General features: G+C 69.2%; 52 protein-coding genes (1 of these 52 only partly in view). 19 read left to right on the top strand and 33 right to left on the bottom strand.

Going from position 1 to position 57,246, the window contains the following annotated elements; genetic code table 11:
- A protein-coding gene (locus tag ACFVMC_RS12165) for an acetolactate synthase large subunit (RefSeq protein WP_379209399.1) crosses the window boundary here: on the bottom strand, positions 1–1,717 show its 5' portion. The gene continues 206 nt to the left of window position 1, outside the view; only the first 1,717 of its 1,923 coding nucleotides appear in the window; its start codon is at positions 1,715–1,717; the stop codon falls past the left edge of the window.
- 345 nt (positions 1,718–2,062) lie between these two features.
- On the opposite strand from ACFVMC_RS12165, the gene ACFVMC_RS12160 reads away from it, so the two are divergent.
- Positions 2,063–2,596, top strand: coding sequence for a PH domain-containing protein (locus tag ACFVMC_RS12160; RefSeq protein WP_379209397.1), 534 nt, complete (start codon positions 2,063–2,065; stop codon positions 2,594–2,596).
- Positions 2,597–2,862: 266 nt separating this feature from the next.
- Positions 2,863–4,704 (top strand): dihydroxy-acid dehydratase, encoded by a 1,842-nt coding sequence (ilvD, locus tag ACFVMC_RS12155; RefSeq protein ID WP_379209396.1) that lies wholly within the window; start codon positions 2,863–2,865, stop codon positions 4,702–4,704.
- Positions 4,705–4,765: 61 nt separating this feature from the next.
- Here the strand turns inward: ilvD and ACFVMC_RS12150 are convergent, their stop codons facing one another.
- Complete coding sequence (locus ACFVMC_RS12150; protein ID WP_379209394.1) at positions 4,766–5,572, bottom strand: DoxX family protein; 807 nt, start codon at positions 5,570–5,572, stop codon at positions 4,766–4,768.
- Positions 5,573–5,816: 244 nt separating this feature from the next.
- On the opposite strand from ACFVMC_RS12150, the gene ACFVMC_RS12145 reads away from it, so the two are divergent.
- Positions 5,817–6,926, top strand: coding sequence for a PQQ-dependent sugar dehydrogenase (locus ACFVMC_RS12145; RefSeq protein WP_379209392.1), 1,110 nt, complete (start codon positions 5,817–5,819; stop codon positions 6,924–6,926).
- 119 nt (positions 6,927–7,045) lie between these two features.
- Here the strand turns inward: ACFVMC_RS12145 and gatB are convergent, their stop codons facing one another.
- The 8 genes from gatB to ACFVMC_RS12105 form a co-directional block, all read right to left on the bottom strand.
- Entirely contained in the window at positions 7,046–8,557 is a 1,512-nt protein-coding gene (gatB, locus tag ACFVMC_RS12140) for an Asp-tRNA(Asn)/Glu-tRNA(Gln) amidotransferase subunit GatB (protein ID WP_379209390.1), read from the bottom strand.
- Positions 8,558–8,599: 42 nt separating this feature from the next.
- Positions 8,600–9,976 carry an alpha/beta hydrolase family protein gene (locus ACFVMC_RS12135; protein ID WP_379209389.1) on the bottom strand — a complete coding sequence of 459 codons (1,377 nt, stop codon included), beginning with the start codon at positions 9,974–9,976 and terminating at the stop codon, positions 8,600–8,602.
- 177 nt (positions 9,977–10,153) lie between these two features.
- Positions 10,154–10,834: a Uma2 family endonuclease gene (locus ACFVMC_RS12130; RefSeq protein WP_379209387.1), complete on the bottom strand. Its 681-nt coding sequence runs from the start codon at positions 10,832–10,834 to the stop codon at positions 10,154–10,156.
- Positions 10,835–10,884: 50 nt separating this feature from the next.
- Entirely contained in the window at positions 10,885–11,919 is a 1,035-nt protein-coding gene (locus ACFVMC_RS12125) for an ATP-dependent 6-phosphofructokinase (protein WP_379209385.1), read from the bottom strand.
- Positions 11,920–11,944: 25 nt separating this feature from the next.
- Positions 11,945–12,820, bottom strand: a complete 876-nt coding sequence (locus ACFVMC_RS12120) for a hypothetical protein (RefSeq protein ID WP_379209383.1) — start codon at positions 12,818–12,820, stop codon at positions 11,945–11,947.
- Positions 12,821–13,007: 187 nt separating this feature from the next.
- Positions 13,008–15,524 carry a protein kinase gene (locus ACFVMC_RS12115; protein WP_379209381.1) on the bottom strand — a complete coding sequence of 839 codons (2,517 nt, stop codon included), beginning with the start codon at positions 15,522–15,524 and terminating at the stop codon, positions 13,008–13,010.
- A gap of 64 nt (positions 15,525–15,588) precedes the next feature.
- On the bottom strand, positions 15,589–16,242 hold the full coding sequence (locus tag ACFVMC_RS12110; RefSeq protein ID WP_379209547.1) for a response regulator: 654 nt from the start codon (positions 16,240–16,242) through the stop codon (positions 15,589–15,591).
- A 38-nt stretch (positions 16,243–16,280) separates the two neighbouring features.
- Positions 16,281–17,612, bottom strand: coding sequence for a sensor histidine kinase (locus ACFVMC_RS12105; protein WP_379209379.1), 1,332 nt, complete (start codon positions 17,610–17,612; stop codon positions 16,281–16,283).
- Between the two features lie 158 nt (positions 17,613–17,770).
- Here ACFVMC_RS12105 and ACFVMC_RS12100 point away from each other — a divergent pair, with 158 nt between their 5' ends.
- The 3 genes from ACFVMC_RS12100 to ACFVMC_RS12090 are packed head-to-tail and all read left to right on the top strand — an operon-like array spanning position 17,771 to position 21,331.
- On the top strand, positions 17,771–18,085 hold the full coding sequence (locus ACFVMC_RS12100; protein WP_379209377.1) for a hypothetical protein: 315 nt from the start codon (positions 17,771–17,773) through the stop codon (positions 18,083–18,085).
- Between the two features lie 34 nt (positions 18,086–18,119).
- Positions 18,120–18,842, top strand: a complete 723-nt coding sequence (locus tag ACFVMC_RS12095) for an ABC transporter ATP-binding protein (protein ID WP_379209375.1) — start codon at positions 18,120–18,122, stop codon at positions 18,840–18,842.
- Positions 18,842–21,331 carry an FtsX-like permease family protein gene (locus ACFVMC_RS12090; RefSeq protein ID WP_379209373.1) on the top strand — a complete coding sequence of 830 codons (2,490 nt, stop codon included), beginning with the start codon at positions 18,842–18,844 and terminating at the stop codon, positions 21,329–21,331. Before ACFVMC_RS12095 ends, ACFVMC_RS12090 begins: the two co-directional genes overlap by 1 nt.
- Here ACFVMC_RS12090 and ACFVMC_RS12085 read toward each other — a convergent pair.
- Entirely contained in the window at positions 21,328–22,395 is a 1,068-nt protein-coding gene (locus tag ACFVMC_RS12085; RefSeq protein WP_379209371.1) for a serine/threonine-protein kinase, read from the bottom strand. The two genes, ACFVMC_RS12090 and ACFVMC_RS12085, sit on opposite strands and share 4 nt — an antisense overlap.
- 222 nt (positions 22,396–22,617) lie before the next feature.
- Here ACFVMC_RS12085 and ACFVMC_RS12080 point away from each other — a divergent pair, with 222 nt between their 5' ends.
- The gene (locus ACFVMC_RS12080) at positions 22,618–23,508 is read left to right on the top strand and encodes a hypothetical protein (RefSeq protein WP_379209369.1); all 891 of its coding nucleotides are present in this window, start codon (positions 22,618–22,620) and stop codon (positions 23,506–23,508) included.
- A 3-nt stretch (positions 23,509–23,511) separates the two neighbouring features.
- Here ACFVMC_RS12080 and ACFVMC_RS12075 read toward each other — a convergent pair whose 3' ends face one another.
- Entirely contained in the window at positions 23,512–24,177 is a 666-nt protein-coding gene (locus ACFVMC_RS12075) for a response regulator (protein WP_379209367.1), read from the bottom strand.
- A 93-nt stretch (positions 24,178–24,270) separates the two neighbouring features.
- Positions 24,271–25,473, bottom strand: a complete 1,203-nt coding sequence (locus tag ACFVMC_RS12070; protein WP_379209365.1) for a sensor histidine kinase — start codon at positions 25,471–25,473, stop codon at positions 24,271–24,273.
- 168 nt (positions 25,474–25,641) lie between these two features.
- Between ACFVMC_RS12070 and ACFVMC_RS12065 the strand changes: the two genes are divergently transcribed.
- From ACFVMC_RS12065 to ACFVMC_RS12055, 3 genes are all read left to right on the top strand, one after another.
- On the top strand, positions 25,642–26,772 hold the full coding sequence (locus tag ACFVMC_RS12065) for a hypothetical protein (RefSeq protein ID WP_379209363.1): 1,131 nt from the start codon (positions 25,642–25,644) through the stop codon (positions 26,770–26,772).
- A gap of 334 nt (positions 26,773–27,106) precedes the next feature.
- The gene (locus ACFVMC_RS12060; protein ID WP_379209361.1) at positions 27,107–28,534 is read left to right on the top strand and encodes an alpha/beta-hydrolase family protein; all 1,428 of its coding nucleotides are present in this window, start codon (positions 27,107–27,109) and stop codon (positions 28,532–28,534) included.
- A gap of 84 nt (positions 28,535–28,618) precedes the next feature.
- Entirely contained in the window at positions 28,619–29,062 is a 444-nt protein-coding gene (locus tag ACFVMC_RS12055; protein WP_379209359.1) for an SRPBCC family protein, read from the top strand.
- A gap of 42 nt (positions 29,063–29,104) precedes the next feature.
- Here the strand turns inward: ACFVMC_RS12055 and ACFVMC_RS12050 are convergent, their stop codons facing one another.
- Positions 29,105–29,692 (bottom strand): TetR/AcrR family transcriptional regulator, encoded by a 588-nt coding sequence (locus ACFVMC_RS12050; protein ID WP_379209357.1) that lies wholly within the window; start codon positions 29,690–29,692, stop codon positions 29,105–29,107.
- Between the two features lie 116 nt (positions 29,693–29,808).
- On the opposite strand from ACFVMC_RS12050, the gene ACFVMC_RS12045 reads away from it, so the two are divergent.
- Entirely contained in the window at positions 29,809–30,657 is an 849-nt protein-coding gene (locus ACFVMC_RS12045; RefSeq protein WP_379209355.1) for an SDR family NAD(P)-dependent oxidoreductase, read from the top strand.
- A 49-nt stretch (positions 30,658–30,706) separates the two neighbouring features.
- Here ACFVMC_RS12045 and gatA read toward each other — a convergent pair whose 3' ends face one another.
- Positions 30,707–32,224 (bottom strand): Asp-tRNA(Asn)/Glu-tRNA(Gln) amidotransferase subunit GatA, encoded by a 1,518-nt coding sequence (gatA, locus tag ACFVMC_RS12040; RefSeq protein ID WP_379209353.1) that lies wholly within the window; start codon positions 32,222–32,224, stop codon positions 30,707–30,709.
- Entirely contained in the window at positions 32,221–32,520 is a 300-nt protein-coding gene (gene gatC, locus ACFVMC_RS12035; RefSeq protein WP_379209351.1) for an Asp-tRNA(Asn)/Glu-tRNA(Gln) amidotransferase subunit GatC, read from the bottom strand. The genes gatA and gatC overlap by 4 nt, the downstream gene beginning before the upstream one ends.
- A gap of 277 nt (positions 32,521–32,797) precedes the next feature.
- On the opposite strand from gatC, the gene ACFVMC_RS12030 reads away from it, so the two are divergent.
- The gene (locus ACFVMC_RS12030; RefSeq protein ID WP_379209349.1) at positions 32,798–33,448 is read left to right on the top strand and encodes an amino acid-binding protein; all 651 of its coding nucleotides are present in this window, start codon (positions 32,798–32,800) and stop codon (positions 33,446–33,448) included.
- A gap of 13 nt (positions 33,449–33,461) precedes the next feature.
- Here ACFVMC_RS12030 and ACFVMC_RS12025 read toward each other — a convergent pair whose 3' ends face one another.
- From ACFVMC_RS12025 to ACFVMC_RS12015, 3 genes are read right to left on the bottom strand one after another with little or no spacing between them, the layout of a single operon-like run.
- On the bottom strand, positions 33,462–33,968 hold the full coding sequence (locus ACFVMC_RS12025) for a GNAT family N-acetyltransferase (RefSeq protein ID WP_379209347.1): 507 nt from the start codon (positions 33,966–33,968) through the stop codon (positions 33,462–33,464).
- Positions 33,969–34,011: 43 nt separating this feature from the next.
- Positions 34,012–34,353 (bottom strand): hypothetical protein, encoded by a 342-nt coding sequence (locus ACFVMC_RS12020; RefSeq protein WP_379209345.1) that lies wholly within the window; start codon positions 34,351–34,353, stop codon positions 34,012–34,014.
- Positions 34,354–34,367: 14 nt separating this feature from the next.
- Positions 34,368–35,612: an ATP/GTP-binding protein gene (locus tag ACFVMC_RS12015; RefSeq protein ID WP_379209343.1), complete on the bottom strand. Its 1,245-nt coding sequence runs from the start codon at positions 35,610–35,612 to the stop codon at positions 34,368–34,370.
- A 513-nt stretch (positions 35,613–36,125) separates the two neighbouring features.
- Here ACFVMC_RS12015 and ACFVMC_RS12010 point away from each other — a divergent pair.
- The gene (locus ACFVMC_RS12010) at positions 36,126–36,449 is read left to right on the top strand and encodes a hypothetical protein (RefSeq protein WP_379209341.1); all 324 of its coding nucleotides are present in this window, start codon (positions 36,126–36,128) and stop codon (positions 36,447–36,449) included.
- 126 nt (positions 36,450–36,575) lie between these two features.
- Here ACFVMC_RS12010 and ACFVMC_RS12005 read toward each other — a convergent pair whose 3' ends face one another.
- Together ACFVMC_RS12005 and ACFVMC_RS12000 are read right to left on the bottom strand one after the other, a co-directional pair.
- A complete protein-coding gene (locus ACFVMC_RS12005; protein WP_379209339.1) occupies positions 36,576–37,604 on the bottom strand; it encodes an S-adenosylmethionine:tRNA ribosyltransferase-isomerase in 1,029 nt (342 codons plus the stop codon).
- Entirely contained in the window at positions 37,601–38,302 is a 702-nt protein-coding gene (locus tag ACFVMC_RS12000; RefSeq protein WP_379209337.1) for an SDR family NAD(P)-dependent oxidoreductase, read from the bottom strand. The genes ACFVMC_RS12005 and ACFVMC_RS12000 overlap by 4 nt, the downstream gene beginning before the upstream one ends.
- Before the next feature lie 137 nt (positions 38,303–38,439).
- On the opposite strand from ACFVMC_RS12000, the gene ACFVMC_RS11995 reads away from it, so the two are divergent.
- Positions 38,440–38,754 (top strand): putative quinol monooxygenase, encoded by a 315-nt coding sequence (locus ACFVMC_RS11995; RefSeq protein WP_379209335.1) that lies wholly within the window; start codon positions 38,440–38,442, stop codon positions 38,752–38,754.
- A 17-nt stretch (positions 38,755–38,771) separates the two neighbouring features.
- On the opposite strand, the gene ligA is transcribed toward ACFVMC_RS11995, so the two are convergent.
- The 4 genes from ligA to ACFVMC_RS11975 all read right to left on the bottom strand — a co-directional run bounded on the left by ligA (position 38,772) and on the right by ACFVMC_RS11975 (position 44,441).
- Complete coding sequence (gene ligA / locus ACFVMC_RS11990) at positions 38,772–40,868, bottom strand: NAD-dependent DNA ligase LigA (protein ID WP_379209334.1); 2,097 nt, start codon at positions 40,866–40,868, stop codon at positions 38,772–38,774.
- Positions 40,869–40,937: 69 nt separating this feature from the next.
- Complete coding sequence (locus ACFVMC_RS11985; protein ID WP_379209545.1) at positions 40,938–41,981, bottom strand: methionine synthase; 1,044 nt, start codon at positions 41,979–41,981, stop codon at positions 40,938–40,940.
- Between the two features lie 127 nt (positions 41,982–42,108).
- Positions 42,109–43,221, bottom strand: coding sequence for a tRNA 2-thiouridine(34) synthase MnmA (gene mnmA, locus ACFVMC_RS11980; RefSeq protein ID WP_379209333.1), 1,113 nt, complete (start codon positions 43,219–43,221; stop codon positions 42,109–42,111).
- Positions 43,221–44,441, bottom strand: a complete 1,221-nt coding sequence (locus tag ACFVMC_RS11975; protein ID WP_379209331.1) for a cysteine desulfurase family protein — start codon at positions 44,439–44,441, stop codon at positions 43,221–43,223. Before ACFVMC_RS11975 ends, mnmA begins: the two co-directional genes overlap by 1 nt.
- A 285-nt stretch (positions 44,442–44,726) precedes the next feature.
- Between ACFVMC_RS11975 and ACFVMC_RS11970 the strand changes: the two genes are divergently transcribed.
- The gene (locus ACFVMC_RS11970; RefSeq protein ID WP_379209329.1) at positions 44,727–46,139 is read left to right on the top strand and encodes a glycosyltransferase; all 1,413 of its coding nucleotides are present in this window, start codon (positions 44,727–44,729) and stop codon (positions 46,137–46,139) included.
- On the opposite strand, the gene ACFVMC_RS11965 is transcribed toward ACFVMC_RS11970, so the two are convergent.
- A complete protein-coding gene (locus ACFVMC_RS11965) occupies positions 46,136–47,335 on the bottom strand; it encodes an MFS transporter (RefSeq protein WP_379209327.1) in 1,200 nt (399 codons plus the stop codon). The two genes, ACFVMC_RS11970 and ACFVMC_RS11965, sit on opposite strands and share 4 nt — an antisense overlap.
- Before the next feature lie 44 nt (positions 47,336–47,379).
- Here ACFVMC_RS11965 and ACFVMC_RS11960 point away from each other — a divergent pair, with 44 nt between their 5' ends.
- Positions 47,380–47,886, top strand: a complete 507-nt coding sequence (locus tag ACFVMC_RS11960; protein ID WP_379209325.1) for a MarR family winged helix-turn-helix transcriptional regulator — start codon at positions 47,380–47,382, stop codon at positions 47,884–47,886.
- 83 nt (positions 47,887–47,969) lie between these two features.
- Positions 47,970–48,308, top strand: coding sequence for a hypothetical protein (locus ACFVMC_RS11955; protein WP_379209324.1), 339 nt, complete (start codon positions 47,970–47,972; stop codon positions 48,306–48,308).
- A 229-nt stretch (positions 48,309–48,537) separates the two neighbouring features.
- Here ACFVMC_RS11955 and ACFVMC_RS11950 read toward each other — a convergent pair whose 3' ends face one another.
- Positions 48,538–49,143 carry a maleylpyruvate isomerase family mycothiol-dependent enzyme gene (locus ACFVMC_RS11950; RefSeq protein WP_379209322.1) on the bottom strand — a complete coding sequence of 202 codons (606 nt, stop codon included), beginning with the start codon at positions 49,141–49,143 and terminating at the stop codon, positions 48,538–48,540.
- A 70-nt stretch (positions 49,144–49,213) separates the two neighbouring features.
- Between ACFVMC_RS11950 and ACFVMC_RS11945 the strand changes: the two genes are divergently transcribed.
- Entirely contained in the window at positions 49,214–50,173 is a 960-nt protein-coding gene (locus ACFVMC_RS11945; protein WP_379209321.1) for a MerR family transcriptional regulator, read from the top strand.
- A gap of 16 nt (positions 50,174–50,189) precedes the next feature.
- Here ACFVMC_RS11945 and ACFVMC_RS11940 read toward each other — a convergent pair whose 3' ends face one another.
- The 5 genes from ACFVMC_RS11940 to ACFVMC_RS11920 form a co-directional block, all read right to left on the bottom strand.
- Positions 50,190–50,801: an isochorismatase family protein gene (locus tag ACFVMC_RS11940; protein WP_379209319.1), complete on the bottom strand. Its 612-nt coding sequence runs from the start codon at positions 50,799–50,801 to the stop codon at positions 50,190–50,192.
- A 65-nt stretch (positions 50,802–50,866) separates the two neighbouring features.
- Positions 50,867–51,841 (bottom strand): GlxA family transcriptional regulator, encoded by a 975-nt coding sequence (locus tag ACFVMC_RS11935; protein ID WP_379209317.1) that lies wholly within the window; start codon positions 51,839–51,841, stop codon positions 50,867–50,869.
- Positions 51,842–52,103: 262 nt separating this feature from the next.
- Positions 52,104–53,078, bottom strand: a complete 975-nt coding sequence (locus ACFVMC_RS11930) for a lysophospholipid acyltransferase family protein (protein WP_379209315.1) — start codon at positions 53,076–53,078, stop codon at positions 52,104–52,106.
- 6 nt (positions 53,079–53,084) lie between these two features.
- Positions 53,085–53,906: a GNAT family N-acetyltransferase gene (locus tag ACFVMC_RS11925; protein ID WP_379209313.1), complete on the bottom strand. Its 822-nt coding sequence runs from the start codon at positions 53,904–53,906 to the stop codon at positions 53,085–53,087.
- Positions 53,907–54,073: 167 nt separating this feature from the next.
- The gene (locus tag ACFVMC_RS11920; protein WP_379209311.1) at positions 54,074–55,348 is read right to left on the bottom strand and encodes an NAD(P)/FAD-dependent oxidoreductase; all 1,275 of its coding nucleotides are present in this window, start codon (positions 55,346–55,348) and stop codon (positions 54,074–54,076) included.
- Between the two features lie 113 nt (positions 55,349–55,461).
- Here ACFVMC_RS11920 and ACFVMC_RS11915 point away from each other — a divergent pair, with 113 nt between their 5' ends.
- Complete coding sequence (locus tag ACFVMC_RS11915) at positions 55,462–56,316, top strand: LysR family transcriptional regulator (protein WP_379209543.1); 855 nt, start codon at positions 55,462–55,464, stop codon at positions 56,314–56,316.
- Here the strand turns inward: ACFVMC_RS11915 and ACFVMC_RS11910 are convergent.
- A complete protein-coding gene (locus ACFVMC_RS11910) occupies positions 56,285–57,244 on the bottom strand; it encodes an aminoglycoside phosphotransferase family protein (RefSeq protein ID WP_379209309.1) in 960 nt (319 codons plus the stop codon). The two genes, ACFVMC_RS11915 and ACFVMC_RS11910, sit on opposite strands and share 32 nt — an antisense overlap.
- Between the last annotated feature and the right edge of the window lie 2 nt (positions 57,245–57,246).

Genomic DNA, 57,246 nt, shown 5'->3' with positions numbered 1-57,246 from the left:
CGCGGATCGCGGCCTCCACGTCCTCCTCGCGTTCGACGCGAATGCCGTGGCAGCCCAGAGCCTCCGCGAGCTTCACGAAGTCGGGGATGCGCAGGGTGTGCGTGCCGAGATCGGTGTTGGAGTAACGCTCCTCGTAGAACAGCGTCTGCCACTGGCGGACCATGCCGAGGTTGCCGTTGTTGATCAGCGCGACCTTGATCGGCACACCCTCGACGGCGCAGGTGGCCAGCTCCTGATTGGTCATCTGGAAGCAGCCGTCGCCGTCGACCGCCCAGACCTCGCGGTCCGGCGCGCCCATCTTGGCGCCCATGGCGGCCGGGACGGCGTAGCCCATGGTGCCCAGGCCACCGGAGTTCAGCCAGGTGCGCGGCTTCTCGTACTTGATGAACTGCGCGGCCCACATCTGGTGCTGGCCGACACCGGCGCAGTAGATGGCGTCGGGTCCGGCGAGCCGGCCGAGCTTCTCGATGACGTACTCCGGGGACAGCGAGCCGTCCGAGGGCGGGGTCCAGCCGAGCGGGTAGCTCTTGCGGACGCCGTCGAGGTACTTCCACCAGTCGCCGAGCGCCAGCAGCGGGGCGTCACCGGCGGCCGGATCGGCCTTGAGGGTCTCGATCAGCTCGACGATGACCTCACGGCAGTCGCCCACGATCGGGACATCCGCGTGCCGGTTCTTGCCGATCTCGGCCGGGTCGATATCGGCGTGGATGACCTTCGCCTCGGGCGCGAACGAGTCGAGCTGGCCGGTGACCCGGTCGTCGAAGCGCGCGCCGAGGGTGATCAGCAGGTCGGAGCGTTGCAGCGCGGCCACGGCGCCGACGGTGCCGTGCATGCCGGGCATGCCCATGTTCAGGTCGTGGCTGTCCGGGAAGGCGCCGCGCGCCATCAGGGTGGTGACCACGGGGATGCCGGTCAGCTCGGCCAGTTCCAGCAGCTCGGCCGAGGCGTCGGCCTTGATGACGCCGCCGCCGACGTAGAGCACGGGCGACTTGGCTTCCATGATCATCCGGGCGGCCTCGCGCACCTGCTTGCCGTGCGGCTTGGTGACCGGGCGATAGCCGGGCAGCCGCATCTCCGGCGGCCAGCTGAAGGTGGTCTGAGCCTGAAGGACGTCCTTGGGGATGTCGACCAGGACCGCGCCGGGGCGGCCGGAGGCGGCCAGGTAGAACGCCTCGGCGAGCATGCGCGGGATATCGATGCCCTCGGTGATCAGGAAGTTGTGCTTGGTGATCGGCATGGTGATGCCGGAGATGTCGGCTTCCTGGAAGGCGTCCGTGCCGATCAGGCCGCGGCCGACCTGGCCGGTGATGGCGACGATCGGCACCGAGTCCATCTGGGCGTCGGCGATCGGGGTGACCAGATTGGTCGCGCCGGGGCCGGAGGTGGCCATACACACGCCGACCTTGCCGGTCGCCTGGGCATAGCCGGTGGCCGCGTGACCCGCACCCTGCTCGTGGCGCACCAGCACGTGGCGCACCCGGGTGGAGTCGAAGAGCGGGTCGTAGACGGGGAGAATCGCGCCGCCGGGAATGCCGAATACGGTGTCGACGCCGAGCTCCTCGAGCGAGCGGACGACCGACTGCGCGCCGGTGACCCGCTCGGGCGGGACCTGGCGGCGGTTGGCCGCGGCGGTCGGGTTGGCAGCAGTGGCCTGCTGGTTCGCCGAAGGCGCTGGCCTGCGGGCCGAGGGCCCGGGCCGTGCGGTAGGTGCACTCACCGTCTTCGTTCCTAACTTTCGTTCTAGACCCCGGACAAAGCTTGCTGTGCTTGACACGTGGTGCCTTACGAGCGCCCCGTGTCGGACATTAGTCCCGGACACAAAAAAACCCCCGACAGCCTGGGCTGTTCGAGGGTGGCGCGTCGCAACGCGAGCTTCGTAGTCGACTCAGGGAGTCAAGCTCAACGCTGGACGCGCCGGCTGATTACGAGAAGCTCGATCGGTTTCACGCGCAAGACGTTATGCGGGCGGGAACCGGTGAGTCAAACTTCTGACTCGTGGCGTCTCATTATGTGAGACAGTGCGGTTGCTTGTGTCCGTTCACCAGGATGCGAGGATGGTGGTGTGTCATCACCGCATCAGTCCGTGCCACCGGCTAAATCGTCCCATACGTCCGCGGCGGAATCTGCCACGGGTGGGTCCGAAGCGAAGGTTATTCGGATTCCGCAGACGACCTACATCGCCGTGGTCGTGCTGTTCTTCGGCGTCTTCTTCTTCTTCGCGGGCTGGCCGATCGGGCTGTGGTGGCTACTGCTGCTGCCGGTGGCCGCGGCCTGGTGGATCGCACGCACCCGGACCACGGTCTCCGACGCGGGGCTGGACCTGCGCACCGTCTTCGGCTCGCGGCACCTCGATTGGGCTGAGCTGAAAGGGGTTTCGATCCCCAAGCGCGGCTACGTGCGAGCCCACCTGAGCGACGAGTCCACCGTGAAACTGCCCGCCGTCGGCTACGACCGGCTGCGTGCGCTGATCGATGCCTCCGGCGGCCGGATCCCCGATCTGTTCGCCGCCGCGGCCGACGCCGAGCGGGCGGCCGCGACCGAAGCGGAGACCGCCACCGCGCCGAAAAGTGACGAAGACAACCGTCCCACGGACTGAGACGAGAAATCCGCGGAATAAACACCACCGTGATCTCGCTAGACTGAGGACAGCTTCGCGATCAGCGAGCTTCGGCCGAGCCGGTTCGGGCAACTCGCCCAGGACACCGCCGGTGCCTGCGACACCCCTCGCGGACAGAGAAAACAGCGCCACGGAGCGGTCCAGCCCACCGCGAAACCCCCGATCACCCGGGAGTACCGTGGATAGGCCGTAGCCAGTGCTACGCCGTCGCAAATCAGCCCCCGCGACCTCCGAGGACACAAAGCATGCCACCGCTTCGTTCACGCACCACCACCATCGGCCGCAATGCCGCAGGCGCCCGCTCGCTCTGGCGCGCCACCGGCATGACCGACTCCGATTTCGGCAAGCCGATCATCGCCATCGCGAACTCCTACACCCAGTTCGTGCCCGGTCACGTGCACCTCAAGGATGTCGGCGAGATCGTGGCCGAGGCCGTGCGCGCCGCGGGCGGCGTCCCGCGTGAATTCCACACCATCGCGGTCGACGACGGCATCGCCATGGGCCACGGCGGCATGCTCTACTCGCTGCCCTCGCGCGAGATCATCGCCGACTCGGTGGAGTACATGGCCAACGCGCACACCGCCGACGCGCTGGTGTGTATCTCCAACTGCGACAAGATCACCCCCGGCATGCTGAACGCCGCCATGCGGCTCAACATCCCCGCCGTGTTCGTCTCCGGCGGCCCGATGGAGGCCGGTAAGGCCGTGGTCGTCGACGGTGTCGCGCAGGCGCCGACCGACCTGGTGGTGGCCATCTCGGCCAGCGCCAACCAGGCCGTCTCCGATGCCGGGCTGGACGAGGTCGAGCGCAGCGCCTGCCCGACCTGTGGTTCCTGCTCGGGCATGTTCACCGCGAACTCGATGAACTGCCTCACCGAGGCGCTGGGCCTGGCGCTGCCGGGCAACGGCTCCACGCTCGCCACCCACGCCGCGCGCCGGGCGCTGTTCGAGCGCGCCGGCACCACCATCGTCGACATCGCCAACCGCTGGTACCGCGCGGACGACGCCTCGGTGCTGCCGCGAAACGTGGCCAACGCCAAGGCCTTCCGCAACGCCATGGCCCTGGACGTGGCCATGGGCGGCTCCACCAACACGGTGCTGCACACGCTGGCCGCCGCCCAGGAGGGCGATATCGACTTCGATCTGCACACCATCGACGAGATCAGCCGGCAGGTGCCGTGCCTGTCGAAGGTGTCGCCGAATTCGGACTACCACATGGAGGACGTGCACCGCGCCGGCGGCATCCCCGCCATCCTCGGCGAGTTGCGCCGCGCCGGACTGCTGCACACCGACGTGTCCACCGTGCACACCGCGAGCTTCGACGAATGGCTCGACACCTGGGACATCCGTTCCGGCAAGGCCTCCGACGAGGCGCTCGAACTGTTCCACGCCGCGCCCGGCGGCGTGCGCACCACCGAGCCGTTCTCCACCGACAACCGCTGGTCGTCGCTGGACACCGACGCCGCCGGTGGCTGCATCCGCGACAAGGAGCACGCCTACACCGTCGAGGGTGGCCTGGTGGTGCTGCGCGGCAATATCGCACCCGACGGCGCGATCCTCAAGACCGCGGGCATCGACGAGGACCTGTTCTCGTTCCAGGGTCCGGCCGTGGTGGTCGAGTCCCAGGAGGAGGCCGTCTCGGCGATTCTCGGCAAGAAGATCAAGCCCGGCGATGTGATCGTCGTCCGCTACGAGGGCCCCAAGGGCGGGCCGGGCATGCAGGAGATGCTGCACCCCACCGCGTTCCTGAAGGGCTCCGGCCTGGGCAAGCAGTGCGCGCTGATCACCGACGGCCGGTTCTCCGGCGGCACCTCCGGCCTGTCGATCGGGCACATGTCGCCCGAGGCGGGCGCGGGCGGGGCCATCGGCCTGATCGAGAACGGTGACCAGATCCGCATCGATGTCGCCTCGCGCGCGCTCGAGGTGCTGGTCGACGACGCGGTGCTGGCCGAACGCCGTTCGAAGATGGAGGCCTCGGAGCGGCCGTGGCAGCCGGTCCACCGGGATCGTCCGGTGACCACCGCGCTGCGCGCGTACGCGGCGCTGGCCACCTCGGCCGACAAGGGCGCGGTTCGCCACGTGCCGTAAATCGATAGCCGAAACCAACGGCGCCCCCTCCGTGGAGGGGGCGCCGTTGTCGTCGGTCGGGCTAGTCGAACGGGCCGATGCCGGTCAGCGGGTTGCCGCCGTGCAGGAACCAGAAGGTGAGAATCGCGACCGCGACCGCGACCAGCAGCACCACGAACGAACCCCAGGCCGGACGGATGGCCCAGCCGCGAGCGCGATCCAGCGACCACCGGCCGGGGCCGGTCAGGATGATCGCGGCGGACGCGCCGAGCAGGATGCTGTCCATCTCGACGCCGCTCTTCACGGCCGCGCTGTACTGGAAGCCGGGAATCATGCCCTGCTTCCACAGCCAGGCGTTGAGGATCACGGCCAGCACCGATCCCGCGGCCAGCGGGGTCGCCAGGCCGAGCACGAGCAGCGCACCGCCCAGCACCTCACCGGTGGTGAGCAGGACCGCCGACAAGGTCGCGTGATCCCAGCCGCCGCCGGTCATCATGTCGCGGGTGCCGTCGAAGCCGGGGCCGTGGAACCAGCCGGTCAGCTTCTGCAAGCCGTGATAGAGGAAGGTGGCGCCGACCACCAGGCGCAAGACGAACAGGCCGAAATCCAAGGTGCCACGGCGGTTTTCGGCCGCGCGGCGACGCAGGGCGGAACTGGGGCCGCCGGGTGCGGCGGCCGCCGGAATGCTCGCGTAGGAGTACGGGGCGGTCTTCTCCCCCACCGTCGGAACATCGGGATCCAGCCCGAGTTCCTCTTCGGTGCGGGGGACGTCCTTGCTCATTCCGACCCGCGGGAACTGTCCGGTCGGCGAATCGTAGGGGCTGCCGACGCCGCGACCAGCGGCCGCCGTGCCGGAATCACCGGGGGTGTCCTTCGGCTTGTCTGTCACGACCGCACCTCGCTCCCGATCGGCTCCGCCGACGTCGGCGGGGCGGCGTTCATGGTTCGCTTACTGCGCTCACTCACGGGCAATACCCTATGCCGCACCGTCCATCCACGGGAGATCAAACCGTTACGGCGTGTCAATCCCGGCGTGGCGCGGGCCGCGCTGTTACGCGCGCGAGGCCGGCCGGATCGCGGCAACACGGACCCGGAAGCAGCGGAGGCGACGGTATTTCCGTAACGTCTCAACCATGAGGTTGGTTGTCGCGGGCCGCGTCGCCCTGAGTCTGGCGCTCGGCTCGGTTCTGCTGGTCGGCTGTGCGCGCTTCGATGATTCCGCCGCCAGCCCGTTCACACCCGAACCCACCTTCGCGCCCGCAAATCCCAAGGCGCCGAAGTCGACTCCGAAGCCCCCGCCCCGGCCGGAGGGCCCGTGCATCGACCCGGATCCGGTCGTGATCAGCACCTGCCTGGATTCCACCGGCGGGCTGGTCGGCATGGGACAGAGCGCACTGGTCGCCGAGCGCCGCACCGGGCGGATCCTGGAAACGGTCCCGGTCGGCGAGAGCGACCCGCAGGTGCCGCCGCTCGAGATCGCCAAGGTGGACGTCGACGCCACCGGTGACGGCGGCATCACCGATCTCGCGCTGTCCCCCACCTATCGCGAAGACGGCCTGATCTACGCCTACGTCACCACGGGTTCAGACAACCGGGTGGTCCGGATCTCCGAAGGCGGACAGGCCAAGGACATCCTGACCGGAATTCCCAAGGGCGCCACCGGTAATCGCGGCGCACTGGAGTTCATCTCACCGACCGAACTGCTGGTGCTGACCGGCGATGCCGGAAATCCGGCGCTGGCCTCGGCACCCGGTTCGCTGGCGGGCAAGGTACTGCGCGTCGAGTCACCGGCACCCGGCGCGAGCTCGGAGGTCGTGCTGTCCGGTCTCGGCTCCGGCGGCGACCTGTGCTGGGACGGCGCGGACAGCATCTGGGTCACCGACCGCACCGCCGCCGAGGACCGGCTGCAACGCCTGACCCGTGACGGCGTGGTCAGCACCGGCTGGACCTGGCCCGACCGCCCCGGCGTCGCCGGCTGCGCGGCCGGCCCCGAAATGGTCGCCATCGCCATGACCGGCGCCAAAGCCCTCGCCATCGCCGAGGTCGACCCCAAATCCCACGCCATCACCACCCAACCGGCCATGAGCATCCCCGACAAATACGGCCGCCTCGGCGGCGTAGCCGCCGCCAGCGACGGCGCCCTCTGGGTAGCCACCGTCAACAACGACGACAACCACGGCCCCTTCGACGACCGCGTCCTGAAAATCCCACCGCCGGCCGGTGGAGGCGGCACCCCGGACTAGCCTGCCTCCCGCGTCACGAGCCGGGACGGGAGTCCTATCGGGGTGATCTGATCTTCAAGAGCCCCAATAGGACTCCCGTTGTCCCGGAGTACGTCAGGAGGTGAGCCCCGGCGACCCCGTCAGGACGCGCCGCAGGCGGACAAGACCAGTTCGCGGACGCGGGCGGCGTCGGCTTGGCCACGGGTGGCCTTCATGACGTCGCCGACGATCTTGCCTGCGGCCTGCACCTTGCCGGAGCGGATCTTGTCGGCGATATCGGGGCTGGCGGCCAGGGCCTTCTCCACCTCCGCCTGGAGGGCGGAATCGTCGGAGACCATGCCCAGGCCCCTGGCCTCGACGATCTGCGCCGGATCGCCCTCACCGGCGAGCACGAAGTCGACGACCTGCTTGGCCACCTTGCTGTTGATGGTCTTGGCCTCGACCAGCTTGCTGACCTCGGCCACCTGGGCGGGCGTGATCGGCAGATCGGCCAGCGCGGTCTCGCGTTCCTTGGCGGTCGCGGCCAGCGCGTTGCCCCACCAGGCGCGGGCGGCGTCGACCGAGGCACCCGCGTCGACCGTGGCGATGATCAGATCGAGCGCGCCCACATTGACCAGGTCGCGGAACACCTCGTCGGACAGGCCCCACTCGGCCTGCAACCGGGCCCGGCGCAACCACGGGTACTCGGGGATGGTGCCGCGCAGCCGCTCGACCCACTCCGCGTCCGGCGCAACGGGTTCCAGATCCGGCTCGGGGAAGTAGCGGTAGTCCTCCGCGGTCTCCTTGCGGCGACCGGGTGAGGTGGAGCCGTCCGCCTCGTGGAAGTGGCGGGTCTCCTGGATGATCTCGCCACCGTCGGCGAGCACCGCGGCCTGGCGGCGCATCTCGTAGCGGACCGCGACCTCCACCGACTTCAGCGAGTTCACGTTCTTGGTCTCGGTGCGGGTACCGAATTCCGCGGCGCCGACCGGCATCAGCGACACATTGGCATCGCAGCGCAGCGAGCCCTGCTCCATCTTCACGTCCGAGACCTCGAGCGAACGCAGCACCTCGCGCAGCGCGGTCACGTAGGCGCGGGCCACCTCGGGCGCGCGCTCACCGGCGCCGGTGATCGGCTTGGTGACGATCTCGATCAGCGGCACGCCGGCGCGGTTGTAGTCGAGCAGGGAGTGGCTGGCGCCGTGGATGCGACCGGTGGCGCCGCCGACGTGCAGCGACTTGCCGGTGTCCTCCTCCATGTGGGCGCGTTCGATGTCGACCCGGAAGACGCTGCCGTCGTCGAGCACCACATCGAGGTAGCCCTCGGTCGCGATCGGCTCGTCGTACTGGCTGATCTGGTAGTTCTTCGGCTGGTCCGGGTAGAAGTAGTTCTTGCGGGCGAAGCGGCCCCACGGGGTGATGGCGCAGTTCAGCGCGAGACCGATCCGGATGGCGGATTCGACGGCGCTCTCGTTCACCACCGGCAGCGAGCCGGGCAGGCCCAGGCAGACCGGGCACACCTGGGTGTTCGGCTCGGCGCCGAATTCGGTGGGGCATCCGCAGAACATCTTGGTCGCGGTGGACAGCTCGACGTGGACCTCCATGCCCAGCACCGGCTCATAGCGGGTAAGTACGTCGGCGTAATCCATCAACTCGACGGTGGCGGCACTCATGGCGACCATCCTATGTAAAGCGACGGACGACGGTACGCGCGGCTACTTCGGCGGGAAGCGCTCGGTGAGCCAGGACGTGATGTCGGTGAGTACCGCCGGGTCGAGGGTGGTTTCGATGGTGCCGTATTCGGTGAGCAGGCCGGTCGGCGCGGGCTGCATCAGATGGTTCAGGCCGGGATAGGTGCGCACGGTTGCGTCGGTGTCGGCGAGGCGGTCCCGCATCGGCTGTTCGCTCTGGCTCGGCGGGACCTGGAGATCGTTCCCACCGAAGAACGCGAAGACCGGAATGCGTAACGCGGACAGGGCGGGTGCCGGGTCGTAACTCAGGAACGCGGCCATATACCTGGTGTTGACCGCATCGATGGTCTCCTCCGACATCCGCTGTTCGGCAGGCAGGGTTTCGTTGTGCCGCCGGCTGGCTTCCTTCGCACCGGCCAGGTCACCGCGAACCAGCAGCGCCGACCATTCGGTAATGAACCGCACCTGGGCATCGACCGCTTCCTGGGGCGCGCCGCCCGCGCTGTACAGCAGCCGGTTCTGTTCGATCAGCACCGCACGCCCCGGGACCGACGGCCCCGCCATCGAGATGACGAACGCGACGCCGCTGTCGGGTTTCGCGGCGACCAGGGGCGCTAGATAACCACCCTCGCTGTGGCCGAGCAGGCCGACGCGCGCCGGGTCGATATCCGGTCGGCCACGCAGGAAGCCGACCCCGGCGGCCGCGTCGGCGGTGAGATCGCTGTAGTCGGTGTCGTCGAGGTCGCCGCCGGTGCCGCCGACGCCGCGGTCATCGGTGCGCAGCACCGCGTAGCCCGCGCGCGTCAGGGTGTCGGCCAGCAGTAGGAAGGGCTTGTGCCCGGCGATCTTCTCGTCGCGATCCTGCGCGCCACTGCCGCTGATCAGCAGGACCGCCGGAAACGGCCCGGCGCCTTCAGGTTTGGTCAGTGTGCCCGCGATGGTGAGTTCACCATTGCGGTAGCCGACCTCCTCGACCCGATAGGGGAACGGCGGTTTCGGCTCCTGTGGTCGTTGTGGCGGCGGAATTTCGCCGCGCTGCAACGACAGTGGGAAGGTCTGCCCGGACTGGCTGAAGTCACCGGTGATCTTGTCGGTGCTGGAGTCGTAGCGCCCCTTGAACTTCGGGTCGCCCGGAATATCCGGAATGGTCCACTCGATCCCGTCCCGGCTGGACTTCACGTCCTTCAACGCCTGCCGCGCCGTCCCCTGGCTCGGAATATCGATGGTGGCCGTGCCGTCACCGGCGAAGGTCACCCCGATCTGCAGCGGCTGTTCCGGAATCTCGATCGCCCCATGCCATTTCCCGGTCGTCGGATCGGGCGGATTCGACTCGTCGCCGCATCCCGCGAGGAACACGCCGAGTACCAAGAGCACCACCGTGACCACTCGCCCGCTGCGCATGGCCCCCACAGTACCGACGGGGACCGACAACCTCAGCCGCCGAAGGCTACCGTCCCGTGGCAGCGGGATTCGGGGACGTGCTCAGATTGCTCGGCGGCCTCGGCCTACGCGACCATACCGCCTCGGCGGCCGCCTCAGCGTGGGATCGTAGGTAACCGATCGAGTGCACTGCCCGGGTCAGCGCCGGCGTGGCAGTCGACTCTGAAGGTCGTCGAAGATCACGGCGAGCCGGACCGGCTCGGTGAGAACCAGTGCGTCCCTATGTGTTTTCCACGACGTGTAACGCCGTCCCGACCAGTCGATCCGATGCTCCTCGATCTCGGTGATCAGCTCCCAGTTCTTGTCGAAACGCACGACCAAGTACATCGGAATACCCTCCCGGGCGTACAGCTCCCGTTTGAGGCCGATATCGGTATCCACTGTGTCTTCGGACGTCACTTCCACGACGAGCAAGGTCTCACTGGCCACCGTTTGCGCGTCATACGGCCCATTGCTGCAATCGCGCAGAAGCAAGTCCGGGTAGCGGAATCGCGCCCGCCGCTTGACGTCCGCGGTGTCTGCATCGGTCAGGCGCATCGGAGTATCGCCATGCATCTCACGACACGGCCCGTCCGGATCGATCGCCATTTCCAGGGCATATTCGAGCCTGCGGATCACATTGTGGTGCACTGACGACTGCGCTTGGGCGGTGATCAGCACGCCATCGTGAATCTCGCCGAACTGGTCCGGACTACCCGCGAAGAACTCCTCCACGGTGACCAGCCGTTCCGGTTCATCCTGCGGTGGCGGCATGTGGCCCACACTACCGGCCGTTGGCCCCATCGAATGCGCACTCATCGAGCTGATTCGCATGTCCATACCGAAAGGCTATAGCCACTTACACCGGCTCACTCCCGCTTCCGCTGAACTCAGCCGAAGAACGCTTCGGCCTCGCGGTAGCGGGATTCGGGAACGCGCTTGAGCTGCTTGGTGGCTTCGGCGAGCGGGACCAGATCGATATCGGTGCCGCGCAACGCGACCATCTGACCGAAATGCCCGGCGTGCACGGCTTCGGCGGCGTGCAGGCCGAACCGGGTGGCGAGGACGCGGTCGTAGGGGGTGGGGCTGCCGCCGCGCTGGATATGGCCGAGGACGGTGGTGCGCACCTCCTTGCCGATGCGGCGTTCGATCTCGGCGCCGAGTTGCTGGGCGACGCCGGTGAACCGTTCGTGGCCGAATTCGTCGATCCCGCCCTGGCGCAGCGTGAAACCGGAATCCGGTGCGGGCGCGGCACCTTCGGCGACCACACAGATGAAATGCTTGTCGCCGCGCTGGAACCGGCGCTTGATCAGCGCGCAGACCTCGTCGACCTGGAACGGGATCTCCGGCACCAGGGTCAGGTGCGCGCCCGCGGCCATGCCGGCGTGTACCGCGATCCAGCCCGCGTGCCGGCCCATCACCTCGACCAGCATGACCCGCTGGTGCGATTCGGCGGTGGTGTGCAGGCGATCGATGGCGTCGGTGGCGATGCTCAACGCGGTGTCGTGGCCGAAAGTTACGTCGGTGCAATCGATGTCGTTGTCGATGGTCTTGGGCACGCCGACCACCGGGACGCCCTCCTCCGACAGCCAGCTGGCCGCGGTGAGCGTGCCCTCGCCGCCGATCGGGATGAGCGCTTCGATGCCGTTGTCGTCCAGCGTCTGCTTGATCCGGCCCAGACCCGCGCGCAGCACATCGGGATTGGTGCGGGCGGTGCCGAGCATGGTGCCGCCCTTGGTGAGCAGCCGATCGGTGCGGTCATCGTTGGCGATGACGAATTTGCGATCTTCCAATAGCCCGCGCCAGCCGTCTTGAAAGCCGACGATCGCATCACCGTAGCGGCCGTTCGCGGTACGAACGACCGCGCGGATGACCGCGTTCAGTCCTGGGCAGTCCCCGCCTCCGGTCAAGACTCCGATGCGCATGGCCGCCATCATGCCAGCGCCGGGCTCAAGCCGCGCACTTACCTCCGGACAGTTCATCCAGATGTTGCGCCAGCAGCGCCGACACCTTGTCCAGGGCGTTCATGCCGTCGTTGAAGGTGCCCGAATCCGGTTGCGCGGCAAGCGCTACCGCGATCTGACCGCCCTGGGTATCGATCAGTCCGAACTGCCGCACCAGATAGGCGCCGGAGGCGTCGGGCCCCCAGCCACCCTTGAATTCGGCGCCGGTGAACGTGCCGAGCCCCCACCGGTGACTCGAAATGATCTGCCCCATCATGCTCAGCACGCTCGAGGCCTGCGGCAGACACGGCAGCTGGGCCGCGAACCGGACCTGCTCGGCCAGTGACCATTCCGCCTGCCCGAACGAGGAATGCTCGGCACGGGTGCGGGTGGCGGGTACGGCGGTCTTGGTGTCGCCGCCTTCGCGTAGCACCGCCTCCACCGCCTTGGCCGCCTCCTGCGCACCACCGAGGGCCTGCCACAGCGTGTCGGCGGCGGCATTGTCGGACTGGGTGATCGCCGTGGTGCCGGTATAGAGGTTGGCCGAACTGCGGCGCATGGCCGCGAGCGTCAACGGCACTTTCATGGTCGACCAGGCGGGACCGCTGGACCAATCTCCGAAGGCGACCATCTGCGTGCCGCCGACCGGCATGACAGCCAAACCCAGATGGCCGCCCCAACTCGATTGCAGCTGTTGGAAGCTGTGCGCGAGCGTGCCGGGCACCGTCATCGAGAGGTTCTGCTGCTCGGTGCGCGCGGCGGCCTGGGTGATGGTGGTGGGCTCGGCCGCGGAACCGCCGCCGCTGTCCTGGGCGCAGGAGGTGAGCATGAGCAGCGCGAACACACTGCCGCCCAGCGCTTTCCGCAGACGACTACCGGACATGGTTCTTGTCTCCCAGCCAGATGCCGATGGCATGGTCAACAAGCATGGTCACCTCCATTACCCGCCCGATACTGCCGGGCGGCCCGGGATCGGCGTCAGCCTAACCCGAGAACAACTCTTCGATATACCCACCGAACCTACTAGATCAAACCTCTCCTGCCGTGTCGGTCTCGAACGAAAACCTGGATCAGTAGACGTAGACGACGGCGTTGTCGCCGCCGCTGCACGTCACCACCTGGCCCTGGGCGGAACAATTCATCGTGTAGCTGCGGCCGGTGACCGGGCTGGTGGCGACCACCGAGCTCGGAGCGCGCGACCCGGACGCGGATTCGGCGTAGGCCTTGCGCACCGCCTCGGCGAACTGGCAGCTGGTCACCTCGCTGCCGGTGGCGGCGCGGCCGTAATTGCCCGACGATGCGGTCGAGGTGGAACACGGCGACGCGCCGTCCGGGAGCTTCACCGCGGTGCCGGAGGTCGTGGTCGAGGACTTCGAACTCGTTTGCGGCACCGGTGTTCCCGGCGCCGCGGCCGGGGGCGTGGCCGTCGCCGCGACCGTCTCGGAGCTCGCGGCGGTCGACGGCTGCGAGCTACCCGCGCCGAACATCTGCCACCCGACCGCACCCGCGACCGCGACCAGCACGACGCTGGCCAGCCCGACCAGGATCGGCACCACGACCGATCCGCGCGGCGCGGGCCGATCGTCGGGTTCGTAGCCGTAGTCGTCGGATCCGACGTAGCCGCCGCCCCGGGAGGAGTAGCGGTCGTCCTCGTAGTCGGGGCCGTGCTGGTAATTCGAATACGCTTCGGCCGCTGGGCGATACGGCTGCGGGCTGTCGTAGTCGGGATCGGTGTACTCCGCGTCGGAATACGCCTGCGCGGGCGAATACTGCCGTGTCTCAGGATCGTTCGGCTCCACCGGATAGCCGCGCGCCGCCGGCAACGGCTCCAAGCGCGACGGCGGCCCCGCCGCGTAGCCCGATTCCGAATACGCCTGCGGCCCGCCCTGATCCCAGCGCTGCGGATCGGGCTTGGCCACCGGGGTGGGCGGGATCGGGCCTCGGGGCGTCTGCTCGGGGTATGCGTGCGGTTCGGAATGAAAGGCCGAGTCCGGATCGGACTGCGGCTCCGGATAATTCCGGGCGGACGGCTCCGGGCGGCCATCGCCGTGCTGACCGGGGTGCGCGGCGGCGAAACCACGCGGCGCGGTCTCGGGCCGCGCCTCCTGGAACGCCCACGACTCTGGATTGCCTCGCGGTTCCGGGCGCGGTGCTGTAGCACCGAAATCCGGCTCCGGCTCGGGCAGGCGTTCCGGTCGCGCCTGGTGCTCTTTCCTCGGGTAGTCCGCAGGATCCGACGGCGGACTCGAGTAATTCACCGGATCCGACGGCGGGATTTCGTATCCCCGCGGACGGCCGCCGAATTCCGGTTCGGGCAGGCGTTCGGGACGGACCTGCGGGTAGTTGTCGGCGGTCGGCTCCGGGTCGGCGTACCGCTGCGGACTCGCGTAGTCCTCCGGCGGGGTGTAGGGGGTCGGCTCGGAACCGTAGGGCGCGACGTATTTCTCCGTCACCGGCGCTTCCGCGGCGGGAACGGCGGTGAACTGCCCGCTCGGGAACTGCTCGTCGGCACCGTAGAGGTGGGCGTCCGGGAACGGGCGAATCGGCAGTGCGCCGGTGGCCGAGGGCGCTGGCTCTGGTTCCGGCAATGCGGTGAACTGGAAGTCGACCAGGCTGACCTCGGTGGCGGCAGGCGGCTGGATGACCGAGAACTCGCCGGTCGCCTCCGGCGGCACCACCACATTGCGGGTCGCCTCGGTCTGCCCGAAGCGGGACGGGTCCGGCGCGTGCACCACGAATTTGGGGGCGGGCGCGGGCACCGGCACGATGGCGCGCGCGGCCTGGGCGAACGCGGCGGCGGTCGGATACCGGTCGGCCGGGTCCTTGGCCATGGCGCGCGCGATCACGTCGTCGAGGGCGGGCGGCACGCCGGGCCTGGCCACGCTGGCGCGCGGCGGGGTCTCGGTCAGATGCGAGCGGACCAGCACGCTCATGCTGGCCTGCGGGAACGGCGTTGCGCCGGTGAGGCATTCGTGCAGCACACAGGCCAGCGAGTAGATGTCGGCGCGCCCGGTGACCTGCCCGGCGTCGAAACGCTCCGGCGCCATGTACACATACGAGCCGACCGCCATACCCACCTGGGTGACGGCGGAGTCGCCCTCGGTGTGCGCGATGCCGAAATCGGCCAGGTAGGCGAAATCCGCCTCGGTGACCAGGATGTTGGCGGGTTTCACGTCGCGGTGCACCAGCCCGTCGGCGTGCGCGGCGTCCAGCGCCGCCGCGATCTGCTCGACGAGGCCGATCGCGCGGGCGGGATCCATCGGCCCCTGCGCGCGCAGCAGGGAGCGCAGGTCGGTGCCGGGCACCAGGCGCATGTCGATGAACAGGACGCCGTCGATCACGCCCCAGTCGTGGATCGGGATGATGTGCGGTTCGGCCAGCCGGGCCGCCGCCTGCGATTCGCGCCGGAACCGCACCTGGTACACCGGGTCCTTGGCCAGTTCCTCGGGTAGCAGTTTGACCGCGACCACGCGGTCCTTGACGGTGTCGTAGGCCTCGTAGACCTCGCCCATGCCGCCTTTACCCAGCAGCGCGCGCAGCTCGTACGGCCCGAATCGACTGCCGACCCTCCAACCAGGTCCGTCCACGCCGTACAACCTCCATCCCGGACCCCGGCCCGGCACTGCGACGGTGGCCGGGCGCGGTGCCACCTCAAAGAGCCGATTCTCCTGGGGTGACCACCCCGTGGTCAAACGCAAAGACGATCGCGGCGGCTCGGTCCCGCAGGTCGAGCTTGCCGAATATGTGTCCGACATGGCTTTTCACGGTGACTTCGGAGATGCCCAGTTCCCGGGCGATTTCCCCGTTCACCCGCCCGCGGCCGATGAGTTCGAGTACCTCGTACTCCCGCGCGGTGAGTTCCGCGAGGCGGCTGCGCGATTTCGCCACCACCGGTCGCACGGTGCGGTAGGCCGAGAGGACGCGCCCGGTGACGGAGGGATCGAGCCAGGCCCCGCCGGTCGCCACCGTGCGGACCGCGCGGATCAGATCCTCGGCGGGCGAGTCCTTGAGAATGAATCCGGCCGCGCCCGCGCGTAGCGCCCCGGAGAGCAGTTGGTCGTCGTCGAAGGTGGTGAGCACGAGCACCGGCGGCGCGCCGGCACGGGCGCGCAGCAACCGGGTGGCATCGATGCCGCCGACCCGTTTCATTCGCAGATCCATCAGCACCACATCGGGCTGCTCGGCGGCGACGGCCGCGACCACCTCGTCACCGTCGGCGCATTCGCTGACCACGAATCCGTCGCGACGGCGCAGGATCCGGCGCAGGCCACCGCGGACCAGCTCCTGATCGTCGACCACCAGCACGGCGATGGTGTCCTCCTGGGTGACACCGCCGGTCACGCTCACTCGTCCTCCCGCCGTTCGGTTCTCGACTTGCCGACCCCGGTCAGCGCGCACCCGCGCTCCGCCGCCAGCGGGAACTCGGCGCGCACCATCCAGCCGTCGTCGTAGGGCCCGGTGACCAGTATTCCGCCGAGCAACTCGGCACGCTGCCGCATGCCTGACAACCCCATCCCACTCCCTCGTGTCGTCGGCATGCCCGCGGGCAGCGTATTGCCGATGGTGAGAATCGCCGTGGCGGAATCGACTTCGAGTCGCACCCGAGCGGTCGAGTCGGGTGCGTGCTTGCAGACGTTCGCCAGCGATTCCTGCCCGATCCGGTAGAGCGCCAGGCCGACGGCCGCCGACACCGCCCCCAGATCCCCGCTGCCGGTGTAGCGCACGTCGAGCCCCGCGCCCACGAAATCGGCGATGAGGCCGTCGATATCGGCGATCCCGGGTTCCGGCGCGGGTTTCGACGGCGATCGGTCCAGTAGTCCGATGGTGCGCCGGATATCGGCCATCGCCTGCCGGCCCAGCCGTTCCGCGTCCTCCAGCGCCTCGATCGCGTCCTCGACATCCCGATCGGTCTGTAGCGCGTGCCGGGCGCCGGTCAGGTGCAGCAGCGTGATGCTCAGCGAATGCGCGATCACATCGTGCACTTCGCGGGCGATCCGGCGGCGTTCCTCGTCGGCCGCCCGTGCCGCTCGGATCTCCTGGCTCTCGCGCTCCTGATGCAGGAATTTCCGCTGGTAGCGCAGCATGACACCGACCATCCAGCCGAGGGCGAGCCCGGCGGTGTACATCTGCAAACCCTCGAGCCGGGTGTTCGGGCCGCTCCAACCCACCCGGTCCAGCGCATCGAAGATCATCAGTTCGCCCAGCGCCACCAGCGCGTAGACCACGCTCCAGCGCTTCGGCACGAGCGCGGCCACCTCGCCGACCGTCAGGATCAATACGAAAGGCGCGAAATCCGATTGGACCGGCTGCATGAGAAAGATGGCGGTGACCACGACACCGCAGCTCGCCATGGCCAGCGGTGGCGGCGTGATAGCCAGGACACAGAACACCGGCATGGAGCAGAGCAGCGCCAGCACCGCGAGCAACGGCAGCGCGTTCGGGAAGTAATTGTGCCGTTGAATGGTGGAGACAATGCCGATAACGGCCATCGCCAACCAGGATCCGGTGATCAGTGCGGGCGGATAGTCGAACGGCAACCCCGCGAGGTAGCCGCGGAACTGTGCACGCGGATTCCGCCAGAATTCCAGCCAGCGCTTGCGGATGCTCCCGATGTCCCAGGTCGGATTCGCCGAGCGGGCGCTCCCCGGCGACGGGATGGCATGGGTCACATCCATCTCGCCAGGTTACCGGCCCGGCAACCGCCGAGACATCCTGCTCGGAGCGGTCGCTGTCTCCTACCCCGGTAGGAATCCGATTCGGTACTGTGGCACGTCGATAGGAGCGTGCCCGTCTCCGTAGCGTCGATTACATCGAAATACGGAAGGCCAAGCCAATGTCCTGGGAAGACCAGCACGCGCGAACCGACATCGTGCACACCGTGCTCACCCGCGCGGCCCTCGACCCGGCCGATCCCGATCTGTTCGCGGGGCTACCGGATCTGGACCGATTGTTCGGCGGACCGGCGGGAGTGCTGCAAGCGCTGTACTACCGCTGGAAAATCCACCTCGAGGTGAAGCTGGAGCTGGCCATGAGCCGCGGCCAGTCCGCCGTCGAGGCCTATCTCGAGCTCGCCGCCGAACAGCCGGTACTACGGGCCCTGCTCGATGCACACGGTCAGCGCTACGGCGCCGCAGCCATGGCACGCTGACACACGAATTCACGAGGGAACACGAGGGAAATCGATGCCGGACCCGGCCATGTTGGAATTGACCGAGATCATCAAGGAATACCAGGTGGGCGGGCAGTCCGTCCGCGCGCTGGACGGGGTGAACCTGCGGATCGAACCAGGCGAATTCACCTCGATCATCGGGCCTTCCGGGTCCGGCAAGAGCACGATGCTGCACCTGCTCGGCGCGCTGGACAGCCCGACCTCGGGCTCGATCCGCTTCCGCGGCGAGGAGATCGGGTCGCTCGACGACGAGCGCCAGTCCGAATTCCGCAGGCACCGGGTCGGTTTCATCTTCCAGTTCTTCAACCTGCTGCCGACGCTGTCCGCGTGGGAGAACGTCGCCATCCCGAAACTGCTGGACGGCACCGGTTTACGCCGGGCCAAGCCGCGAGCCCTGGAACTGCTGGACCGGGTCGGTCTGAGCGAACGGGCCGAGCATCGGCCCTCGGAGCTGTCCGGCGGTCAGATGCAGCGGGTCGCGGTGGCGCGGGCGCTGATCATGGATCCGCCGCTGATCCTGGCCGACGAGCCCACCGGCAACCTGGACTCCAAGACCGGTGCGTCGATCCTGCGTCTGCTGGGCGAGATCGCCGCGGACGGCAATTCGGTCGTCATGGTCACCCACGACATGGGCGCGGTCGAGTACTGCGATCGGGTGATCACGCTGCGCGACGGCAAGATCGGGTCCGACGACGCCGTCACCCGCAAGAGCCATGACGACGCGGTGCGCGCGTGATGGCCGGACTCTGGGATCGGTTGCGGCTGTTCAATATCGGTGAACTGCTCGCGCATCGCGGGCGCACCGTCATGTCGCTGGCGGTGATGAGCGTCTCGGCGGCGCTGCTGGTGGCCGTGCTCAGCATCTCCGGGTCGGTCACCGGATCGGTGGACAAGCTGACCCGCGCGCTCGGCGGCGCGGCCGAACTCGAGATCAGCGGAATCACCGATGCCGGGTTCGATCAGTCGCTGCTGCCCCGTATTTCGGCGACACCGGGCGTGCAGACGGCGGTGCCGATGCTGCGCGCCCAGGTCGGCGCGGGCGCGGACCGCTTGATGCTGATCGGCGCCGATCAGACGATCGGGGCGCTCGGCAATCAGCTCACCGGGCCGATGTCCAGCCAGGGACTGAAGCTCCTCTCGGTGCCCAACGGTGTCCTGGTGGGCGCCGCGCTCGGCCGCGACGAAGGCGAGACCTTCCGGCTCGGCAACGAAACCGTCACGGTCGCAGGCGTGCTCGATCACGAGTCGTCCAAGCAGCTCAACGGCGGGCATATCGTCGCCACCCAGATGTCGGTGGCGCAGAAGATCACCGGCCGGCCCGGCCGGCTCGATTCGGTGCAGATCATTCCGCAACCCGGCACCGATATCGCCACGCTGCGTGACGCTTTGACCAAGACCGTCGGCGGACGCGCGGTGGTCGCCGACCCGAGCCTGCGCACCGCCCAGGCCGGCGGGGCTATCCAGATCCTGCGCTATTCCACTCTGATGTCCGCGTTCTCGGCGCTGGTCGTTTCCGCGTTCCTGATCTACAACGCGATGAGTATGGCAGTGGCGCAACGCCGTCCGATGCTGTCGCTGCTGCGCGCGATCGGCGGTCGGCGCGGGCCGATGGTGCGCGACCTGCTCGCCGAGGCCGCGCTGCTCGGCGTGGTCGGCGGTGCGATCGGCACGGGGATCGGAATCCTGATGGGACGCGTCAGTATCGATCGTCTCCCCGTCGGGATCGTGCAGTCGGTGGAGGCTCGGACCGAATACCTGGTGCCCGGCTATGTGATTCCGCTGGCGGTGGCCGCGTGCGTGCTGGCCAGCGTGGTCGCCGCCGCGATCGCCGCGCGCCAGGTGTACAAGGTGGAGCCGATCGAGGCGCTGGTGCCGGTGGGCGCGGGGCAGACCGACGGGTCGAACCGGGCGATGCGGATCGGCTCCGTGGTCGTGGGTCTGGGTCTCGTCGTCGGCGCGATCGCCATCGCGCGGGCCGACGTGGGGCGGGTGTCGATGGCGGCGATCTCGATGTCGTTCACCGCCGCCGTGGTGCTCTGCTACGCGGCCACCGGACCGATCGTCCGCGCCGCCGCCGCGATCGCCCGCTGGTTCGGGCCGTCCGGCGCACTCGGCGCCACCACGCTGGAACGCGCACCGCGCCGCGTCTGGGCCACCGCGATGACCGTGCTGATCGGCGTGGCCGCCGTGGTCGCGATGGGCGGCGCGTCCAGCAATATGGTCGATTCCGCGGGCGGATCGTTCGCCGAACTCGGGCGCATCGACCTCAATGTCAGTGCGACCACCGCCGAGCAGTTCCCGACCGGTCCGCTGCTGCCCGCCGACATCAAGGACAAGGTCGCGGCGGTGCCCGGCGTCGCGAGCGTGAGTCCCGCCCAGATGGCCTTCGCCACGCTGGGCAGCGGGCGGGTGATGCTGCAAGGGTTCGAGACCGGCTCGGGCGACATTCGGGTCGCCGCCGTGGACCGCGCGGTGCTGCCGCGCATGGCGCGCGGCGAGGGTGTGATCATCTCGCGGGATGTCGCCCGCTCGCTCGGTGTCACGGCGGGCTCGCACGTGACCCTGCCGACCCCCACCGGCGACCACAGGGTCGAAGTGCTACAGGTCATTCCGTACTTCAGCTTGGTCGCGGGTGTGGTCATCATGGATGTCGAGCAGTTGCGCACCTGGTACGAGCGCCCGGGTGAGACCATCCTGGCCGTCGATGTCGCCGAGGGCGCCGACGTCGCGACCGTCCAGGCCGCGGTGCGGGCGGCGCTGCCGGCCGACCTCCAGGTCGCGACCGGTCAAGAGCAGGTCGACGCCATCTCCGGAAGTCTGGAGCAGGGTACGGCCATGAGCGCGGCGATCCTGTGGATCGTGGTCCTCGTCGCCACCGTCGCATTGCTCAACACCCTGATGCTGTCGGTCCTGGAACGTCGCCGTGAACTCGGCGTGCTGCGTGCCATGGGCACCAACCGCCGCTTCCTGCTCCGCTCGGTGCTGGCCGAGGCCGCGGGCATCGGCTGTACCGGCGCCGCACTGGGACTCGCCGTCGGAGCCGGCATCCAGTACCTGGCCGTACTCGCGATCGGGCACGCGATGACCATCGACATCGTGTACGACCCGAACATCCTGATCCTGGTGTACGGCATCGCGGCACTGGGCCTGGCGCTGCTCGGCTCCATCCCGCCCGCGCTGCGGGCCGCGCGCCTGCCCATCGTCCAGGCGCTGGCCGTCGACTAGCCGATCGGGCCGTAGGAGGCGACCACCAGCAGCAGGACCACCGCTGCCAGGACCACGACCAGGATCGTGACCAGGCAGCCGAGGGGGCCCGAAGTGCGCCGCGCAGGGGGCGGCGCACCGTAGGGCTGGATCGGGGCGGGCAGCGCCGGCGGCCCGCCCTGAAAGCTCGGGTAGCCGCCCGGAAACTGCACCGGCAGCGGACCGGTCACGGTCGGCGGCACCAGCTGGACCGGCGCGGTCAGCGCCGCGCGCGCGGCGGCGGCGAATTCGGCGCACGAACCGAAACGCTGATCGGGCAGCTTGGCCATGGCCCGGGCCAGCACCTGGTCCAGGGCCGGATTCACGCCCGGACGGCGCACGCACACCGGCACCGGCGCCATCTGGAGGTGCCCTCGGATGATGTCGTTGGGATTGTCGGCGTCGAACGGGCCGATCCCGGTGAGCAGCCAATACAGCGCGCAGCCAAGGGAATACTGGTCCGAGCGGTGATCCAGGGGGCGCCCGGTCATCTGCTCGGGCGAGGCGTAGGCGAGTGTGGCGGTGAACATCCCCGCCTGGGTCAGATGCGTGGAATCCTCACGCAGCCGCGCGATCCCGAAATCGGCGAGAAACACCCGTTCGCCGTGCCCGCCGCCCGCCTTGGCCAGAATGATGTTGGCCGGCTTCACATCCCGATGCAGCACGCCCATGCCGTGCGCGTAATCCAGTGCGCCCGCGACACCTTCGACGATCTGCACGGCCCGCTCCGGTGGCAGCGTCATCGGATGCACCGACGCCGCGTCCATGCCGTCGACGTACTGCAAGGCGATCCACAGCTGCTCGTCCTCGGAACCGCGGTCGTACACCGCCACGATGTTCGGATGGTCCAGATGTGCTGCCAGATCGGCCTCGCGTTCGAATCGGGCGCGAACCTCGGCGTCGGTGAACAGCTCCCGGTTCAGCAGCTTCAGCGCGGTCTGCCGGGGCAGGCGCGGATGCCTGGCCAGGTACACCGAACCCATGCCACCTTGTCCGAGCAGGCGTTCCACGGTGTATCCGGCGAACACGTCACCGCTGTTCAGCAACGCGACCCCCTTCCGATCAAGACAGAGAGTCAGCCTACAAGGCCGCTCGCCGACACCTGATTTCGAATTCCCGCCGAATATCAGGGAAACTGGAGAGTAGGACGCCGCTTCCCCACACCGGGGGTCGGCGGCCCCGCCGTCCGGTGGCAACCCGGCGGCGTGCGGAGTAGGTTGCATCACCAGGTTTGTTGCTCATGCCGTGGTGGTGGGGAGGACGCGGTAGTGAAGTCTGCTCGATCGATGAGCCGGGTGGCGTTGCGTGGAGTCGCCGTCGCCGTCACGGTTTTCGCAGTCGCGTCCTGCGGTCTGCTCCCGGAGCACCGAATGCAGGCGGCGCCGCAGAAGGTCGTGCTGCCCACCGACGGCATGTGGCGCTCGGCCTGGTCGGCCGCTCGCTCGGAGTCGCTGGCAGCCGAATTCGCCCAGCTGCAACCGGATCTCGGCGGCCGGGTCGGCTTGGCCATCATGCCGGTCGGCGGCGGCAAGATGACCGTGCTCGGCGAATGGCGCACCGGCATCGCCTGGTCCACCATCAAGGTGCCGCTGGCCATCGCCGCGCTGCGCCACGACCCCGAAGGCGTGCTCGGTGACGTCGAAGCCGCCATCACCTGGTCGGACAACGGCGCGGCCGATGCGCTGTGGGCCTCCCTCGGCGCCGGCGAGGAAGCGGCCAGAGCCGTTCAGCAGGTGCTCGACGAGGCCGACGACAGCAGCGATCTCGCCGCTTCGCACACCCAGCTGGAACAGTCGGCCTTCGGCGCCACCGAGTGGACGCTCACCGATCAGGTCCGCTTCGCCTCCAAACTGCCCTGCCTGGATCAGACCAGCACCGTCACCAAGCTCATGGGCGAGATCACCCCCGAACAGGGTTGGGGGCTGGGCAAACTCGACGACGTGGAGTTCAAGGGCGGCTGGGGCCCCGACGACGAGACCGGCATCTACACCGTTCGCCAATTCGGGCTGGTGCCCACCAAATCCGGCCGGGTCGCCATCGCGGTTGCGGCGCAGGCCGATTCGGGCACCTACGACGACGCCACCGCCCTGCTGGACACCCTCGCCGAACTCCTCGACCGCCATCTGAGCGAGCTACGCGGCGGGAAATGCCCCCGCTAGCCCTCAGCCGGGCGTGACCAGACCGGACTCGTAGGCCAGCACCACCGCCTGCGCCCGATCCCGCAGATCCAGCTTCGAGAACACCTTGGACACATGGGTTTTCACGGTCTGCTCGGCGACGAACAGCGCCTCGGCGATCTCGGTGTTGGACATGCCCTTCGCGATCAACTCCAGCACTTCGCGTTCCCGTGGCGTCAAAGCGCCCAGGGCGGGATCGGGTTTCGCACGCGTATGGTTGCGCCGTCTGGTCACATCGGCGATCAAGCGGCGGGTCACGGTCGGGGCCAGCAGCGCCTGACCGTCGGCGACCACCCGCACCGCGCGCACCAATTCCTCGGCGGGCGCATCCTTGAGCAGGAACCCGCTCGCCCCCAGGCTCAACGCCTCGTAGACGTAGTCGTCGATGTCGAAAGTGGTGAGCATCAGCACCCGCACCGGCGGATCGAATCCGGCGGCCAGGATAGCGCGGGCGGCGTCGAGCCCGTTCATCTCCGGCATCCGCACATCCATCAGCACCACGTCCGGGCGCAGCCGTTTCGCCTCAGCCACCGCGGCCTTCCCGTCCGGCGCGTCCCCGATCACGCTGATATCGGGTTGCGCGGCGAGCAGTGCGCCGAAACCCTGGCGCACCATCGCCTGGTCGTCGGCGATCAAAACCGTAATAGCCACCCGCTCACCTTAACCGCGTGCGCGGGCCTCGCGGCGGGCCGGATCGTCCGGTGGCGCACCACGGGTCGGCGCGCCCAGAGCCCCGGCCTCGAATCAACTCACCGGCGGCGCGCCGAGCGCGAGGTCGGGCGCGCCGAGCCCAGCGGCGCTCAGCGGCAGCCGGGCCCGCACTTCGAAGCCACCGTCCGGGCGGGTGCTCGCGACCACCTCGCCGCCCGCGGCCAACGCCCGCGCCTGCATGCCCGCGATGCCGTGACCGCCATTGCTGGACGGGCGGGCAGGTGTGGCGCCCGGGCCGTTCTCGATCCGCAGGCCGATCTCGGCAGCACAGATCAGCTCCACCCGGACCGGTGCGCCCGGCGCGTGCCGAGACGCGTTGGACAGCGACTCCTGCGCGATCCGATACAGCGCCAGTCCCGTGGTCTCGGGCACCGCGTCGAGCTCACCCAGCACCGACCAGTCGATATCGACACCGGCCCGGCGCGCACCCTCGAACAGGCCGAGCAGATCCGCCGCCTTGGGCTGCGGCGCGGTTTCGGGCAGCTGACCGTCACTGCGCAGTACGCCCAGCATGCCGCGGATCTCGTTCAACGCCTCCCGCGCGGTCGAGCCGATCGACTCGAATTCGGCGCGGGCCGCCGGTGTGACGCCGTCCACCCGGTACGGCGCGGTCTGCGCCTGCACCACCACCAGCGACATGTGGTGGGCCACCACATCGTGCAGATCACGGGCGATGCGCGCCTTCTCCTCGAGGATGGCGCGGCGCGCCCGCTCCAGCTCGTTCGCCTCCTCCTGCTGCACCAGTTGCGCGCGCGAGGCCACCAGCCAGCGCACCAGCAGCGCCACCAGCACCACCGCCGCCAGCCCGATCGGCCAACCCCAGGCCGCGCCGGAATCCGCGCCCGGCATGGTCGTGGCGAACAGCAGCGCGGTACCGGCCCAGGCCACGGCGGCCAACTGAATCGGCGCCCGCAGGCCCACCGCGAACAACAGGATCAGCAGCGACAGGATGTGGATCACCTGGAACGGCAGATCGTTGTCCGGCTGATGCGGGATGGCCAGCGCGATCAACAGCGCCGAGCCGGCCGAGATCGCCCAGCCCAGCGCCGGATTCACCCGCGCGAACAGCACCGGGAACGCGGCCAGCGCGGCCACGCCCGGCTGCGCCGCGGCCGGCACCACATGGGTGATGTGCAAGGTCGGCCAGGCCACGGTGAAGAAGATCAGCGCCACCACGGCCGTGCCGATATCGACCATCAGGCGCGGGGTCATCCAGGCGCGAGTCTTCTGCTTCATACCTACGACCCTAGGAACTCGCGCGCCGAATCGCGTCATACCCCCGAGTGAACCGGCACCCCGTACCCGAGGGGGAGATCGCCGCCGGGCTCCCCCACCGGCACGGCACCCGAAACCGCACTTCGGCGTGAGGTGGGCGGGCACCGCCGATTCCTAGCGTCAACGATCATGAGCTTCTCGACGACCGCCCGGCAGCCCTGCGCCACCACCGCGGCCGCCCCCAACCCCCGCGCCGCCCGCCCGAATGACGACGTGCTGCCCCGGGCAACCTCGGTCGACTCGGAACCAGGCAATCAGGTCACGACCGACGACACCGCTCACGCCGTGCACAGCTCGACCGCGGCGCGGCGCGAAGCAGATCTGGCCGGACCGCATTCCAAGACGATCCGACGCGACGTGGATTCTGCTGAACCACGCCCCATCGCGGCACTACTCGACGCGCAAGATGCGGAGCCGCATCCGATGGCGGTGTCGTGCGGCGCGGATCGTGCCGAGTGGAGTTCCCAGGCGGCCCGGCTCGACGCGAACAGCGCCGGGCGGCGTTCCATGACGGCCCGATGCGGTGCGGTGGTCGCGGTCGCGGCGACCATGATGGCAACGACGGCTATGTTCGCGCCCACTACTCTCGCGGCTAGTCCTGCTCGAAACGAAAGTGCTTCGGCAGCAACGGCAGTGGTTGACCTGACCGCCCGCGGGGCCGGGTCGGCGGATCGGCTGCCCGCGGATTTCGAGGCCGTCGTCGGCTATGCGCCGGGCATCGAACGCGGTCTGCTGGTCAACCCGAGCGGTAGCTGCTCCTCGCCCGTTCCGCTGCCTGAGGAGTTCGAACTCGCCTGCAAGGCACACGATCTCGGCTACGACCTGCTCCGCTACGCCGACCGTACCGGTGCACCGCTCGGCCCCTGGGCCCGTCAAGCGATCGACACCACCCTGGACCGCCACATGCAGGAAGCCTGCACCACCCGCAGCACCCCGATCGGCCGCGCACAGTGCTTCGCCATGGCCGATATCGCCGACGTGTTCGTCGACTTGAACTCCCGTCGCCAGGACTACGGCGCACCCATCGCCGAGTCCGGCTTCAACAGCTGGCATTTCGGCATTGCCACCCTGGTCGCCCTGGCCCTCACCGCCCTCGCCACGCTCCCCAGCAGCCGCCACCGGCGCACATCGGCCACCGGCCATCAGAGCGCCGGACACTGCCCCGCACCAGCCGCCGCGCGCAACAGCCGCCGCAGCGCTGGACACCACTGCACCCCGGCCCCGGCCGGCCCCATCGCCCTGGCCGGAGCACCCGCATGACCACCCAGTGCCCCACCGCACGGCGCGTTGTCGCCATGAGGCAACCGGCCGATCGAAGCACTGCCACCAGTCGGTGCGTTCCTACTGGCCCGTGTACCCCCGCCCACGGACGCGCCCCCGTCAACCTGGCGACCATCGACCAGCAAGGGAACGCTGTTCAGGGGATTTCATACACGCCGTCGTCGGCGCTGAAATTGCGGCCGATCAGCGGCCGGAGGCGGAATTCGGACGGGCGAACGTCCGCACATGGATCGGCGGCCACCGGATTCGTGTGGGGCTCCGAACAGGTGGCGAAATCAGCACTGGAACACAGCTATTCGCAGGAGGTTTCCCGATGACGACCACGCTCGAACGGCCGCAGGCCAGTGACGGTGCGGCGGAGCGGACTCCAGCGGCCGAGCCCGGGCCTGACATGTCGCCCCGGACGGCGCTGGCGCGTTCACCCCGAATCGGCACCACGGTGGCGGTCGGTGGCGCGACGCTGCTTTCGCTGATGCCCGGGCTCCTCCCGAGAACAGCTGGGGCACAGGGTATTTTGACCGCCCTGCTGGTAGCCGTCGCGCTGGCGACGGCAGGTACGGGACGGCTCATTCTGCGCCGCATGGGCGGTGACGTCAATCGGCGGTTCCCGGGGCTACGCGGGCCCCTGTCGGTGATCACCGCCCTGTTGGTTGCCGGAGCGGCCATCTACGCGGGGCACTGGCAGAACACGCTGCGCGTTGCGATGGGGACACCTCTGATCGGGCCGGACTACTGGGCGCGATCGGCAGCGGTCGCGGCGGTGCTGATAGCCGGGTGTGTCGGAATCGCGCGCGGAATACGCTGGGCAGTACGGCGATTGGGGTTGGCGCGCAGTGTCGCGCTGACCGTGGTGGGTGCGATCGCGGGGTCTCTGGTGCTGGTGCCCGGGTTCGTGGAATGGCGACAGAGCATCTACGCGGCCGCCAACGACACCGTGGATCCGACTCTGGTGCAGCCGGTTTCGCTGACCCGGTCGGGTAGTGCGGAGTCGGCGGTGAGCTGGAGTTCCCTGGGGGCCGAGGGACGGAAGTTCGTCTCCGGCCCCGCGGCGGGCCCCGTGCGTGTGTATGTCGGGGTGGAGTCCGCGCCGGATCTGGATTCCAGGGTGGCGCTGGCGATTCGGGAACTGGAGCGCTCGGGCGGGTTCACCCGTTCCAATATCGTGGTCGCCGTGCCGACGGGTTCGGGCTGGATCGATGCCAACGCGATGCGGGGCTTCGCGCAGCGATTCGGCGGCGACGCCGCCGTGGTCGGCCTGCAATATTCCTACGCTCCGAGCTGGGTGACCTTCGTCTTCGGCCGCGACGAGGCGGCCCGCGCCGCCCGCGCGCTGTTCGAGGCGGTCGAGCGGCGCAGCGCCGAACTCGGCGGCGCGCACCGGCTGTTCGTGTACGGCCAGAGCCTCGGCGCCTACGGAGGCAGCGCTGTTTTCACCGATGCCGCCGATCAGGACCGGCGCACCTGTGCGGCACTGTGGGCCGGGCCGCCCGCGGGGCAGGCGCACCACCAGGGCGCGACGGTGCTGGCGAACAGTTCCGATCCGGTCGTGCACTGGTCCGTGTCGCTGCTGTGGCGGGCGCCGGACCTGTCCGGCGCCCGCACCGACGCCCCGGTCCCGCGCTGGCTCCCGATCGCGAGTTTCGTGCAGACCACCGCCGATCTGCTGGCCGCGCTGGACGCACCGCCGGGCCACGGTCACCGCTACGGCACCGACCAGGGCACGGCGCTGGGCACCTGCTGACCGTTGGACGCACCCGCACAGGGCACGGCGCCCGGCCATCTGCCGACCGTTGACGCACCCTGAAACGTGTTCTAGTTTTTTCGCATGGGATTCACCGTCGACGCCGCCGTCTATATCGATGCACCCGCAGAAACGGTGTGGCAAGTGCTCACCGACTTCGCCGCCTACCCAGACTGGAATCCCTTCTGCCTGGAGGCGAAGACCAGCCTCATCCCCGGCGAGCCCATCGACATGCTGGTCCAACTCGGCCCCAAACGCCTGCGCCAGCGCGAATTCATCCGCACCCACACCCCCCACCGCACCTTCAGCTACACCATGAAACCCGCCCCCCTCAACACCCTGCACAGCCTCCGCTCCCACACCATCACGGCCGTAAACGCCGACCGCACCCGCTACGAATCCCACTTCGAACTGAACGGCTGGCTCCACCCCGCCGTCGCCACCCTCCTCGGCAAACACCTACGCCACGGCTTCGACACCATGACCGCCGCCGTCCAACATCGTGCCGAAACGCTGAGTGGGACCTGACGGTGGTGACCTCTCGACGTTTGCCGCCGTCAGGTCCCACTTTCAGGCGCGCAGGTAGGTGAGGGCGGCGTCGAGCACCGCGTCGGCGTAGGTGTCGTCGAGTCCGCCGAGGCCCAGGGTCCAGCGGGATTGGATGGGGCCGAGGAGTAGGTCGAGGGCCAGTTCTGGATTGAGGTCGGTGCGCAGTTCGCCGGATTCGATGCCCGCCGTGAGCCGTTCGGTGATCGCCGCGCGTTGCGGCAGCAGCAGCCGCTCGCGATAGAGCGCGCCGAGGGCGCGGTCCTGCTGGATCTCGATATAGATCGCGCGCAGGAAGGACTCGAATCCGGGATCGGTGAGCGCGGCGACCGATCCGCGCACCAGCTCGAGCAGATCGGCCCGGATGTCGCCGGTGTTCGGTAGCACCAATCCGTCCGGCCCGGAATCGAGTTCGAGCATGGCGTCGAAGACCACCGCCCCCTTGGACGGCCACCACCGGTAGATCGTCTGTTTGCCGACGCCCGCGCGGGACGCGATCGCCTCGATGCTCAGCTTGCCGTAGGGCAGTTCGCGAATCAGTTCGGTGGCGGCGTTCAGGATGGCGGCGCGGGCGCGTTCGCTGCGCCGGGCCGCGCTGGGTGTTTCGGACACGGCTCCGAGCATACCGACAGCGAGACGAAACGTCTCGTCTTGACAAGAAGCACTCCGCCTGGCAGTCTCGTTCACGTTCCAACGAGACGGATCGTCTCGCGACGAGAGGATCATCAATGACCCGCACCTGGTTCATCACCGGCGCCAACCGCGGCCTCGGCCGCGCCTTCACCACCGCCGCCCTCGCCCAGGGCGATCGGGTCGTCGCGACCGTCCGCAATCCCGCGACCATGGCCGACCTCCAGCACGACCTGCTCACGGTACTGACGCTGGACGTGCGCGACCGCGAGCGCGTAATCGACACGGTGAACACCGCTTTCGCCACGACCGGTCGCATCGACGTGATCGTGAACAACGCGGGCTACGGCCTCGTCGGCGCCGTCGAGGAGCTCACCGAGGCGCAGATCCGCGACCAGATGGACACCAACTTCTACGGCGCCCTGTGGGTTTCGCAGGCAGCCGTACCGCACCTGCGGGCCCAGGGCTCCGGCCACATCGTGCAGATCTCGACGGTCGGCGCGGTCGGCAGCCTGCCGCTGTTCAGCATGTACAACGCCAGCAAGTGGGCGCTGGAAGGCTTCAGCGCCTCACTCGCGGATGAGCTGCGCCCCTTCGGGATTCACCTCACCCTGGCCCAGATGGGCGGGTTCGACACCGACTGGGCGAAGTCCAGCATGAAGTTCGGCACCGAACTGCCCGCCTACACCGAGCAGCGACGCGCCCTCTTCGGCATGCCGGACTACTGGGGACCCCTGTTCGAATCGGCGGACGGTGAAACACCTCCCGTGGAGTCCACCGAGCCCGGCCCGGAGGTCGCCGCCGCGGAGATCCTCGCCCTGGTCGCCATGCCGAATCCGCCGGTCCGCAAGGTCATCGGCCCCGGTGCCCAGCAGATGGTCACCATGGCCCTGGACGCCCGCCGCCAGGACTACGCGACGGATCCCGAATTCACCTGGCCCGCATAGCGAAACGGGGGCGGAACCGCGATCGGTTCCGCCCCCGTTTCCGGGCTGCTCAGCTGATCGGACCGCGAGCCGCTTCATAGGCCGCGCCGACCCGGTAGAGACGATCGTCGGCCAGGGCGGGCGCCATGATCTGGAAGCCGACCGGCATGCCGTCGTCCTTGCTCAGCCCCGACGGCACCGACATCGCCGGGTGCCCGGCGAGATTGGTGGGCAGGGTGCACAGGTCCGACAGGTACATGGCCAGCGGATCGTCGACCTTCTCGCCCAGCTTCCACGGGGTGAACGGGCTGGTCGGCGAGACCAACACATCGACCTGCTCGTAGGCCTGATCGAAATCGCGCGTGATCAGCGTGCGCACCTTCAGCGCCTGCCCGTAGTACTCGTCGTAGTACCCGGCCGACAGCGCGTACGTGCCGATCATGATGCGGCGCTTGACCTCCGGGCCGAAACCGGCCGCCCGGGTCGCGGCCATGACCTGCTCGGCGCTGTGCTTACCGTCGTCGTCGACGCGCAAGCCGTAGCGCATAGCGTCGAAGCGCGCCAGGTTCGACGACACCTCCGAAGGCATGACCAGGTAGTAGGCCGACAGCGCGTACTCGAAGTTCGGGCACGACACCTCGACGACCTCCGCGCCGAGTTCCTTCAGCACCGTCACGGCGGCGTCGAAGGATTCGATGACGCCCGGCTGGTAGCTGTCGGAGTGCAGTTCCCGCACCACACCGACCTTCACACCGCGCAGATCACCGTGGGCGCCCGCGCGCGCGGCAGCGACCACCGGCGGCACTGGCACGTTCCGGGAGGTGGAATCACGCGGATCGTGCCCGGCGATCACCTCGTGCAGCAGCGCGGTGTCGAGCACGGTGCGACCGCACGGGCCGCCCTGATCCAGCGAGGACGCGCAAGCGACCAGGCCGAACCGGGACACTGTGCCGTAGGTGGGCTTGGTGCCGACGGTCGCGGTGACCGCGGCCGGCTGACGGATCGACCCGCCGGTGTCGGTGCCGATGGCCAGCGGCGCCTGGTGCGCGGCCAGCGCCGCCGCCGAACCACCGCCGGAACCGCCCGGGATGCGGGTGGTGTCCCATGGGTTGCGGGTGGGGCCGTAGGCCGAGTTCTCGGTGGAGGAGCCCATGGCGAACTCGTCCATATTGGTCTTGCCGAGGATCGGGATGCCCGCGGCGCGCAGCCGCGTGGTGACCGTCGCGTCGTACGGCGACACCCAGTCCTCGAGGATCTTCGAGGCACAGGTGGTGGGCATGTCGGTGGTGGTGAACACGTCCTTGAGCGCGAGCGGGACGCCGGCCAGCGCGGACGCGGGCGCCTTTCCGGCGGCCAGGTCGGCGTCCACGCGTTCGGCGGCCTCGAGCGCCCGATCGCCCGCGATATGCAGGAAGGCGTGGATCTCGCCGTCGGACTCCGCGATTCGATCCAGGTGCGCCTGGGTCACCTCGACCGAGGTGACCTCGCGGGCGTGGATCTGCTCGGCGAGCTCGGCCGCGCTCCGAGTCGTCAAGTCGCTCGCCCGACCGCCACCCCCCACGGAATCGCTGCGCGATGCTGTGCTCATTCGCCCTCCCCCAGGATCTGCGGAACCATGAACCGCTGCTCCTCGACCGCGGGCGCGCCCGACAGCGCCTCCTCCGGCGTCAGGCTCGGCCGGACCACATCGGGCCGGGTCACATTGGTGGCCGGATTCGGCGACGAGGTGGGCGGGACGTCGGCGGCGGCGACCTCGTTGATGGTCCGTACGTGGCTCAGGATCGAATCCAGCTGACCGGCGAACTGATCCAGTTCGGCATCGGACAGCGCGAGCCGGGACAGCCGGGCGAGGTGAGCTACCTCGTCGCGGGAGATGGCGGGCACCGCAGGACCCCTTTCGGCATGTGAGCATGATGAATCGGCCAGGCCGTACTTGCAGGTGTGAGCCTACCGACCCGCCCGCACCGCCCGCCCACCGCCGCCCGCGCCGGTCCGACACACCCGCGCCGCCTAATATGACACGCCGTCGTGCCGCCAAAACGCCGCGTGGCGTTGGTCACTGGCGGCTGTTCGACTCGATAACCGTCGTACAGGGGTGTAAGTATTGCCAGACCCGGGTAACCGAACATCAGGCTCGGTCGGCCAGAGGAAAGGAACGCGCGTGTCTTACTTGCTCCGCGTGCAACTTCCGGATCGCCCGGGAAGCCTCGGCGCCCTGGCCCTCGCCCTGGGTTCGGTGGGCGCCGACATCCTCTCCCTCGACGTGGTCGAGCGCGGGGCGGGCTTCGCGATCGACGATCTGGTCGTGGAGGTACCACCCGGCGCGCTGCCCGACACCCTCATCACCGCGGCCGAATCCATCGGCGACGTCCTGGTGGATTCGATCCGTCCCTACTCGGGCGTACTGGACACACACCGCGAACTCGAGCTGATCGATCAGGTCGCCAGCGCGCGCGACGACCGGATGCAGGTCCTCGTCGACGGTGCGCCGCGGGTGCTGCGCGTCGGCTGGTCCACCATCCTCGATATGGGGCCGCAGGGCGCCTACCGGGTGGTCGGCAGCCAGTCCGCGCCGCAGACGCAGGCGGCGTCGGCGCCGTGGATGCCGCTGGAGAAGCCCGCGGTACTCGATCCCGAGGCCGACTGGGTCCCGCAGATCTGGCGCGATATGGACACCAAGCTGGCCGCCGCGCCGCTCGGGAACACCGGCAAGGTCCTGATGCTCGGCCGTCCGGGCGGGCCGGATTTCCGGCCCTCGGAGATCGCGCGGCTGGGCTATCTGGCCGGGATCATCGCCACCGTCCTCGGCTGAAATCAGGTGCGGCTCAACCCAGTTGCAGTCTGAGCACCCGTAGTTGCTCACCGGCGGTGGTGCGCCAGTCGCGTTCGGGCACCGGGACGAACCCGAGCCGGTCGTAGATCCGGCGGGCATCGACCATCGCGGGCATGGTGGTGAGCGCCACCGCCTCGTAGCCGTCGGCCTCGGCGAGTCCCAGCACGGTGCGGACCAGCGCCGAACCCGCGCCCAGGCCACGCGCCAGCTTCGACACCGCCAGCATCCGGAACTCCAGCTCACCCGGCCGGGCGATCTCGGCGTACGGGGTGCCGGGCGGCGCCACGGTCAGCGAGCCGACGACCCGGCCCTCGTGCAGCGCCACCAGGATCCGCGCCGCGGCCGCCCGGGTGGCGGTATCGCCCAGTTCGGCGGTGTAGGGGCTGTCCGGCCGGACATAGCCCTCACCCACATAGACCTCGACGGTCAGTTCGCCGATCGCGTCGTACTCGACCGGGGTCGCGTCCCGGATGACGAGCGCGGCATCGTGTGCACCCATACCCGGCATACTGCCAGCAGACGCGCCGACCGCGGTGGCGCGGCTACCCCCACAGCGACCGCGCACCGGGGTGCACGGGCTGCCAGCGATCCGGCTTCCCCGCCGGATAGACCACCGGAATGAACTCGCCCACCGTCGGCCACTGCTCCACGGCCCAGACCCAGCGGCCGTATACGACCATCTCCGAGACGGTCGGACCGCTCAGCTGACCGGTGATCGTGACGAATTCCTCGGTGCCCTCGAACGGGCGCGGACTGATCCCGGTGACATACACCGAGCCGCTCTCGGGCTGCGCCATCGTTCGCGCTCCTGCCCGCCCACGCACCAGCGGCACGATCAGGGCGGCCAGGACGACCACCATGACCACGAGAAACACGAATTCCATGCCACCCATCCTAGTTAGAGCGCGGCCAGCTCGCTGACGCCGTCCTCGGTGCGCCGGATCTGCCAGACAGCGGTGCGGGTGCGCTGCGAGCGGCCGTTACCGCGGTCGATCAGCGTGCGATTGTTCGTGGTGTAGATCAGCTGGGCGCCACGGGAATTGGTCTCCGGATTCTGGAACAGCTGGATCAGACGGTCGGTCTGTTCGGCGGGCAGATGCAGGCCCAAGTCGTCGACGGCCAGTACCCGGCCGCCGTCGAGCGCGTCCAACATGGTCGGCAGCAAACGCAGCAGCGACAGGGTGGCGGCGGATTCGTCGCCGATGTCGAACGGGGTGGCGATCCCCGCGTGCACCAGGCCCAGCCTCGTACCGCGCCGGTCGACCATCCGGGTGTAGAGCGCGTCGCGGGCGGCGCGCAGATTCGCCAGTTCGCGGTCGAGCAGCAGCGGCGTGATTCCGTTGGCGCGCAACAGGTTCTCGGCGTGGGCGGGTGAGCTCGCGCACAGGTCGGCCTGCTCGGCGGTCGCGGCAATATCGGTGTCGAGTTCCCGCAGATAGTCTGCGTACATCGGATCATGTTCGGCGACAAGCAGATCCGTGATGCCCAGGTCGGCGGTGCGCAACAGCAGCAGCAGGCGAGCGGCGTGGTCGGCGGACCGGGAGACGTGCCCGCCCAGTCGATGCGCCACCTCGACCGGGTCCGGCGCACCCAGCTGCACCTCCAGCAATGACGCGAACCACCGGTAGGCGGGGACCAGCGCCTCCGCGTACATCTGCCCGGCCAGGCTGAGCAGCAGCGCATTCGGGCGCACCAGCGGAACCAGCGCGGCGATTCCGTAGCGCGCGGCCTCGAACATCGGGCCGACCTTGATCTGATCGCCGTTGCGCTCGAAGACGATACGTTTCCGGTTGCGCGGCTGGGTGTGCAGCCACTCCGCGGTCACGTCGGCGTGGTCCAGTCGAAAGCCGTAGGTGTAGGGCACGCCCTCGGCGACGAACGCGGCCACGAATTCCGTTGGCTTGTCCGGGGATCCGAGATGCGGCGTGCGCGCCGGGCCGGCGTAGGGATCCCAGCCGGTCACCGAATGCAGGACCGCGTCCCGCATCTGCCCCAGCGCCCCGATCAAACTGGACTTGCCGGCCGCCGCCGCACCGTGCACCGCCGTCACCGGCACCGCCACCGGGCCGCTCCCGCGATACAGCCGCAGCTCCTGGCGCTGGGCCAGCGAGCGATGATTCTCCACCTGAAAGCTCCGCAACACGCTGCCATCCTCGCGCCTGGGCGCGAAGGTCGCGACACCAGACCTCCGAAGTTGCGCCTGCAGGGTCGCCGAAACGCTCGAGCCAGGGCCGGTCCGGCGGCTGTCGCGACAATCGGGCTGGCGCGGCGCGGCGAGCAATCGGGCCCTCCAGCCGTGGCTGTGCGGCGGCCAACGGGCCGGTTCAGCCATGACCGCGCGGCGGCCACCCGACGAACGGGCAGCGATAGCTCAGCCGCATGACCACGACTGCCGGTGGGGTGAGCTCGCAGCCGCGGTGAATGCCGATCCCGCTGTTCGCGCACACCTGGACGAATGCTGGGTTCGCGGTTGCGGATCAGGCCCTGGACCGGCGCGAATGCGGATGAGGGCGAGCGGGCCGGCGCGGTTCGGCCGATCGAACAGGGGACAGGGGCGGGCCGGGGCACTAGCATGCTGGGCGCAGTCGTTGCCGTGTGCGATGCGGTGCGAAAGTTTCGAGCGAGTGGGTTTGCGATGGAAATTTCAGTACGGCGGGTGGCACTTCGAGGCGCGGTCATCGCCGCGATGGGGTTGGGCTCGGTCTTCTTCGTGCCCGAGGCCGCGGCGGGCGCGCCCTGCCCCGACGGCACCGCGCGGATCTTCTTCGAGGGCGGCGACAACGTCTGCCAATCCGGTTCGACCACCTACTCCTCTCCGCGCTGGGTCTCCAAGGTCTGCTCGGTCGGCGACGTGCGGGTCACCGTGCACGTCGAATACGCCGGCTACCGCGCCAAGCCGATCGACCGCGAACTCGACCCGGGCCACTGCACCCAGATCCCGCTGCCCGCCCAAACCTCCGCCGAGGTCGTGATCTCCTAGCCCGGACGCCATCACTGGCCCCGGTCGTGGCACATCCGAATAGCCACAGCGACCTCCGATGCGGCCCAACCAATGGTCCGAGCCGCCGAATCCCCCGCCGCGCCGGCGTCAGGAATTCGCGCGAACTCAGCGCAGGAGTAGCGCACTGTCACCGAACTCGTGCCAGAGGTAGCCGGTGGCGAGGGCGGCCGCGTAGGCGTCGCGCACCGCGCGTTCCCCTGCGACCGCGACGAGTAGGTCCAGGTGGGAGGCGCCGGGCGCGTGCCAGCCGGTTATAAGGCCGTCGACGACGCGGGCCGGATGATCGGCGCCGAGCACGAGTTCGGTCCAGCCCGAAGCAGGGTGGACGCGGCCCGTCGGATCGACGGCCGATTCCAGGGCGCGAGTCACCGTGGTGCCGACCGCGATCACCCGGCCGCCGGCGGCCTTCGTGTTGTTGACCAGCCGGGCGGTGCCGGCGGGCACCGAGAAGCGTTCCGGGCTGGGCGGTTCGCCGGCTTCCGGCGAGGAGACACCGGTGTGCAGGGTGATCGGCGCGACGCCCACGCCGGCGGTGATCAGATCCAGCACCAGCCGGTCGGTGAACGGCCGTGCGGCGCTGGGCATTTCCGCGCTGCCCGGGATCCGTCCGAAGACCGTGGTGTAGTACGAAGCCGACCAGCGCTGTGGCACATAGGAATACGTGATCGGGTGGCCGTGCTCGCGCATGAGTTCGTGCGGATCGACGGTCAGCCGCGCGGCCCACAACCGGCGCGCGGGCGGCAGCCAGGGCGCGAGCAGGGTCGCGGTGCCGCCGTCTGGCAATCGCACTACATCACCGGCCGCCAGCTGATCATCCGGGAACGGTGTCCGCTCCGGCAGCCGCACCTCCACAACCCAGCACCCATCATCCAGCCAGGTGGACAGGTGCAGCGCCACCGCCCGATCCCCGAGCAGCCCGTCCACCGCCGCGTTCAGGGTCGCCGAATTGTTCACCACCACAAGGTCACCGGCGCGCACATGCTCGGGTAGTTCGTGAAACCGCCCGTGCGTCACCCCATCTCGCGCCACCAGTAGCCGCACCTCGTCGCGCCTCAGCCCCCGCGCCTCCGGCGGCTGCACCGCGTTCCGCTCCGGCGGCAGCACGAACGACCGCTCGTCCAGGATCACCGTCATCGGACAGCCTCCGACGCGAAGTCGGCGCGGGTATAGCGCGCGCTTCGGGGGCGCTGCTCGATCAGGCGGAGCAGCGCGGGCACCACCGTTTCCGGGGTGGGACGATCGGAGATGTCCTCGCCCGGGAAGGCGGCCTGGTGCATCTCGGTGCGCATGTCGCCGGGGTCGAAAGCGTAGATCGACAGGGCCGGGTGCTCGGCGGCCAGTACGGCGGTGAGCTGGTCGAGGGCGGCCTTGGACGATCCGTAACCACCCCAGCCGGGATACGGCTCGACGCCGGCATCCGAGCTGATGTTCACCGCGACACCGTCGCTCGCGCCCAGTAGCGGCAGTGTGCTCTGTAGAACTGCCAGCGGCGCGACGACATTGGTGCGATACACCTGCTCGAGCCGATCGAGCGAATAGTCCGCCAGCGCGGGCAGCGGGCTCGGCCCCAGCGCGCTCGCATTGTTCACGACCAGATCGAGCCGCCCCAGCGCCTCGACGATCTCGGTCAGCCGCGCCCGATGCACCGGATCGCCGATATCGCCGAGCACCGGCTGGAACCCCCCGCCCAGCTCGGCCGCGACCCGCTCGAGCCGGTCCGCGCGCCGCCCGGTGCCGACGACCCGCCACCCGCGGCGGACCAGTTCCGCGGCGAGCGCGCGCCCGAGACCTGCCGACGCGCCGGTGATCAAGGCATTGCGTTGATGATTCATGGTGACCTCCTGCCAGTCACCACCATCGTGATACCTGAAGAATACTTCAGGTCAAGGTCTGTTCGCCGTGCGCGGATAACCGTGGTCCGCGGACCGCGACCGCGCTAACGTCACGAGCTCAGAGCAGAGGAGCACCGATGGATTCGACCGTGGTCGTGATCGCCGACGTCACCGCCAAACCCGAGCACGCCGAGCAACTCGGCGCGGCCCTCGAGGAACTCGCCGCCGCCTGCCGCACCGAACCCGGATGCCGCGCCTACGATCTCTTCCGCTCCACCGAGCAGCCCGAACGCTTCCTCTCGGTGGAGAAGTACACCGACGCGGCCGCTTTCGAGGCGCACCGCGCCGCCGAGCATTTCACCCGCATCGGCCTCGGCACAGTGGTCCCTCTGGTCGAGACCCGCGACGTCCAGCTGTTCACCGGCGCGAACTCGGTACCGCCGAAGAGCTGATGCGCTCGCCCGCGCGGCTACTCGCCGGGGGTGACCGCCTCGGGCCCCTCCGCCAGCAGCCGCCGGAAACCGGCCTCGTCCAGGATCGGCACACCCAGTTCCTCGGCCTTGGCGGCCTTGGTGCCGGGCGCGTCACCGATGACCACGAACGCCGTCTTCTTCGAGACCGAACCCGCGGCCTTGCCGCCGCGCACCAGGATCGCCTCCTTGGCGCCGTCGCGCGTAAACCCTTGCAGGGAACCGGTTACCACGATCGACAGGCCCTCGAGGTTCCGCTCGATCGACTCGTCGCGCTCGTCGGCCATCCGCACGCCCGCCGCAGCCCACTTGTCCACGATGGCCCGGTGCCAGGGCACGGTGAACCATTCCGCGGCCGCGGTCGCGATGGTCGGGCCGACACCGTCGGCGGCGCCCAGCTCCTCGGCCGAGGCCGCCATGATCCGTTCCATGCTGCCGAATTCGGCGGCCAGCGCCCGCGCGGCGGTCGGGCCGACGTGGCGGATGGAAAGCCCGACCAGCACCCGCCACAGCGGCCGATCCTTCGCCGACTCCAGATTCTCCAGCAGCCGTTTGCCATTGGCCGACAGCTCGCCGTCCTTGTTGGCGAACAGCGAGGTGGTGAGCAGATCGGCCGCGTCCAGATCGAACAGATCGCCCTCGTCGCCGATCGCGCCCGCATCGAGCAGGTCGACCGCCGCCTCGTAGCCGAGCGCCTCGATATCGAAGGCGCCGCGCCCAGCCATATGGAAAACCCGCTCGCGCAATTGCGCCGGGCAGAACTGCTGGTTGGGACAGCGGATGTCGACATCCCCGGCTTTGGCGGGGGCGAGTTCGGTACCGCATTCGGGACAGTGCGTCGGCATGACGAATTCGCGTTCGTCGCCGGTGCGCGCGTCCACCACCGGACCGAGCACCTCGGGAATCACATCACCGGCTTTGCGAATGGTGACCGTGTCGCCGATCAGCACGCCCTTGCGCCGCACCTCGTCCGCGTTGTGCAGCGTGGCCATGGCCACCGTCGACCCCGCGATGGACACCGGTTCCATCACCGCGAACGGCGTGACCCGCCCGGTGCGACCGACATTCACCTGAATGTCGCGCAGCTTGGTGGTCGCCTCCTCCGGTGGGTACTTGTAGGCGATGGCCCAGCGCGGGGCGCGCGAGGTAGCCCCGAGGCGGCGCTGGAACGCCGTCTCGTCGATCTTGACGACCTGGCCGTCGATCTCGTGCTCGATATCGTGGCGGTGCTCACCCCAGTAGGCCACCCGCTCGATCACCGCATCGATCCCCCGCACGAGCCGGGTGTGCTCGGAGACCGGCAGCCCCCAGGCGGTCAACGCCCGATAGGCCTCGTGCTGTGAGGTGGGCGCGTAGCCCTCGATCCGGCCGAAGCCGTGGCAGATCATCCGCAGACGGCGGCGCGCCGTCACCGCGGGGTCCTTCTGCCGCAGTGAGCCGGCCGCGGTGTTGCGCGGATTCGCGTACGGCGGTTTGCCTTCCGCCACGATCGCGGCATTGAGCGTCGCGAAATCCTCGAGCCGCATGTAGGCCTCACCGCGCACCTCGAGCAGGGCCGGGATCGGGAACTCCGCGCTCGGAGTCAGCTCGCCGGGGATGTCGTCGATGGTGCGCGCGTTCAGGGTGACATCCTCGCCGGTGCGACCATCGCCACGGGTGGCACCGCGCACCAATCGGCCCTGTTCGTACACCAGGTTCAGTGCGACACCGTCGATCTTCACCTCGCACAGATAGTGCAGCTCGGGCCCGGCTTCGGCCTCGACCCGGCCCGCCCACGCCCGCAACTCGTCGACATCGAACACGTTGTCCAGCGACAGCATGCGCTCGAGATGGTCGACCGCGGTGAAATCGGTCGCGAATCCACCGCCGACCAGCTGGGTCGGCGAATCGGGCGTCCGCAGATCGGGGTACTGCTCCTCCAGCGCCTGCAATCGACGCAGCAGCGTGTCGAATTCGCCGTCGGAGATGATCGGCGCGTCCCGCACGTAGTACCGGAATTGGTGCTCGCGCACCTCGTCGGCCAAGCGCTGCCACTGCACGCGCAGCTCCGCCGACGCCGGGGCAGGCGCGTTCTGGGGTTCGGCACTGTCGCTCACACCAGGCACCCTAGCCCACCCCACCGACACGTTCGGGCACGTCAGGCTGGAGATTCGGCTGCCGGAACACTACTGCCCGAAGCTCAGCGACTCCGGTTCGTCGGCGAGCGCGCGAGCCGCCTCGGTGGCCAGCGTCAAGGCCCGGCGGGCCCACGGCAGCGGGGCGGAGCCGAGCCCGCACGCCGGGCTGAGCAGAATCCGCTCGGCGAGCAGCCGACGCCCGAAGCCGAGCCGATCGATCAGCCGCACCGCGGGTTCGGCGATCGCACGCCAGGTCGGCGGCGTCGGCGGGGCGGTGGTCGGCACCAGGCCGAGCACCAATTGCTTTCCGGCGTCCAGGGTTTCGCCGATCGCGTCCAGATCGCGGGTACCGATGGTGGCGAGATCGAAGCCGAGGGCTGCGGCGGCGCTGCCCCGCAGGAACCCGATCGCGGGCGGCGCGGCACAGGTATGGACCAGCACCGGCGCCGCTTGTGCGGTGATCACCGCGTCCAGCACCGCGAGCGCCTCGGGCGCGGGCACCGCGCGCACGGTGTTCAACACACTCACACCGCGCAGGGTGCCTTCCAGCACATCGGTCAGCGACGGTTCATCCAGCTGCACGACGATTTCCGCGCCGAGCCGCTTGCGCACCTCGGCCACATGCACGGCCAAGCCCTCGGCGAGCGATTCCGAAAGATCGCGCACCGCACCGGAATCGGTGAGAATCCGGTGCCCGCCCGGCAGTTCGACCTGAGCGGCCAATGTCAGCGGCCCGGCCGCCTGCACCTTCAGCACTCGGCCGGTACCAGCGGAACCCGTTGTCTCCCAGGCTTCTTCGAGCGCGTCGAGATCGGCACGCAGCAGATCATGAGCGCGGCGAGACACCGCGCCGGGCCGGGACGCGAGCCGATAGCCGCGGGTGGTGGTGTCGAAACGCAGGTCCACCAGCAGCGGTGACATACGACCGAGCAGGTCCGAACCCACACCGCGCCCGGGCAATTCGACCAGGTGCGCCAGATCCGGAAGCTCGCCGAGCACGGTCGCGGCCGCCTCGCGCGGGTCGGTGCCCGGCCACGATCCGACCGCGGTCGCGATGCCGCCGGGCAGCAGGCGCGCGGCCTCGGTTCCGATATCGCCCACTACGCCCTACCCGAATCGAAGGTCATCTGATCACGGGCCGCAGTGGCGGCACCATCTGCGGCACGGAGCGAACACCGGCTACCGATCAGAGGCTCGGCGCGACCACGAACAGATGGAATCACTGTGCGGCAGCACCGTTTTCGGCGGCCGCCGAGCGGGCCTCGGTACCGGAGATGGTGCCGCTGCCGATCACCTCGTCACCCTCGGTGTCCGGACGATAGAGCACCACCGCCTGTCCCTTGGCGACGCCGGTCAACGGCTCGCGCAGCCGCACGACCATACCGTCACCGACCGCCTCGGCGACCGCGGGCGCGGTCCCGCCGTGCGCGCGCACCTGCGCGACGCACTCGATCGGCCCGGCCGGCGCCGCGCCGGAGGTCCAGATGGCACGGTCGGCCAGCACCGTCCACACCTGCAGATCCTCGACCGACCCCACCCGGACGGTGCCGGAATCGGGATCGATGCCGGTGACATAGCGCGGCTTGCCGTCGGCGCCGGGCCCGGGCAGGCCGAGCCCCTTGCGCTGGCCGATGGTGAACCCGTGCACGCCGTCGTGCTCGGCGAGCTTGGTGCCGTCGGAGTCGACCACCGCACCCGGCCGGATGCCGATCTTCGCGCCCAGGAAGGCGCGGGTGTCACCGGAGGGAATGAAGCAGATGTCGTGGGAGTCGGGCTTGTTCGCGACCGCGAGCCCCCGCTCGGCGGCCTCCTCGCGGATCCGCGGCTTCGGGGTGTCGCCGACCGGGAACATGGCGCGCGCGAGCTGGTCGGCGGTCAGCACCGCGAGCACATAGGACTGGTCCTTGTCGGCGTCCACGGCTCGGCGCAGCACGCCGTCCTCGAGCCGCGCGTAATGGCCGGTGACCACCGCGTCGAAGCCGAGCGCCGCCGCCCGATCCGCCAGCGCCGAGAACTTGATCTTCTCGTTGCAGCGCAGGCACGGATTCGGGGTCTCCCCCGCCGCGTAGGCCGCGACGAAATCGTCGATCACGTCTTCCTTGAAGCGTTCGGCGAAATCCCAGACGTAGAACGGGATTCCGAGCACATCGGCGGCGCGGCGGGCGTCACCGGCATCCTCCTTGGAGCAGCAGCCCCGCGATCCGGTGCGCAGCGTGCCCGGTGACGCGGACAGCGCCAGATGCACACCCACCACGTCGTGTCCGGCATCGACGGCGCGTGCCGCCGCCACGGCCGAATCCACACCACCGCTCATCGCCGCGAGTACCCGCATCACACACCACCTTTCGCACCGGCGAGACCGGCTGCCCGGGCTCGCTCCACCACCTGGGGCAACACTCGCACCAGGGCGTCGACATCGGCGCGCGTCGAGGTGTGCCCCAACGAGAAGCGCAGCGAGCCGCGCGCCTGCCAGGGCTCCACACCCATGGCGATCAGAACATGACTCGGCTCGGCGACGCCGGCGTTGCACGCCGAGCCGGTCGAGCATTCGATTCCGGCCGCGTCCAGCAGCATCAGCAGCGAATCACCTTCGCAGCCGGGGAATCTGAAGTGTGCACTGCCGGGCAGGCGGGCGGCGCCGATCGGGCCGTTGAGCACCGCGTCCGGCACCTCCACGCGCACCCGCTCGATCAGCTCGTCCCGCAGTGCCGTCAATTCGGCTGCCCGCGTAGGCAATTCGGCGACGGCCTGGTGCAGCGCGGTGGCGAAGCCGACCGCCGCGGCGGTATCGGAGGTGCCCGAACGCAGATCGCGCTCGTGTCCGCCGCCGTGCAGCAGCGGCACGCAGGCCACCTGACGGCCCAGCAGCAGCACGCCGACCCCGTGCGGGCCGCCGATCTTGTGGCCGGCGAAACTCGCGGCCGACAGCCCGCTGGCCGCGAAGTCGATGGGCAGCTGCGCTGCCGCCTGGATCGCGTCGCTGTGCATGGGCACGCCGAATTCCGCTGCCACCGCAGCCAATTCGCGGATCGGCTGAATACTGCCGACCTCGTTGTTGGCCCACATCACGGTGACCAGCGCGGCCTCGTCCGCGTGCTCGGCCAGCGCGGCGCGCAACACCCGTGGGGCCACCACACCATCGGAATCCACCGGCAGCCAGGTCACCTGCGCGCCCTCGTGGCGCACCAGCCATTCGATCGCGTCCAGCACCGCGTGATGCTCGATCGAGGAACTGATGATCCGGGTCCGCACCGGCTCGGCATCACGGCGCGCCCAGTAGATGCCCTTGACGGCCAGATTGTCGCTCTCGGTCCCGCCGGAGGTGAAGATGACCTCCGAGGGCCGCGCGCCCAGATCCGCCGCGATCGATTCCCGCGCCTCCTCGAGCATGCGCCGCGCGGCGCGCCCCGACCCGTGCAGCGAGGACGCGTTACCGGGCATGGCCAGCGCAGCACTCATCGCCTCGATCGCCGCAGGCAGCATCGGAGTGGTGGCCGCGTGATCGAGGTAGACCGTCTTGGGCGCAGCACCGCCCGATAGACCCGACTTCATGACCGATAAAGCGTATCCCATCGTTGACCTGCGCAATCTCCGGGTATCGACCGCCCCGTCCGCGATCCCTCCTCGACTGCGCAACCACCGGCCCCCCTTCGGTATTCCCTCCGCCCCCGGCCCGGGGCCGCTACGCGATCGGGTCACAGGTGCGGCGCAGCCCACACGACCCCGCGTCTGCGGTGAACCCTGTGCCAGGGTTGTGCGGAACGACCGCCGCGAGCCCGCGGCAACCCGAGGGGCGACGTGGCTGCGGGGTAGGTCGCCGCCGCTGCTAGGAGCCGCATGCCGAATACGCCGGTCCATCGACGTGAAATCGATTCGCGCCCAAGGATCCTGCGAGAATGGCCGTCCGAGGCGGCTGACGAGATCGCCTACGGCTTCACCCGGCGTTACCCGGATATGGCGGCGCGCAGCGGGTTCGCGCGCTGGCAACGGCTCACTGTGGTGGTTGTCGTCGTGGGCATATCGATCACCGTCGCGCTGGCTCCGCTCGTGGCGCTCGTCCTGTTGGCCGCGCTGGTGACGGGATTCAGTCTCCTCAATGCCGTAGTGGCCTGCGCCGGGACCCGCCGGGACCGCATCGAGGTCGCACCGCTGCCGGAGGTGGAGCTACCGCACTACACGGTGCTGGTGCCCGCCTACGACGAAAGTACCGTAATCGCCGATCTGGTACGGCATTTGGCCGAACTCGACTACCCGCACGATCGGCTCGAAGTGCTGATCCTGGTCGAACGACACGATCCGGCGACCGCGCGGGCCGCGCTGTCGGCCGACCCACCGGCGTTCGTTCGGATCGTAGAGCTTCCGCCCGGTGAGCCGCGGACGAAGCCTCGGTCGGTGAATATGGGGCTGCGGCTGGCGCGCGGGGAACTACTGGTGATCTTCGATGCCGAGGATCGGCCCGAGCTCGACCAACTGCGGCGGATCGCCGCTCGATTCGCCGCCGCCGATGACCGCCTGGCCGTGGTCCAGGCACAACTGTTCTACGACAACGGCGACCGGAACTGGCTGACGCGGCAGTTCGCCATGGAGTACGCGCTGCGCTTCGGGCTCCTGATGCCCGGCATGCTGCGCCTGGGCCTGCCGATCCCGCTCGGCGGTACCAGCAATCACTTTCGCACCGCGATCCTGCGCACGCTGGGCGGATGGGACGCGTGGAATGTGACCGAGGACGCCGATATCGGTATGCGCTGCGCCGCCCTGGGCTATCGCGTCGAGATGTCGGACACCATCACCTGGGAGCCCGCCGTCCACACCGCGAGCGGCTTCGTCCGCCAGCGCACCCGATGGCTGAAAGGCTTCCTGATGACCACCGTCGTGCACACCCGCCACCCCGGCCGCACGTGGCGCCGCTTCGGCGGCGCGGGTCTGGTGTCGCTGCTCGGGATGATCGCGAGCGCGCCGGTCACGGCCATCGCGCAGCCGATCCTGCTCGCCCTCGACCTGCTCGCGGTCACCGGGTTGGCCTGGTCGCCGACCGGTGCCGCGTGGGTGCTCCCGGCGATCGGCGCTCAGGTCGCCTCGATCGTCGGCTGGATCGTCATCACCTACACCGGTGCCGCCCGGGTCGGGCAAGCGTCGTGGCAGGCGGTGTTCGTCCCGCTGTACGGGTCGGTGCTGTGGTGGATCGCCGGCTGGCGGGCGGCCCACCAGCTGGTCGTTTCCCCGTACAGCTGGGACAAGACCGCGCACTAGGCGACCGGGGCCGGTTCCGGGGTGGGGCTGGTGCGGCGGGCGGCGAGGGTGATCAGGAGTGACGCCGCCATGAGCGCGACGCCGAACCAGACCGCGCCGGTGACGCCGACATGGTCGGCGAACAGGCCGCCGGCCAGGGCTCCGAGGGCGATCGCGGTGTTGTAGCAGAGCGTGTTGATCGACATGGCGGCCTCGAAGGTGTCCGGGGCCGCGGCCAGCACCAAGTTGATCTGGCAGAGATTCGCCGCACCGAAGGACACGCCCCACAGGCCCATGGCCAGGACCGAACCGACCGTCGAGTCGCCGAGGACGAGAAGCAGCAGCAGGGACACCACCAGCCCGATGCCCGCGACCAGGAAGCTGAGCCGCGGATTCCTGGTCACGGTGTAGCCGGCGACGAAGTTGCCGGTCGCGCCGCCGACGCCGTAGATGATCAGCAGGGTGGCGATGAATGCCGGTGTGGCGGCGGAGTTCTCCTCCAGGAACGGGCGTACGAAGGTGTAGGCGCCGAAGTGGCCGAGGACGTACAGCGTGACGGCGAACAGCACCACCCGCAGTCCGGGATTGCGCAGCGGCAGCCAGAAGACCTCGCGGACCGGCACCGCGTTGTCCGAGGACAGCGCGGGCACCACGGTGGCGACCGCGAGCAGCACCACCGCGCCGAGCGCGCTCCAGATCAGGAAGGTGGTGCGCCAGCTGGTCAGACTCTCCAGGAAGGTCCCCAGCGGTATGCCGACGACGGTGGCGACCGAGATGCCGGACAGGGCGATCGCGGCCGCGCGGCTGGCGTGCCGTTCCGCTACCACTCGCATGGCCATGCTCACGCCGATCGCCCAGAACACGCCGTTGGCGAAGCCCATGATCAGTCGCACGCCGAGCACCACCGGATAGCTCGGGGACAGCGCCGTCACGAGATTGCCCACGACCAGCACCACCAGCAGCGCCGACAGCAGCCGCCGCCGATCCACCCGCGCGGCCCAGGCCACGATGAACGGCGCGCCCAGTCCGGCGGAGAGTCCGTACAGGGTGACCATCAATCCGGCGATGCCGACGGAGATGCTCAGGCTGGCGCTCATCGGGGTGAGCAGGCCGACGGGCATGAGCTCGGTGGTGACGAAGACGAACAAACTGGCCGTGATGGCGGCGACGCTCGCCCAGGATCTGAGCGCGGACGGCGCCGTGGAGATAGTTTCCATGGAAATTATGTTAGTTTCCCAGGAAACTATGTCAAACTCGGGCGGTGAACCGCGCCCCCGCCGAACTCGACGCCATCGACCACATCGAAGGCCAGTGGCGTCGCGAGCGCCCCGATTTGGACCCGCGCCCGATCCAGGTGGTCGGCCGGATCAGCCGCCTGCACTGGGCGCTCGAGGAACGACTGGGCCGGGTCTTCGCCGACTACGATCTGACCCGCGGCGAGTTCGACGTCCTGGCCACCCTGCGTCGCCACGGCGCACCGTTCGAACTCAGCGCGGGCGATCTGCGCGGATCGACGATGGTGACGTCCGGCGCGGTCACCAAACGCGTCGACCGGCTCGAACGCGCCGGGCTGGTCCGGCGCCGCGCCGCCGACGACGACGCCCGCGGCCGCCTGATCCAGCTCACCGACCGCGGGCTGACGCTCATCGACACCGCGATGACCGAGCATCTGCGAAACGAACAGCGCTTGGTCGCAGGGCTCACCGAGAACGAGCGCGACACGCTGATCGCCCTGATGCGCAAACTGAACCAGACCCTCCCGGGCTGATGTTTGCCTCGGCCCGATATCCGTGCCGGCCTGGATTCCGGAGCGCGCGGCGGCGCAGCCGATTCGGCAGCCGAGGAGGGCCCGTGAAGCAGCACGGCGAACCCGCGAGTGCCTTGCGCGTCACGGTCGAGTTCCGCGCGGACACATCACTCACCGTCCGATGGGCGGCCGACGCCACCGACCGGCTGGAGTACGCGCGGATCTTCGTCGTCGCCCCCGGCGAACCCGAGCGGATGTATCTCGACACCATCGACAAGAACCCCTACGCGACACTACGTTTGCCGGATTCCCTGACCGCCGGTCAGTACGCCGTCGAAGTGGACGCCTACGGCAGCGCGAGCTGGGGTGACGGACGCCTGGAGGCGCGCGGGCGCAGTGAGACGTTCCCGATCGGCGACAGCTCGCGACGCGACCTCGAATAACCAGGTGTCATCGACGACCGCGCCCAGGAGCCGATGCCGAAGCGTTGGCAACAGACGTGCCCACCACCCTCGGCACCGCGTCGACAACGACCATGCCCCGCCGGTTCTCCGCGTGACATCGATCGCGACCCGTGCCGAGGGACCGAGAGTCGACAGCGCATGACGCCGCCGGACCAGGGCGCGACCTGTGAATTCGTCGGTGTCGCAGCGGGATACGGCACGAGCCGATTCACCGGTGATCGGCGATCGCGCCGATCTCCGTTCGTCCGGTCAGCACCATCAGCAGGATGGCGATCGGGGCGGTGATCGGGTGGCCGGCGCCGGCCGACCAGTCAGCGTCCGATGCGATCAGCCGGTAGCCGCGCAGCTTCTTGCGGGCATGAAACGGGGCACCCGTCGTCCATATTCGGATCGCCGCGGTTCTGGCTGCCGCAGTGGGCATTTCGCGTGCGATGCCGAGCGGGACGGCGATGTCCTGGCCGTGGACCAGCAGGTCCATCAGGCGGTCGGCCGGGGTGGTTCCGAGGGCGGTGGTGCGAGCCGGGATTCCGGCGCGCAATTCGGCCAGCAGCGCATCGGTGGACGTGCGGTCTGCGTGCCTGATGGCGGTGTCGCGGATGGCGCGGTCCAGGCTGCCGTAGGCCCGGATCAGTTCCCGCACAATCCAGCCCAGGCTCGCATCCGCCGAGAGCACCACATGGGCAACGACATCACGGACCCGCCAGCCATCGCACAGGGACGGGTGATCCCAGCAAGATTCGGGCAGATCTTCCAGCAGCCGGACCAGGCTCCGGCGTTCGGCGGCCACCGCGTCCCATACGTGTTCGTCACTCATCGGCTGCACTCCTTGTCTCGAGGTTCGCCGGTACGGTAGAAACTCCAGCCCGGTGGAGGTTCCAGCGAACGTGAGCGACGACACAGCACGGATCGGGATCGGCGAGCTGTCCCGGCGCACCGGAGTCGCGGTGCGCACCATCCGGTTCTATTGCGACGAGGGCGTACTCGTGTGCGAGCGCACCTCCGGCGGGCACCGGACCTTCGCGGCCGACGCCGTCGCGCGGCTCACGACACTGCGGCAACTCCGTCGCCTGGGGATCGGATTACCCACGGCCACCGCGGTTCTCGACGGAAGCAGATCGTCCGCCGAGGCGATCGCCGCCGAGCGCGCCGCTGTCAGCGCCGAAGTGGCGGCACTGACCTGGCGGCACGCGACGCTGCGAGCGCTCGAGGACAGCGCCACCGCGCAGCGTTCACAACGCCTCGATCTCCTTGCCGCAGTGGTGAATCGAGGCCCCGCCGAGGACCGGATGACGGACTTCTGGCGACGCCTGCTCGGCCCGCTGCCCGCCGCACTGTTCGAAGGATTCGCCGCCATGAACCTTCCGAAACTCCCCGCGGACCCCACTCCGAACCAACTACTCACCTTCGCCGAACTCGTCGCGCACCTGTCGGCTCCGCACGCGAAAGCGACCATGTCGCAGAGCATCTGGCGATCCAGGCCGGCGGATATCCGCGACCGCCGCGGACTCCTGGTCGGCCTCGCCGAAGCGGGTGCGCAGGTCGCCCCGCTACTCGGCTCCGAACCTCGTCCCGGCCCGGCACTCGATCACTTCGTCGCCGCCCACGCCGACGCCCGGGGCATCACCGACACCCCGGGCTTCCGAAACCGGCTCTACCGGGCCTCCCGCGAGACCGACCCGTGGATCCACCGCTACTGGACCCTCACCAGTACCCTGGTCGGCCCGGACACGAGCGGAGCCGCCCAACTCTGGCTCCACCGAGCACTGGAACACTCGATGGCCCTCGATCCGGTGGACGCCGGACCGCGCCGGTCACCCATGAACCGCTCAGCGCGGATCCGATGACGCCGGGCTACCGGATTCAGGCAGTCAGGTCATCCACAGTCGGCGCGACGACACCGAACAGGTCGCCGATGGTGGTGAGAGCTGCCGCTTGCAGCTGCGCGGACGAGAGCGGCTGGCCGCCCGGGGTCGGCAGGGGGCGGGTCGCGGTCGCTTCGGCGACGACCGTCGGACGGTATCCGCGGTTGAAAGCGCCCTGGGCGGTGAAGGTTACGCACATGTGGGTCATGAACCCGCACAGCACGAGATCGTTTCCGGCGCCGAGGTCTTTCAGCGTCTGCTCCAGCGCAGTGCCGAAGAAGCCATCCGGAACCTGTTTCACGACAACGGGTTCGCCGTCTCGCGGCGCCACCTCGGGACTGATCGATCCGATCTCGGCGCGGATGTCGTAGGGCGTGCCTTCGCCGCCGTCGTTGACGATGTGCACGATCGGCCGGTCGAGCGCGCGGGCCGCCGCCAGCAGGCGCGCGCCCGCGGCGAGCGCGTCCTCGGCACCGGGCAGTGCCATCACGCCGGTCCGGTAGGTGTTCTGGAAGTCGATCAGGACGAGGGTGGCCTCGGCCAGGCGCGGTAGGCGATTGTCCAGGCCGGACACCTCGCGGAGGGTGGACGAAGGCACGACAGAAGACACAGCAGTTCCTTTCCAGGGGTGAGATCCGCAACCGGAAGTGGCTGCGGCACAGGGGATGCCTGACGTCAGGCGATAGTGCGGAACCGGCGGCGATACGCGCCGGGGCTGGTGCCGAGTTGTTTACGGAAGGCACGATGCAGGGTTTCCACCGAGCCGAGCCCGACCGCGGCACCGACCGAAGCCAGTGGCTCATCGGTGGTTTCGAGCAGTCGGCGCGCGGCTTCCACGCGTGCCGACTCCACGTACGCGGCGACCCCGGTGCCGGTCTCCTGCCGGAAGACCCGCGTGAAATGCCGTTCGCTCAGGCACATCCGCGCCGCCAAGGCGGCGACCGACAGATCGGCATCGAGATGCTCGGCGATGTACAGCCGCAGCTCGTCGATATCGCGGCGGGATGCGGCCGGGCGACTCAGCGGCACACTGAACTGGCTCTGCCCGCCCTGGCGTTTCAGGTAGACCACCAGCTGCCGGGCCACCGCGAGCGCCAGCTCCTCGCCGTGGTCCTCGGCGACCAAGGCGAGCGACAGGTCCAGACAGGCACTGATCCCGGCTCCGGTCCACACCCGGCCCGAACGCACGAAAATCGGATCCGGGTCGACGGTGATCCCCGGATACTCGGCGGCCAGCTGGTCGGCGGTCGACCAGTGCGTGGTCGCCACCTTGCCGTCCAGCAACCCGGCGGCGGCCAGCAGATGCGCGCCGACACACACCGAGGCGACCCGCCCCGCCCGCGGCGCGATGCTCTCCAGCCAGCCCACAACCTCGCGGTCCACCAGCGCGGCCCCGCAGTCGTCCACCGCCCCCGGCACGATCAACGTATCGACACCACCGCCCACCTCCCCGAACGCGACATCGGTCAGCAACCGCACCCCCGCCGACGTCCTCACCGCTCCGCCCCCCGGACTCGCCAGCCGAACCTCGTACCGAACCCGCCCACCCCCTTCCCGATTCGCCAGCGCGAAGACCTCGGCCGGCCCCGTGACATCGAGCAAATCGACATCCGGAAAAACCGCGATCACGACGCGATGACTCAGTGGCATACCCCCATCATGAACCCCACCCCACACGTCTGCAATGACACATACCTGTCACATCCAGCCACGATCCAACGCCGATAGTGGGACACCGTGGAGGGGCTCTCTCGCGAAACGCCTACACGATGTCCCACCTATCACCATCGCATCGCGCCCGGACGCGATGCGATGGTGATCCAGTCAAGTGTGGGGCGGGTAGGGATCCGGTCCTGGGCGCGCGTGGTTCGCTCGGCGTCGCGAACGGGGGATGGCGATGAGGCTCGCGGCGTCAGGCGTGGGTCGAGCGGCGGCGCAGGATCGTGGCGGCGCGGCCGCGGAGGCCGCGGCGGTCCAGCGGCAGCGGGGCGGGGTCGACGGGCAGCGGGTCCTGGACCCGGGTGGTGCTGGCTTCGATCCACTCGCCGCCATGGCGGGAGCGGTCCGCACCCCGGACGGCGTGTTCGCACCGGCGCGCCAGATCGCGGCGATCCAGCCCCGGCGCCTCCTGCGGGAGCAGCACCACCTCGGCGACCAGGCCACGCGAGCGCAGCACCCGCTTCACGGAATCACCGAAGGTGTCCTCCCCGACAAAACCCGGGGTGGTGCACTGCTTTTCGTTCTGATCCAGATAGCGCAGCCGGATCGGCTGCACGGCGGTGCCGGTGTCGACGGCGGCTTGGAACAGCGCGGGACGCATGCGGCCGTAGGCGCGGCCACACCAGGTGGTGCCCTCGGGGAACGCCGCGATGCGGTCACCGGCGGCCAGTCGCGCGCCGAGTTCATCGACCACACCGGGCAATTCGCGTAGTCGTTCCCGCTCGATCGGGATCACCCGCAGCCGCTCGGCGAGTCCGCCGAGCACCGGCCAGTCCAGCATGTCCGCCCGGGCGACGAAACCGAGCGGCTGCACCGCCGCCATCACCACGATGTCGGCCCAGCTGACATGACCCGCGACGATCAGCACACCACGCCCCGGTTCGGCGTAACCGCGCTGCGGCTGCGGCCGCTCGTCGACGATCCGCAATTCGATTCCGAGACAGTCGAGTACGGCATGCGCGTACCGCCGCTGCAACCCCTCTCGCCACCGCCGCGGTGTCGCGCCGTTCAGCAGCGGATAGCTGACCAGCAGACCGGCGGCACCCAGGACCCGCCCGAACACCCGGGCGGTTCCGACCTCAGTCGCGGTATCGACACAGCCGGGCCCGCAGGGGCTCGACGGCATCCACGCGTGCACCGCTTGCGCGGGCGGAGCCTCGAAGACCATCGCGGCTCACCGTCCGTCCATCGAGGCCGCGGCGCTCTGCAACCGCTCCAGATAGCGGGTATTGATCGTGTCCAGCCCCAGCAGTGCCACGAAGTCCGCGACCGCGAACGCCGGGTCGTGAGCGGGTTCGCCGCAGATCTCCGCGCCCAGGCGCAGGTAGCCGCGCAGCAGCGGCGGCAACTTCGGACGCGCGGGCGGGGTGAGCTCGTCGAGGCTCTTACCGTCGACATACACCGGGTTCAGCGGGTGCACCCGCCACTCCGGATCGACGGCGTGCCGGCCGAGCAGCACATCACGCACACCGCGCACGTTCACCCCGGCCGGGTCGGCGGGCGCGTCCCGCATGGGCACCGACACGCAGCCCATCACCCATTCGTAGCCGGTGAGCTGGATGTAGTGCAGGATGCCCGCCCACATCAAGGTGAGCACCGAACCGTTGCGATGGTCGGGCACCACGCAGGCCCGGCCCATCTCCACGATCCGGCGCCCGGCTGGATCCAGTTGCGCCACATCGAATTCCGTGGCCGTGTAGTAACCCCCCGCGACGTCCACCTTGTCCGGCGGCAGCATGCGGTAGCAGCCGACGAAGTCGCCGCTGCGGTCGTCGCGGACCAGCAGGTGGTCGCAGTGGTCGTCGAAGCGGTCGGCGTCCAAGCCGCTGCCATCGTCCGGGATCTGGAAACCCGGCTCGTTGGCGAAGACCTGGTAGCGCAGCCGCTGTGCGGCGATACGGTGGTCGGTGTCGGAGGACACGACCAGCGAATAGGACGACTTCTCGGCCCCCGAGTCCGTCGGAGCCGGGGCGGTCAGCACGGACGAAATTCTCATGCTGTTTATCCAGCCACCCCGACACTGCGCCCCGGGAACCCCGAAGTGTCGCGCCGAGGGCAGTCAGGTGAACGAGATCCCGATCACACCAACCGTTTACCGCCGCGTCGCGCCCGATTCGCGCAATGGTGTCCTACCTGCGTCTTCCGCTCACTCGACGGTCACTTTCACGCGACCATGCGCGGTTGTTCCGATGTCCGTTCGACCGCGCCGGATTCCACCTCGGCGAACCCCGGACGCCCTGTTCCGATGAAGGCGATCAGCCACGAACCCACCGCCGCGAACCGGTTGCGGAACCCGACCAGGTACATCAGATGCACCGCCAGCCACATCACCCAGGCGATGAACCCACGGAAGGTGACCCGGTCGTTCAGCTTCACCACCGCGCTGAACCGGCTGATCACCGCCATGCTGCCCTTGTCCCAGTACTTGAACGGGGTGCCCGGCTGCTTCTTGCGGCGAATGATGTCGGCGGCGTGCCGGCCCTCCTGCATGGCCACCGGCGACTGACCCGGGTAGCCGTTGAGCGACGTCATATCGCCGATCGCGTAGATATCGGCATAGCCGCCCACGGTCAGGTCGGGGTTGATCAGCAGCCTTCCGGCCCGGTCGGTCTCGACGCCGGTGCGCTCGGCCAGCAGGGTGGCGAAACCACCGGCCTGCACGCCCGCCGACCACACCACGGTCTCCGCGGCGATCCGGCGTTCGACGCCCTCGCCGTCCTTCACCGTCACCTTGCCGCCGTCGATATCGGTGACGAAGGTGCCCAGCAGCACCTCCACACCGCTGCCGGTCAGCGAGCGCTTCGCGTACTCCGAGAGCCCGCCGCCGAACGGCGGCAGCACGGCGCCCGCGCCCTCCACCAGGGTCACCGAAACCTCTTGGTGGTAGTGCCTTTTCGCGAGTTCCTTCAACTGACCCGCGACCTCGACACCGGTCGCGCCGGCGCCGACCACCACGAAGCTCAGCAGCCGCTCCCGGGTCTCGGCGTCGGCGGCGCGGGCCTCGGTGAAGACCCGTTCGATCTGCGCGCGCAGCGCCTTGGCGTCGTCGATGGTCTTGAGCGCGAAGGTCTTGGCCGCGAAATCGTCACGGCCGAAATACGATTGGCTCGCACCGGTGGCCGCGATCAGCGAACCGTAGCGGATCCGGTGCCGCTGCCCCTCGGCCTCGTAGGTGAGCACCGCGGTATCGGGCTCGATGTCGACCACCTTGCCGTGGCGCACGTCGGCCTCGTGGTGCCGGCGCAGCACCGACTTGATCGGCGGCGCGATCTCCTCGGAGGCCAGCACACCGGTCGCGACCTGATACAACAACGGCTGGAAAAGATGCTCCGGCGTGCTCGAGATGAGCACGAAGTTGATTCCCGACTTCGCCAACTGCTTCGCCGCGGCCAGCCCCCCGAATCCCGATCCGACTACGACCACATCTGCGTGTTCCATGACAGCCTCCTTCTCTCATTACCAACCGTCATACGGAACGCAGATATTTCAGGTGTTGGGGCGCATAATAGAGATGACTCTTATCTGGATCGTTCATGAATCGGGAGCTTGTCGTGGAGTTGCGCCAGCTGGCATACTTTGTCGCGGTCTGTGAGGAACTGAGCTTCAGCAAGGCCGCGAGCCGCTGCTTCATCTCACAGTCCGCGATCAGCCACCAGATCGCACGACTCGAACGCGACCTCGGCGTACCCCTGTTCGAGCGCACCACCCGGGCCGTCATCCCCACCGACGCGACCACTCGGCTACTTCCCCTGGCTAAACAGATGCTCAGCCTGGAATCCGCCATCCGCGCCACGGTGCGCACCACCGGCCCGCGGATCCGCCTCGCCGCCAATATGTCCTTCGCGACCAGATCACTGTCGGCCATCGCCAACACCCGCGCCGCGCACACCGATGCCGAGATCGAATACGTGATCAAGCCGTTCCGGCAGCGGATCACCGCCGTCGCCGACGGCGACTGCGATCTCGCCCTCATCCGCGGCAGCGTCGACCAGCCCGGCCTGGCCGTGGAACAGCTCTGGGTCGAGGACCTGGTGATCGCCACCTCGAGCAGCCACCCCCTGGCCACCCGCGACACTGTCACCCTCGCCGAGTTGAGCCCCTACCCCCTGCTCCTACCGCCCGAACCGGAGCAGGTGCTGCTGCACAACATCATTCGAGCCGCCTTCGCCGACCTGCCGACCGGTCCCACCTACGGCCCGCCGATCCCGCCCGACCACACCGCCACCATGGAACTGCTGAATCGCCCGGACGCTTGGACGGTCCTCTACGCCGAAAGCCCCACCGAGGGCCTGGTCGCGCTGGAACTCACCGAACACCGCCTGCGCATCCCGGTCTCGGCCGTGGTCCGCACCGACGCCCACCCCTCCCCGATCCTCACCACGCTGCTGGAGAACCTGCATCGCTGAGCGCCTGTGCGACCGCCAGATGCAGGCGCAGGTCCTCGGGCTCCTCGTCTTCCAGCGCCCAGGCGATCTCCTCCATGGCGCGCATGAAGGCCCAGCCGCGAGCGCGCTCCGAATCGACCGCGAGGGCGGCGGCAGTGCGGGTGAGCACCGCGCGCGCATGGGCGGGGCGCGGGTCGCTCTGCACCTGGATCATGACCAGGAAGCCGGCGTCGAACGCGGCTTCGCCGAGATAGGCCTTCGGATCGATCAGCAGCCACGGTTCCCGTTCGGCGGCAACGATATTGCCCAGGTGGGTGTCGCGGTTGACGACCAGCAGCGGGCCCTCCGGCTCGGCCAGCCGCGCGCACCAGGTCATCGCATCCTCGCGCAGCGCGTCCGGAAGGAGCTGTGCCAGTTCGGGTTCGGGTGTGCTGAACATTTCCGCCCACTGACCCACCATGTCCGCGGCCAAGGGCAGCGCGGGAAAGTCCGCCGGGATATCGGCCGGCGGGCGGCGCAGCCGCCGATACAGGCGGCACGCGAGTTCGACCTTGTCGGCGTGCTCCGCCCGGCCCTCCAGGCTCGGGAAGCCTGGCTGCTCGAGCAACGGTGTCCCCGGTCGCGCCCATTCCAGCAGCAGCGCACCGGTTTCCGGGTCGAACTCGAGCAGCCGGACCGCCCCGTCACCCTGATAACAGAACAGCCCGGCGGCCTCCCCCGCGTTCTCCTCGTCCCGCACCGGGATCTTCAGCACCGCGACATCGCCGTCACTCCGCCGCACCGGCGCCACCCACGAATGCGTCCCGCCCCCGAATGCCGCGCCCACCACCTCGAGCCCCCAGGCCCCGCACCGCTCCTCGATGACCCCCGGCAGATCCGCCAACCACCGCGCACCACGTTCGTCGAACACGGCACGAATATTCTCGGCGACCTCCACCGGCAACGTCATAC

The organism is Nocardia sp. NPDC127579, assembly GCF_042672005.1.
Lineage (GTDB): Bacteria > Actinomycetota > Actinomycetes > Mycobacteriales > Mycobacteriaceae > Nocardia.
The sequence above is the reverse complement of the archived record's forward strand: the minus strand, read 5'-3'. Positions and strand labels throughout refer to the sequence as shown.

Excerpts from the sequence above, each read along its gene's own strand:
- ilvD (WP_379209396.1), top strand. The coding sequence starts at position 2,863 with ATGCCACCGCTTCGTTCACGCACCACCACCATCGGCCGCAATGCCGCA.
- ACFVMC_RS12145 (WP_379209392.1), top strand. The coding sequence starts at position 5,817 with ATGAGGTTGGTTGTCGCGGGCCGCGTCGCCCTGAGTCTGGCGCTCGGC.
- gatB (WP_379209390.1), bottom strand. The coding sequence starts at position 8,557 with ATGAGTGCCGCCACCGTCGAGTTGATGGATTACGCCGACGTACTTACC.
- ACFVMC_RS12135 (WP_379209389.1), bottom strand. The coding sequence starts at position 9,976 with ATGCGCAGCGGGCGAGTGGTCACGGTGGTGCTCTTGGTACTCGGCGTG.
- ACFVMC_RS12130 (WP_379209387.1), bottom strand. The coding sequence starts at position 10,834 with ATGGACATGCGAATCAGCTCGATGAGTGCGCATTCGATGGGGCCAACG.
- ACFVMC_RS12125 (WP_379209385.1), bottom strand. The coding sequence starts at position 11,919 with ATGCGCATCGGAGTCTTGACCGGAGGCGGGGACTGCCCAGGACTGAAC.
- ACFVMC_RS12120 (WP_379209383.1), bottom strand. The coding sequence starts at position 12,820 with ATGTCCGGTAGTCGTCTGCGGAAAGCGCTGGGCGGCAGTGTGTTCGCG.
- ACFVMC_RS12105 (WP_379209379.1), bottom strand. The coding sequence starts at position 17,612 with ATGGATGTGACCCATGCCATCCCGTCGCCGGGGAGCGCCCGCTCGGCG.
- ACFVMC_RS12100 (WP_379209377.1), top strand. The coding sequence starts at position 17,771 with ATGTCCTGGGAAGACCAGCACGCGCGAACCGACATCGTGCACACCGTG.
- ACFVMC_RS12095 (WP_379209375.1), top strand. The coding sequence starts at position 18,120 with ATGCCGGACCCGGCCATGTTGGAATTGACCGAGATCATCAAGGAATAC.
- ACFVMC_RS12090 (WP_379209373.1), top strand. The coding sequence starts at position 18,842 with ATGGCCGGACTCTGGGATCGGTTGCGGCTGTTCAATATCGGTGAACTG.
- ACFVMC_RS12070 (WP_379209365.1), bottom strand. The coding sequence starts at position 25,473 with ATGAAGCAGAAGACTCGCGCCTGGATGACCCCGCGCCTGATGGTCGAT.
- ACFVMC_RS12065 (WP_379209363.1), top strand. The coding sequence starts at position 25,642 with ATGAGCTTCTCGACGACCGCCCGGCAGCCCTGCGCCACCACCGCGGCC.
- ACFVMC_RS12060 (WP_379209361.1), top strand. The coding sequence starts at position 27,107 with ATGACGACCACGCTCGAACGGCCGCAGGCCAGTGACGGTGCGGCGGAG.
- ACFVMC_RS12055 (WP_379209359.1), top strand. The coding sequence starts at position 28,619 with ATGGGATTCACCGTCGACGCCGCCGTCTATATCGATGCACCCGCAGAA.
- ACFVMC_RS12045 (WP_379209355.1), top strand. The coding sequence starts at position 29,809 with ATGACCCGCACCTGGTTCATCACCGGCGCCAACCGCGGCCTCGGCCGC.
- gatA (WP_379209353.1), bottom strand. The coding sequence starts at position 32,224 with ATGAGCACAGCATCGCGCAGCGATTCCGTGGGGGGTGGCGGTCGGGCG.
- ACFVMC_RS12025 (WP_379209347.1), bottom strand. The coding sequence starts at position 33,968 with ATGGGTGCACACGATGCCGCGCTCGTCATCCGGGACGCGACCCCGGTC.
- ACFVMC_RS12020 (WP_379209345.1), bottom strand. The coding sequence starts at position 34,353 with ATGGAATTCGTGTTTCTCGTGGTCATGGTGGTCGTCCTGGCCGCCCTG.
- ACFVMC_RS12005 (WP_379209339.1), bottom strand. The coding sequence starts at position 37,604 with ATGACGGTGATCCTGGACGAGCGGTCGTTCGTGCTGCCGCCGGAGCGG.
- ACFVMC_RS12000 (WP_379209337.1), bottom strand. The coding sequence starts at position 38,302 with ATGAATCATCAACGCAATGCCTTGATCACCGGCGCGTCGGCAGGTCTC.
- ACFVMC_RS11995 (WP_379209335.1), top strand. The coding sequence starts at position 38,440 with ATGGATTCGACCGTGGTCGTGATCGCCGACGTCACCGCCAAACCCGAG.
- mnmA (WP_379209333.1), bottom strand. The coding sequence starts at position 43,221 with ATGCGGGTACTCGCGGCGATGAGCGGTGGTGTGGATTCGGCCGTGGCG.
- ACFVMC_RS11975 (WP_379209331.1), bottom strand. The coding sequence starts at position 44,441 with ATGAAGTCGGGTCTATCGGGCGGTGCTGCGCCCAAGACGGTCTACCTC.
- ACFVMC_RS11970 (WP_379209329.1), top strand. The coding sequence starts at position 44,727 with ATGCCGAATACGCCGGTCCATCGACGTGAAATCGATTCGCGCCCAAGG.
- ACFVMC_RS11965 (WP_379209327.1), bottom strand. The coding sequence starts at position 47,335 with ATGGAAACTATCTCCACGGCGCCGTCCGCGCTCAGATCCTGGGCGAGC.
- ACFVMC_RS11950 (WP_379209322.1), bottom strand. The coding sequence starts at position 49,143 with ATGAGTGACGAACACGTATGGGACGCGGTGGCCGCCGAACGCCGGAGC.
- ACFVMC_RS11935 (WP_379209317.1), bottom strand. The coding sequence starts at position 51,841 with ATGCCACTGAGTCATCGCGTCGTGATCGCGGTTTTTCCGGATGTCGAT.
- ACFVMC_RS11930 (WP_379209315.1), bottom strand. The coding sequence starts at position 53,078 with ATGGTCTTCGAGGCTCCGCCCGCGCAAGCGGTGCACGCGTGGATGCCG.
- ACFVMC_RS11925 (WP_379209313.1), bottom strand. The coding sequence starts at position 53,906 with ATGAGAATTTCGTCCGTGCTGACCGCCCCGGCTCCGACGGACTCGGGG.
- ACFVMC_RS11920 (WP_379209311.1), bottom strand. The coding sequence starts at position 55,348 with ATGGAACACGCAGATGTGGTCGTAGTCGGATCGGGATTCGGGGGGCTG.
- ACFVMC_RS11910 (WP_379209309.1), bottom strand. The coding sequence starts at position 57,244 with ATGACGTTGCCGGTGGAGGTCGCCGAGAATATTCGTGCCGTGTTCGAC.